Here is a 57,671-nt window from a genome sequence, read left to right as displayed (position 1 = left end):
GTGCGCCGAGTTTCCGCGCGCCACGACACGGCTCAGGAGACATGACGTCTGAAATCCAATCTCGGCGCGTCGATAGCGACTCGCCACGGGCCACGTAACAGGACTCGGCAGCGCGCGTATGTGCAGCCAACAGCCCGCAATCGGGCTGCCATCACGGGGAACGACCGCTCTCGCTTACCCAACCCTCAAGGGGGACAACATGACCGAACCGAGTCAGCCCTACCCTCCCCAGCATCCATACCAGGGCCAGCCGCCCCAAGGGCAACCGCAGTACGGGCCGCCGCAACCCCAATACGGATATCGACATCCGCAGCCGCCACGCAAGAAGACGCCCATTTGGCCGTGGATTCTGATCGGTGCCATGATCCTGCTCTGCGGCGGGTGCTTCGGAATCGTCGGCCTATCGGCCAAAGATTCCCCGAAAACCAACGCGCACACCTCGGACGTGGCGGCGCCGGGGCAACAGCCAGCACCGGCCGCGACGACGCCGACCAAAGCTCCCCGCACATCCTCGGTAGCCGCCCTAGGTTCGGAGGTCCGCGACGGCAAATTCGCATTCGTCGTGACTCGAGTCGATCCGCCAGTGAAGGCTGTGGGCGACAACCAATTCCTGCGGAAAGAAGCTCAGGGCGAATACATCCTGGTCCATGTCACGGTCAGCAACGTCGGAGACAAGCCACGTAGCTATTTCGGCAGTAACCAGCAACTGATCGACGATCAGGGCCGCGAGTTCAACAACGACACCGCGGCCGAGATTAACCTGAATGATCACCTGTTCGCGGATATCAACCCCGGCAACAAGATCTCGGTGGTCATCGCCTTCGACGTCCCTCAGGGAGCCGTTCCCGCTGCTATCGAGTTCCACGACTCGGCGTTCTCCGGCGGCGTCCGGGTAGCTCTTAAATAGCCGAGCCGAGGATATCGCGGCAATGGCCCACCTGGCATGGATAAAGTGTGGGAACCCGATCCGGTCCCTTCCGGATCGGGCTCTCGCAAACACGAGTCAGCCGTAGCGCTCCAGCGCGGCCGTGATGAGCGCGCGAGCGGCGGCGCTGTAAGCAGACTGTTCGGATATTGACTTGAACGCACACTATCTGTGCCGTTCATTCGATTCCGGCGTATTCACCGGCCGTGGCCAGTGCGGGGCGTCCGATCGTTGAGCGCACGCCATTGGACAAACTCCTTGTCGGAGGGCCAACAGGTACGGACAACTCCATCGGACGGGTGTCCGTACCTGTTGGCCCGTACTTTCGAGGCCAACAGGAGGTCAAGACTCCGCCAGCCGAACCCATTGCAGATCACGGCAGGCTCAGTGTGCGTTGGTACATGCCGGGCCGCCCATCGGCTGAGGTCACCAGGCCGGTGCCTGGGGAATTCGTTGGTCGCTACTTCGGCTGAGCGGACTGGATGCGAATTCGCCAGCCCGGTCCGGTGAGGTTCACTGGCGTTGCCACGGTGCTGACGGACTGAGGGCGTGTGCGCCCAAAGAAATGAAAGCCCCACGCTGTCAATGAATTTCCCACTGCAGGTTGGTTCTCGGCGTGATTCTTGTTTGAAGCCCTCGGGCCAACCCAGTGGTCCGAAGGCCGTGTGGCTCTCGGCCCTAGGCTAGTGCCAGCACGTCGTTGCAGATTCGAATGTGTTGTCAGCCGCCGGACCAAGAGGATGCGTCGATGTCGTCACCGATACCGGAAGTCGTGGCCTGGGCAGTGATCGGCTATGTCACGGTTCTCCTGTCGGCTCGGTTGTGGCTCGGCGGCGGCGCTGTTATCGATCGGCTCGTAAACCACACGGGCCTGTGGAGCATCGCGGCCTTGCTGATATACCGGTGCGCATCGACGCCGACCATCGATGACCCGGCGAATCAGCTTGCCCTGGGCTGCGTTCTCATGACCACCACATACCAGTACAGCTTCGGTCGGCTCGTCAGCGCCGATTCCGATCCGGATACCGTATGGCGCCACCAGCGCAACGTCGCTCTCCTCGCCTTGGCCGCGACGGCGTCGATAGTCCTGGTCGCGGCATCGGCGAGATACTCGGGACGATCGGTCGACCTGCGCCTCGCGGGGGTTGGACTGGGCATCGGTTGCGCCTTCGCCGTCACCTACAACACGGTCGTGTTGACTCGCAGCTGCCTCGGCGCACTCCGCGATGTCGATACCCCGCGCGCGGCGCGGATCGTGTGTATCGGCCTGATCGGCAGCAATGCCGTTATCTGGGGTGCGCATGCACTCTCGCTTTCCCAGCTGGTCACTGGATGGCCCGACGGACCACAACTGTCGCTTGTCCAGGCTGCGTTCACCCTGTGGGTCGTGGTCAATGCGACACTGCACGCGATACCGCTGGTCGCGGAGCTGGTGCTGCGGGCGGGTATGGATCGCGCCACCAGAACCTGCCGTCGACTATTGCCGCTATGGCGTGACCTCACCGCGGCGGTCCCGGAGATCGTCATGCCCGCCGATGCGCGGCACGGCTCAGATCCAGCCACCCGTCTGATGCGGATGACTGTGGAGATCCGCGACGCAATGCTCCACCTAGGCGCTTACCTCCCGGCCGAAACCGATGAAACGCAACGCAATACCGTGCGAGAGCCCGAATCGGACCGGGGGACTACCGATTACGCCCATCGGCTGATGCGGGCGGCGCAGGCCAGAAAGGCGGGCCTACCGCCCGCTGGCACCGGCGCACCACCGCCCTTGCCCGTGGTCGCGCACGATTTCGACGCCGAGCTCGCGCACCTGATCGACCTGGCCCGCATCTGGCCGCAGGCCAAGGCCGCGGTGGAATGAGCCGATCGCGCCGCGCGCGGTGGATCGCCGGTCGCCATAGGGTGTATCCCATCGCGTTTCAGATCATTTCGCGACAGTTGGCGAACGTCGTAGCGGGCCCGGCTACCTCAACTCCATGCCGAGAGCACGTCAGCGGCGTTCCGCACCAGGTCGACGGTGTCGGCGAGGATGTGCTCGATATCGGCCAAAGACATTACGGCCAACGCTGTTTCGTGCGGAGCAAAGCCGGGAACGCTGGCGACCCCGCGAGTGAGTTCGGCTAGATCGTGGCGGTCGAACCGGGTGCCGAGCCATTTGATCGATCCGGCGAAGATCACCCCGGTTGGCGACGGGGAGCGGTCGGCGCCGATGAGGTCTATCTCGGGGTTGAAGGCGCCGTTCCACCAGCCGCCCACCGTGTGACGTCTTTCCAGGGCAGCGCTCCCGCGAGCGCGGTCAGTTCGAGCGCATACGAGGGGTGCGACGGCTTTGCCGCGCCAGGACGTCCAGCGTCGAGCGAACAACTCGTAGGCCCGTCGCCTCAGCCCCGTCGAACCAGGTCCTGAACCGAGCGCAGGGCCGCGAGGTAGAGCCGCACGTTGCTGTCAGCGACTCGGCAGAGTGCCGGTTTCCCGGGTTTGGCCGACAGTGGCTGGTCTACCGACAGCACCTGCTTGTCGGCCGAAAGTCGATGCAGTAGAGGCGATAGCGATCCGGAAGGCAATGCGCCGCTGTGGCCGCGATGGTGGGAGCGTGGTGGCCAGCCGCCGGAAGGCATCGGGCCAGCCGCCCGCCGACTGTCTCGGGGAGGGTCTCGGGATTCGCTGCGATCCCCGATCCTTTCAATTCCGAGCGCACGTCGCAAGCAATTCGGATACCGGCTTACCCTTCATGGTGGTGAAGCAAACATACGGCACGACACGGGAGCTGCGAGGAACAAGGTGTCGAGCGCGGGGCAGTCGAGGCCTTCGCCGGTGAACGGGGCCCGTGCCCGCCAGCAATAGAGGCGACTGGTCCGCTGTGCGAGTCGCAACCTTTCCGCGAGTGCTCGGCGGTCGCGGATTTTCAAGTCGGACACGACGTCCGGCGCCTGCAACTGCCGATCTCCTCGAAATCGTGCCGCGGCCGGCGTGAACGTCTCGCGGCGGCGATCGATCACCGAGAACATCGGGATGTCGAGCACGGCGACCGCGGCAACGACGCCGCCGATCCATCGGATCCCGGCGAGCGCACTGGTGCCGACTGGTGAGCGCTCGCCTCGATCGAGCCTGCGTCTCGTCTTCAGCCGTGGGGATATATCGGTCGGTTGACAAGGTCAAGATCGGACAAATACTGTCCAGTAACCATGACTCCTGTCCTGCCGTTCGAACACCCGAGAGGGATCATTGTGTCAATCCATATCGCCTTAACGTAGGTGCTACGTACGCACCTCGTTCGGGCGCTACCCCTCTTGTGCGCGCCTCAATCTTCTGGCATGTCCCCGTAGCGCTTCAGTCTTCAGCGTCGTTCGCTGATCAATTGTTCGACTGAGCCCGGCGGCACAGCTAGGTCCAATCTGGGCGTGGCCTGCACCATCTCCTCGGGGCCCCAGTCCGCCTGCGGAAGACGCTCCGCGTCCTTCGGGGCTCTTCGCTGTGCCTCGAGCGCGTCGAAATCCGTTATGTCGAAGCAGGAATGGTCGGAGTCGACCTACTTTTGAACTCGTTAGTTAGATCTACGAATTAACACACTCGTCAGACGCCTACGGGGGGCCACAGCGTGCATTGAGGAAGGATGTTCAGAGGTGACCGGATCGGCGTTCGAGGTCGCTATCGTCGGCATGTCCTGCAGAATGCCGGGCGCGGCCGATCTCGACAGTTTCTGGCAGCTGCTCAGAGAGGGCCGCGCCGCGATCGGCACGGCTCCCCCGAGGCGGGAGAGCATCACCGAGCGGGCCGGATTCGTCGACACCGTAGGGGAGTTCGACGCGGACTTCTTCGGGGTCTCGCCCAATGAGGCGCGCGCAATCGATCCGCAGCAGCTGCTGGCACTGGAATTGAGCTGGGAGGCTCTCGAGGACGCGGGCCTGGCCGCCACGGCGCGCGATGCCCGGCGGTGCGGTGTGTTCCTCGGCAGCACCGGAAGCGATTTCGCCGAAATCCTGGCCTCCCAGGGTGGCCCAGGTGTCAGCCGCCACTCACTATGGGGTGTCGGACGCGGCATCATCGCGAACCGCGTCTCGAACTACTTCGGTTTCAGCGGCCCGAGCATCCTGGTCGACAGCGCCCAGGCATCCTCGCTGGTCGCGGTGCATCTGGCCTGTGAGAGCCTGCGCAGCGGTGAGAGCGATGTGGCCCTGGCCGGCGGCCTGAACCTGATTCTGTCGCCGACCAGCGGTGAGCGTATAGAGCAGTTCGGCGCGCGCTCGGCGCTCGGCGCCTGCTACACCTTCGATGCGCGGGCCGACGGGTTCGTGCGTGGCGAGGGGGGCGGCATGGTGGTGCTGAAACCGCTGGCGCAGGCGGTCGCGGACGGCGACCGGATCCATGCCGTCATCCGTGGCAGCGCGGTCAACACCGGCAACGAACGCCGAGTGCTGACGGCCCCGAGCCGGGATGCGCAGGCGACGGCGATCCGCTCCGCGCTGACCGTGGCAGGCGTCGAGGCGCAGTCGGTGCAGTACGTCGAATTGCACGGCACCGGAACACCTGCCGGTGATCCGGTGGAGGCCGCCGCGCTCGGCGAAACCTACGGTGTGCGCAGGGAGCGGGATGCGCCGCTGGCCGTCGGATCGGTCAAGACGAATATCGGGCATCTGGAAGGTGCTTCGGGTATCGCGGGTCTCATCAAGGCCGTGCTCTGTCTGAGCCGCCGAGAACTGGTGGCCAGCCTGAACTTCGAGACGCCGAATCCGCGAATTCCGCTCGCGGACTTGGGTTTACGAGTGGTGATGGGCACCGAGAATTGGCCCATGGCCACCGTACGCAGGGCAGGTGTGTCCTCGTTCGGCATGGGAGGCTCCAATGCGCACGTGATCGTGGAGGAGGCGCCTGCCGTCGGGTCCGCCGCGTCCACGGCAGATGGCGCGGCCGGTGCGGTGCCGTGGGTGGTATCGGCCCGCAGCGAGGAAGGTGTCCGGGCGCAAGCAGCCAGGCTGCGGGAGTGGCTGCTCCGCCATTCGGAGCCGGATGTGGCCGATGTGGCCTACTCGCTGCTGGCGACCCGAGCCCAGATGGAGTGGCGCGGCAGCGTCGTCGGGCGGGATCGAGAGGAGCTGCTGGCCGGCTTGGCGGCCCTGGCCGACCCGACCGCGCCCGCCGTGGCGATCGACCCGACAACCGAGCGGGCCGAGCAGCGGCGGGTCGCGTTCGTCTTCCCGGGGCAGGGCAGCCAGTGGGAGGGCATGGCGCTGGGCCTGCTGGATTCGGGTGGGGCGTTCGCGGAGTCGATCGCGGAATGTGAAGCGGCACTTGCGCCGTACGTGGACTGGTCGCTGACGGCGGTGCTGCGTCGCGAAGGTGACGCGCCCCCGCTGGACCGCGTGGACGTGGTGCAGCCGGCGCTGTTCGCGGTGATGGTCTCACTGGCCCGGATGTGGCGAGCGGCCGGCGTGGAGCCGGACGTGGTGATCGGCCATTCCCAGGGCGAGATCGCCGCCGCCTACATCGCTGGTGGACTGTCGCTGTCCGATGCGGCGCGTGTGGTTGCTCTCCGGTCGCGGGCGGTCGCAGATGAGCTGGCTGGACAGGGCGGTATGGCCTCGATCGGACTCGGCGCCGACGCGGTCCGGGAACGTTTGTCGGCGTATGGGGATCGGCTGTCGCTAGCGGCGATGAACGGACCGGCGCAAAGCGTGATAGCCGGTGATGTTCCGGCGATGGAGGAGTTTCTCGCCGCCTGCGCCCACGACGGTGTGTGGGCCCGCCGGATTCCGGTGGATTACGCGTCGCATTCGAAGGCGGTCGAGCGGCTACGCGATCGGTTACTCGAGGAACTGGAGCCGATCCGCCCGCACTCCGGGTCGGTACCGTTCTTTTCCACGGTTTTCGCCGACCGGTTGGATACGGCGGAATTGGACGCTGAATACTGGTATCGGTCGCTGCGGGAACCGGTTCGATTCGCCGATGCTGTGACGGCGCTGATCGCGGGCGGCATCAACGCATTCGTCGAGGCGAGTCCGCATCCGGTGCTCACGATGGGCATCGGCGTAACCGCCGAGGCGGCCGGTGCGGCCGAGGGCGTATCCGTTGTCGGGTCGTTGCGGCGCGGTGCGGGCGGTCCGGAACGGTTCATGGCCTCGCTGGCACAGGCCCATTGCGCCGGTGTGCAGGTGGATCCGCGCGCGCTGGTCTCCGGTGGGGGGCGGGTCGACCTGCCGCTCTACGCGTTCCAGCGCCGTAACTTCTGGGCCGGTGCGCCGGTCGCTTCCGGTGGCTTCACTGGTAGCACCGACGTCGTTGCGGCGACCGGGGAGCAAATCTCCGAAGGTAATGAGCCGACCGCAGCATGGGAGAACGGCCCGCTGGCACGCAAACTGCTGGCGGCTCCGGAATATCAGCGCGACACAGTAGTTCTCGATATTGTTCGTGAGCATGCCGCTGCCGTATTAGGCCACGAGTCGGCCCGATCGATTCACCCCGACCTGCCGTTCACCGAGTTCGGCTTCGACTCCGTCAGCGGGGTGGAGCTGCAGAACCGACTGATACGGGCCACCGGTGTGCCGCTGCCGAAGACGCTCATCTTCGACCATCCGACCGCGGGTGCGATCGCGGCGCTGCTACGGGCGCAGGTCACGGGCACCGACCACGGGCAGCGGCGGGTATCGCGGCGCGCTGAGCTAACCCGCCCCGCAAGCTCCGCCGGCCGACCATCCCCGACGTCGGACGAACCGATCGCGATCGTCGGCATGGGTGCCCGATTCCCGGGCGGTGTGCGATCCGCCGAGGACCTGTGGGATCTGGTGGCCGCGGGCCGGGACGCGATCGGCGAATTCCCTGCCGACCGTGGCTGGGACCTGGACCGGCTGTTCGATCCGGACCCCGACAAACCGGGAAAGGTATACACGCGCCACGGCGGATTCCTCAGCGGTGCAGGCGATTTCGATCCTGGCTTCTTCGGTATCAGCCCCCGCGAAGCGTTGGCGATGGATCCGCAGCAGCGGCTGCTGCTCGAAACAGCATGGGAAGCCCTGGAGGACGCGGGTATCGACCCGATGTCGTTGCGGGGCAGCGATACCGGTGTCTTCGCCGGCGCCTGCTCGTCGGGTTACTCGCGGCGGGTGACTGGTGACCTGGAGGGTTTCCGGCTGACCGGCACGTCGCACAGCGTCATCTCGGGTCGCGTCGCGTACGCGTTCGGCCTGGAAGGTCCGGCGGTGACGGTGGATACGGCGTGCTCGTCGTCGCTGGTGGCGTTGCATCTGGCATGCCAGGCACTGCGCCAGGGCGACAGCTCGCTCATGCTCGCCGGCGGTGTGACCGTCGCGGCCAGCCCGACTCTGTATGTGGACTTCGCCCGCCAGCGCGGCCTGTCACCGGATGGTCGCTGTAAGGCGTTCTCGGCTGCCGCCGACGGTGTGGCATGGTCGGAGGGCTCGGGTGTGCTTGTGCTCGAGCGGCTTTCGGATGCGCAGCGGCTCGGCCACAATATCCTGGCCGTTGTTCGCGGTAGTGCGGTGAATCAAGACGGCGCGAGCAATGGCCTGACCGCACCGAACGGTCCGTCGCAGGAGCGCGTGATCGTGCAGGCCCTCGCCAACGCGGGGATCTCGGCGGTCGACGTGGACGCTGTGGAGGCGCACGGGACCGGCACGACTCTCGGTGATCCGATCGAAGCACAGGCGTTGATCGCCGCCTACGGACAGGATCGCGGCGATCGGGAACCGTTGCGGATCGGGTCCTTGAAATCGAATATCGGCCACGCGGTCGCCGCGGCCGGTGTGGCCGGTGTGATCAAGATGGTGCAGGCGATGCGGCACGAGCGGCTGCCGCGGACGATGCACGCCGAAACGCCTACGCCGCACGTGGATTGGGCGGCGGGCGCGGTGCGTCTGCTGACCGAGGCCGAACCGTGGACCGCGGGCGATCGAGTGCGCCGGGCGGGTGTGTCCTCGTTCGGGATCAGCGGCACCAACGCGCATGTGATCCTCGAAGAAGCACCAGCCGCACCGGTAGCGGCTGCCGAGGGCGACATCGAAGACGATGCGGATCGGCAGTCGAATATGCCGGTTACCCCGCTGCTGGTGTCGGGCAAGGGCGAGGCAGGTCTGCGCGCGCAGGTCGCCCGGCTGCGTACCTGGTTGTCGGAGCGACCGGAGATCGACGTCGCGGACGCGGCCTATTCGCTTGCGACGTCGCGGGCGCAGCTGGATTCGCGCAGTGTGATCCTCGGTCGCGATCGGGACGAATTGCTCGAGCGGCTTGCGAATCTCGCCGAATCGGGGACTGGCACCGGCGTCATCACGGGTGCCACCGGTTCGGGGACGACGGCATTCTTGTTCACCGGTCAGGGTGCACAGCGGATCGGCATGGGCGCCGGCTTGTACGAGGCGTTCCCGGTATTCGCGGGCGTGTTGGATTCGGTGTGCGCCCAGTTCGATCCGGTGCTGGAGTGCTCGCTCGAAGACATCATGTTCGGCGGTACCGGTGCCACGGTCCTGGATCGGACCGAGTTCACCCAGCCCGCGCTGTTCGCCTTCGAGGTGGCGCTGTATCGCTTGCTGGAATCCTTCGGCGTCACCCCGGACGTGTTGATCGGCCATTCGGTCGGAGAAGTCGCGGCCGCATATCTCGCGGGCCTGTGGTCGCTCGAGGATGCGTGCCGGTTGGTGGCGGCGCGTGGCCGTCTCATGGGTGCGTTGCCCGAGGGCGGTGCGATGCTGGCCATCGGGGCGTCCGAAACCGACGTGAACGAGGTCATCGCCCGATACCCCGACCGAGTGTCGATCGCCGCGGTGAACGCACCTGAGGCCCTGGTGATTTCGGGTGACGAGGACGCGGTCGCCGAGATCGAGGCGCTGTTCGTCGAGCGCGGCCGGAAGACGGCGCGGCTGCGGGTAAGTCACGCCTTCCACTCGCATCGGATGGAGCCGATGCTGGCCGAATTCGAGTCTGTCGCAAAGGACTTGACGTACAACCGACTACGCCTACCGGTGGTGTCGAACGTGTCCGGTCAGCTGGCTGGGGACGAGGTAATGGAACCCGCCTACTGGGTTCGGCAAGTGCGGGCCGCGGTGCGTTTCGCGCCGGGTATCGAGACATTGATCTCCTCGGGAGTGCGCCGATTCCTGGAAGTCGGGCCCGACGCGGTACTGGCGGCGATGACCCGGCAGACCATTCCGGAGGGTGTGGAGTCGGTGGTGGCCGCGGCCGCGCGCCGGGATCACGATGAGCTCCAACAATTCCTGACGATGCTGGCGCACGCTCACACGTCCGGTGTGAGCGTGGATTGGACGCCACTGTTCCGTCGCCCGGCGGTACGACGAGTTCCCCTGCCCACCTACGCCTTCCAACACCAGCGATTCTGGTTGCCGCCGCGTCCCGAAGCCACCGGCGACCCCCTTGGCCACCCGTTGCTCACCGGCGTGGTGCCGGTGGCCGGTAAGGACGAGTTCGTTTTCACCGGGCGGTTCTCGCTGCCGACCGACCCGTGGGTCGCCGACCATATGACCTACGGCACCGTGGTGCTGCCGAGCGCGACCCTGGTCGAGTTCCTGCTCGTCGCGGGCAGCAGAATCGATTGCGGCGTCGTCGAGGAGCTGACCCTGGAGGCTCCGATACTTCCGACGGAGGACGACGAGGTCGAGCTCCAGGTGTCGGTGCAGGAGCCGGACGGGACCGGGCGACGGCCGTTCAACTTCTACTTCCGTAAGGCAGGCCGCCGAGCGGGTGAGTGGGTGCGCAACGCCAGCGGCGTACTGGCCCCCTCCCGGGACGGCAATGACGCTCTGCTTGACCGGCTGCGGGACGAGGCATGGCCGCCGGCCGACGCCGAAATCCTCGACACCTCATGGATTCCCGAGCGGATCGCCAAGGGATCCGGACTCGAATACGGTCCGGCGTTCATCGGTGTCGTCGCCGCATGGCAGCGGGGCGGGACCGTCTTCTCCGAGATCACCTTGGATACGGCGGCCGCGTCCGAACCGGAGCGGTTCGATCTGCATCCCGCTCTGCTCGACCTGGTGATGCACGCCGGGCTGGCCGGGCTCGTCTGGCACGATCAGGACAGCGATCCGAACACCGGCCGGTTGCTGTTCCGCTGGGGCGGGGCGCGACTGCACCAGCCGCTGGTCAAGGCGACGACGCTGCGGGTCATCGCCGTCGCGAGCGGCCCGGAGACGGTCTCCGTTGCGACCGTTGACGATTCGGGACGGCCCGTGATCTCCGTCGACGCGGTCGTCATGCGGCCATACGACGTGAAACAGATGCGCGCCACACTGGCCGGGGATGACGCCGACCTCTACGAGATCCAGTGGACGCCCGCACCGGCGGCGACATCGAGTCTGTCCGCGGACCGGATGGCCGTACTCGGTTCGGTACCGGTCGCCGGATTCGAAACCTGCTACCCGACCCCATCGGAACTCGTTGCGGCACAGGTGATTCCGGATGTCGTGATCTGGCATCCGGAGGTCATCGGTGTGGCCGAGGATCCGGCGATCGTTCGCGGCCACCTGGAAACGGTCTTGGCGACGGTACAGGCCTGGCTGGCGGAAGAACGCCTGGCCGACACTCGGCTGGTCGTGGTGACGGCGAACGCTGCCGCGCTGCCGGGCGCGGCACCGGATCTCGCCGCGGCAGCCGTCTGGGGCCTGATGCGCAGCGCCCAATCCGAATATCCGGGCCGGTTCATCCTCCTCGACGCCGACCCGTCGGCAGCCGCGTCCATGGATCACCCGACGCTGGTCGGCGCGGTGATCGCGGCAGACGAACCGCAGGCCGCGGTGCGCGACGGAGCATTGCTCGTGCCGAGACTGGCGAGAGCACAAGCCGAGCACGATGCCGAGCCGGGCCAGGCCCACCCATCGCCCGACCGCCACCCCCCATCGAGTCGCTACGCGGCGCAGTCATTTGGCACCGGTACCGTACTGATCACCGGCGGCACCGGTGGCCTCGGCGCACTCGTGGCCCGACATCTGGTCGCCGCACACGCGGTCCGCCGTTTGCTGCTGGTCTCCAGGCGTGGCGAAACTGCCGACGGTGCGACGGAACTGGTGTCCGAGCTGTCGGAAGCCGGCGCCGCTGTCAGGGTGGCGGCCTGCGATGTAGGCGATCGAGAAGCCCTCCGTTCGCTGCTGGATTCGATCGAGTCCGATCATCCGCTGACCGGCGTCGTACATGCGGCGGGTGTCCTCGACGACGGCACCCTCGCAGGCCTGACCGCCGAGCAACTGCGGCGAGTGTTCAGCTCGAAGGCCACCGCCGCTTGGCACCTGCACGAGCTCACTCGCGACCGTGACTTGTCGGCCTTCGTGCTGTTCTCCTCTATCGCGGCAACGGTCGGAACGGCGGGACAGGCCAACTACGCGGCCGCCAACGCATTCCTCGACGCGCTGGCGTACCGTCGCCGAGCCGAAGGGCTGTCTGCGATTTCGCTGGCGTGGGGGCCCTGGAATGCCGCCGTCGGCATGACCGGTGGTTTGGACCGCAGCGCCGTCGCCCGCTGGGAAAGGCTCGGCCTCCACCCACTCGGGAACGACGAAGGTCTCCGGCTGCTCGATGCGGCCACCGGCCGCGCCGCCGCGCACCTGGCAGCGATCGGGTTCGACCCGGCGGAGCTGCGCCGCGAAGCGCGCAACGGTGCGGTGCCGACAGTGTTCCGCGGTTTCCTGCCCCGCACTACGGACCGGACCACGGCCGCGTCGAGTTCGCTTGGCACACGACTGAGCCGGATACCGGAGGGCCGACGCGCCGAGGTGGTGCTCGACCTGGTCCGGGAGCACGCGGCGGCCGTGCTGGGGCACGGCTCCGCCGAAGACATCAGTCCCGACCAGCGATTCGACGCACTGGGATTCGACTCGCTCGGCGGCGTCGAATTCCGCAACCGTTTGTCGAAGGCCACCGGTGTCCCGCTGCCGTCCACCCTGGTCTTCGACCACCCCACCGCCGCGGCGGTCGCGACCCTCTTGCACTCCAAGATCGAGGGAACAGAATCCGGTCCAAGGACCTCACGGGTGTCGCGCCGCGTCCGCGTGGACGAGCCCATCGCGATCGTCGGCATGAGCTGTCGATTCCCCGGCGGCGTCCGAACCCCGGAGCAGTTGTGGGATCTGGTGCGGTCGGGTACCGATGCCACCACCGAATTCCCGAGCGATCGTGGCTGGGATCTCGTGCAGCTGATCGACCAGGACCCGGACAAGCCCGGCACGGTCTACAGCCGCGGCGGCGGATTCCTGGACGACGCAGGCGATTTCGACGCCGGATTCTTCGGAATCAGCCCGCGGGAAGCTCTGGCGATGGATCCGCAGCAGCGGTTGCTGCTGGAAGCATCATGGGAGGCACTGGAGGAATCCGGAATCGACCCGATCACGTTGCGCGGCAGCGACACCGGTGTGTTCGCTGGCGCGTGCGCCTCGGGGTACGTCGACCATGTCACCGGCGACCTGGAAGGCTTCCGGCTGACCGGCACCACCCACAGTGTCGTCTCCGGCCGCGTGGCATACGTTTTCGGCCTCGAGGGACCAGCGGTCACGATCGATACCGCATGCTCGTCCTCACTGGTGGCCATGCATCTTGCGTGTCAGGCCCTGCGTCAGGGCGAAACATCGCTGGCCGTGGCCGGTGGCGTCACCGTGGCCGCAACCCCTTATCTCTCCGTGGATTTCGCGCGCCAACGCGGCCTGTCGCCGGATGGCCGATGCAAGGCGTTCTCCGCCGCGGCCGACGGTGTGGCCTTCGCCGAGGGCGTGGGCGTACTGATCCTGGAGCGGCTGTCGGACGCGCAGCGGCTAGGCCATGACGTCTTGGCCGTCATCCGGGGCAGTGCGGTGAATCAAGACGGTGCGAGCAATGGCCTGACCGCGCCGAACGGTCCGTCGCAGGAGCGAGTGATCGCGCAGGCCCTCGCGAATGCCGGGCTCACACCCGCCGACGTGGATGCGGTGGAAGCGCACGGAACCGGCACTCCCCTTGGGGATCCCATCGAAGCCAACGCGTTGATCGCCGCATACGGGCAGGATCGCGGGGATCGGGAGCCGCTGCGCATCGGATCGATCAAATCGAATATCGGTCATACCGTCGCGGCGGCCGGTGTCGGTGGCGTGATCAAGATGGTGCAGGCGCTGCGACACGAAGCCCTGCCCCCGACCTTGCACGCGGAAACGCCTTCCCCGCACGTGGATTGGTCGGCCGGAGCGGTGCGCCTGCTGAACCATCCGGAACCATGGCGCGCAGGGGGAACGGTTCGCCGAGCCGGTGTGTCCTCGTTCGGAGTCAGCGGCACCAACGCCCACGTGATCCTCGAGGAGGCGCCCGCCCCGCAGCCTGTCGTCTCGCCACCGGCTACCGACGACCCGCACACGGCGGTGCCATGGCTGGTGTCGGCCAAGAGTGAGACCGCCCTGCGGGCACAGGCGGCAAAACTGCAGCAGTGGCTGATCGATCACCCCGACGCCGATCCGGCGGATGTGGCGTATTCGCTCGTGACGACACGTGCGCAGCACGAGTGGCGAGCGGCGGTCCTCGGTTCCGATCGCGACGAACTGCTCGCGCGGCTGGCGAAGCTGGTCGCCGGATCCGCCTCGGCCGGAGTGGTTTCCGGCACCGCGGGCTCGGGGAAGACCGCCTTCCTGTTCACCGGCCAGGGCGCGCAGCGGGTCGGTATGGGCGCAGGCCTGTCCGAGGCCTTCCCGGTATTCGCCGCAGCGCTGGACGAGGTGTGCGCCCGGTTCGATCCGCTGCTCGGATGTTCCCTGAAGCAAGCGATGTTCACCGGACACCTGATCGACGATCAGGGAGTCGCCCCGGAGACCGGGATTCTGGATCGGACACGTCTGACCCAGCCCGCGCTGTTCACGTTCGAAGTGGCGCTGTATCGGCTACTGGAGTCGTTCGGACTCGTCCCGGACATGGTGATCGGGCACTCGATCGGTGAACTGGCCGCGGCGTATGTGGCCGGTGTGTGGTCACTGGAAGACGCCTGCGAGCTGGTCGCGGCACGAGGGCGGCTGATGGATGCGCTGCCGGCGGGCGGCGCGATGCTCGCGGTGGCCGCGTCCGAGACCGAAATCAGCGCGGCGATCGCCGGATTCGGTGATCGGGTGTCATTGGCGGCGGTGAATGCGCCTGCGGCCGTGGTGATCTCGGGTGACGAGGACGTCGTCGACGAGATCGATCGGCAGTTCGCCGAGCGGGGTCGCAAGACGAGCCGACTGCGCGTGTCTCATGCGTTCCATTCCCCTCGGATGGAGCCCATGCTGGCCGAGTTCGAGGCCCTCGCGGCGGGAGTAACCTTCAACGCCCCACGGATTCCGTTGGTGTCGAACATCTCCGGCCGGATCGCCGGCGACGAGATACTGGATCCGGGGTACTGGGTGTCACAGGTGCGCGCCGCGGTGCGTTTCGCGCCCGGTGTCGAGACGCTGGTGGCATCGGGCGTGCGCCGGTTCCTCGAAGTCGGACCCGACGCGGTGCTGGCGGCGATGACGCGGCACACGCTTCCCGCGGAGGTCGAGGCTCGATCGGTGGTCGCCGCGGCGGGCCGCCGGGATCACGACGAGGTCGAGCAGTTCCTGACCATGCTCGGCCACGCGCACACCGCCGGTCTGGCCGTCGACTGGAATCCGCTGTTCGCCACCCGCCAGATGTCGCGAATCGCCTTGCCCACCTATGCCTTCGAGCATCGGCGGTACTGGCTCGAACCCAGCCTCGGCGAGCCGCGGAAGGCCGCCTCGGGCCACCCGCTGCTCACCGACGTAGTGCGAGTGGCCGACCGCGACGAGTGGCTGTTCACGGGGCGGCTCTCGCTGCGCACCCATCCCTGGATCGCCGACCACACCACCTACGGCGTGGTGCTCGTCCCGAGTGCCGCGCTCATGGAGATGCTGCTGGTCGCGGGTCCGCGGATCGGATGCAGTGCCGTGGAGGAACTCACCCTCGAGACGCCGATCCTCCCGCCGGCAGACGGCGAGGTCGAACTCCAGGTACTTGTGCGGGAACCCGATTCCACGGGACGCCGATCGTTCACGTTCCACTACCGCCTCACCGGCGATAGGGCCGACAGCGAGTGGACGCGCAACGCCAGTGGCGTGCTGAGCAGCCGACAGCTGATCGACATCGGACTCATGGACATGCTGCGCAACGCGCCGTGGCCGCCCGTCGACGCCGAACCGGTGGATACCGACTGGATTCCGGCCCAGGTGGCGCGTGCCGCCGGACTGGAATACGGTGCCTCCTTCATCGGCGTCGACGCCGCATGGCGCAGCGGTGACACGGTTTTCTCCGAGGTTACCCTGAACCAGGAATTCTCGGCCGAACGGTTCCAGCTGCATCCGGCGCTGTTCGACATGGTGATGCATGCGGGTATCGCCTGTTTGATCTGGCCCGACCACCAGGGCAATCCCGCCGAGGGCAAACTCCTGTTCCGTTGGGGCGGAACGCAAATTCACACCACGTCCACAGTCAGGACGTTGCGGGTGATGGCCATCCAGCGCAGCGATGAGGCGATCACCGTCGTGGCGATCGACCAGGACGGAACTCCGGTGGTCACCATCGACGAAGCGGTCATGCGCTCCTACGACGTCCAGCAGTTCCGCGCCACGCTGCCGGGCGGACGCGCGGCACGGTACGGGTTGCGCTGGGCGGCGGTGGAGAAGCCCGACGGACACACCCCGACCGGGAGCGCAGCCGTGCTCGGAGCCGCGCACGTGGACGGAATCGACGAGCGGTATCCGGATCTGACCGCGCTCGCTTCGGCTTCGACCGTTCCTGACGTCGTGGTGTGGTCCGAAGCCGCTGCGCTGCACGGTGATTCGCAGACATCCGCGCGCGATCGGGTCAATGCCGCCTTGCGCACGGTGCGAGACTGGTTGGCCGACGAACGATTCGCGCGGTCGCAGCTGGTTGTGATGACCAGCCGTGCGGCAGCCCTGCCCGATGAGTCACCGAATATCGCATCCGCTGCGGTGTGGGGGCTGATACGCAGCGCTCAGACCGAATATCCGGAGCGGATCGTGCTGCTCGACGCGGACGAATCCGGTGGTGCACAGCACATTTCGGCGGACTCGATCCGAGCCGTGCTCGAGACCGGAGAGCCGCAGGTGGCAGTGCGGGGCGACCATGTCCTGATACCGCGACTGGAGGCACTGACCTCAGGAGATGTCACAGAGCAAGTATCGTTCGGGTCCGGAACCGTTCTGATCACCGGCGGGACCGGGGGATTGGGCGCGCTGCTGGCCAGGCACCTGGTCACCACGCACGGTGTGCGGCGACTATTGCTGGTCTCTCGCCGTGGCGAGCGTGCCGACGGTGCAACGGAACTCGCGGCGGAACTGTCCCGATCCGGCGCAGAGGTGCGGATCGCCGCCTGCGATGTCACCGACCGTGACGCGCTTCGAGAGCTGCTCTTCAGCCTGCCCGCGGAGCACCCGCTCACCGGTGTCGTCCACACCGCGGGCGTGCTCGACGACGGCACGTTCCACACGCTCACCGGTCACCAGGTCGATCGGGTGTTCGCTCCCAAGGCCGATGCGGCGTGGCATCTGCACGAACTCACCCGGGACCTGAATCTGTCGGCGTTCGTGATGTTCTCCTCGATTGCCGGAATGATCGGTTCGGCCGGGCAAGCGAATTACGCTGCCGCGAACAGCTTCCTGGACGCCCTCGCGATGCAACGCCGCGCCGCGGGACTACCGGCGCTCTCACTCGCCTGGGGGCCGTGGCAGCAGGACATCGGCATGACCGGCGCGCTGGATCGCACGGCCATGAGCCGGTGGGAGCGACTGGGCCTGGCTGCGCTGGACCGAACCGACGGCCTGCGATTGTTCGATGAATCGCTGACTACGGCCGAACCGGTGTCAGCGTTGTTGCAGCTGGATACCGACAAACTGCGCCTGGAAGCGCATACGGGTCCGATTTCGGCGGTGCTGCGCGGGTTCGTTCGCGCACGCGGCCGGTCGGCCCCGACATCGAGTGGTGAACTGTCGCTCGGGGAGCGTCTGCACGGTGTGGCGGAGGCGAAGCGACGTGGGGTCGTCCTGGATCTGGTGCGGGAACACGTGGCGGCGGTGCTCGGTTACGGGTCGGCCGAGGACATCGGACCCGATCGCGGCTTCAGCGAACTCGGCTTCGATTCCCTCGGCGGAGTCGAGTTCCGGAATCGGCTCTCGAAGGTGACGGGGCTGTCGCTGCCCTCGACCTTGGTCTTCGACTACCCGACCGCAGGAGATGTCGCCGACTACCTGCTGGCGGAGACCGCGGTGACAGCGCCTGCACAACCGACGTCGGCGGTGCCCGACGACATCGCGCGGCTCGAGGCCCTGCTCGAGCGGATCATCGCCGACGGTAGCGACAACGACGAGACCGTCGCCGGATTGCGGGGCGTCAACGAGCGCCTCCGCACCTATCTGGCAGGCAGGTGGTCGGACGATGAGTTCGATGATCTCGAATTCCGTTCCGACAGTGAGCTTTTGGATCTGATTGACGAGGAGTTCGGCCCAGCATGACCAACCCCGGCACCAGCAACGAGGAACGGCTCAGCCGGTATCTGCGGAAGCTCACCGGAGACCTTCGCGCCGCCAAGAAGCACATCCAGCAACTGGAGGACCGTGCCGGCGAACCGATCGCGATCGTCGGCATGAGCTGTCGGTATCCAGGCGGTGTCGAAACTCCGGCGCAGTTGTGGGATTTGGTCGCTTCCGGCACCGACGCTGTCGGTCCGTTCCCGGCCGACCGAGGCTGGGACCTCGAGCGCCTGTTCGACTCCGATCCGGATGTGCCGGGGACCATTTACACCCGAGAAGGCGGATTCCTGGACGCGGCAGGCGATTTCGATGCGGGATTCTTCGGAATCGGTCCACGCGCTGCCGAGGCGATGGATCCGCAGCAGCGCCTGTTCCTGGAAGCGGCATGGGAGGCATTGGAGGACGCCGGCATCGATCCGGTGACGCTGCGCGGCAGCGACACCGGAGTGTTCGCCGGCGTGATCCACCAGGACTACGGGCCCCGCGTGGGTTCGCCGGGCCTGACCGCCGAGTCGGAAGGCCATGCCTACCTGGGTGGTTCGGCCAGCGTTCTTTCCGGGCGCGTCGCCTTCACCTTCGGGTTCAAAGGTCCGGCACTCTCGGTGGACACGGCGTGCTCGTCGTCGCTGGTCGCCCTGCACCTCGCGTGTCAGGCGTTGCGTCAGGGCGAGACCTCTCTCGCTTTGGTTGGCGGGGTCACCGTGATGTCCGACCCCACGCTGCTGATCGCCTTCGGCAGGCAGCGTGCGCTTTCACCGGATGCCCGGTGTAAGGCCTTCGCGGCAGCGGCGAACGGGACAGGATTCTCCGAGGGCCTCGGTATGCTCGCGGTCGAGCGGTTGTCGGATGCACGCCGTCATGGCCACCAGGTCCTCGCGGTCATCCGCGGCAGCGCGGTCAACCAGGACGGCGCCAGCAATGCTCTGACCGCACCGAACGGTCCTTCGCAGGAAAAGGTGATCGCGCAGGCCCTCGCCAGTGCCGGTCTGACGCCCGCCGACGTGGATGCGGTCGAAGCGCACGGCACCGGCACCCCCCTCGGCGACCCGATCGAGGCGCGGGCGCTGATCGCCGCCTACGGACGCGATCGCGCCGGAGAGCCGCTGCGGATCGGCTCGCTCAAGTCGAACATCGGCCACACCTCCGCCGCGGCGGGTGTCGGCGGCGTGATCAAGATGGTGCAGGCGATGCGGCACGACATGCTGCCCGCGACACTGCATGTCGATGCGCCGACCCCGCATGTCGACTGGTCCGCTGGCTCGGTGCGGCTGCTCACCACGGCGGAACCCTGGCCCGCGGGGGAGCGAGTCCGGCGTGCCGGAGTGTCGTCCTTCGGCGCCAGTGGCACGAACGCGCACGTGATTCTGGAGGAAGCCCCTGCTCTCGAAGGGGCTTCCACCGAGACGGCGGCCGAGGCACCTGATCAGGGTGCGAAAGCTTTGGCGGCGGGCGTCTCCACCTGGCTGCTCTCGGCGAAGACCGAGGACGGCCTGCGCGCGCAGGCGGCCAAGCTGCGGCAGTTTACGATCGAGCACCCCGACGTGGCGGTCGACGATATCGGCTATTCACTCCTCACCACTCGTGCCCGCCTGGACTGGAGGGGCGCGGTGGTCGCCGGCGATCGCGACACACTGCTGGCCGGCCTGGCGGCGCTCGCGGAGCACGGCTCGGCGTGCACGGCCGCCGGCGTGACGGCAGCACAGGCGATGTCGCGCAGGACCGCCTTCCTGTGCACCGGGCAGGGCGCCCAGCGGGCCGGTATGGGACGTGAACTCTACGAAGCGTTTCCGGTGTTCGCCGCGGCGCTGGACGAGGTGTGCGAACAGTTCGATCCACTGCTGGGCGTTTCGCTGCGGCAGGTGATGTTCACCGGCGGCGGGCCGGACGATGCCGGTCTGCTGGATCGGACGGATTTCACCCAGCCCGCCCTGTTCGCCTACGAGGTCGCGGTGTGCCGGCTCCTGGATTCGTTCGGTGTCACACCGGAATACCTGATCGGGCATTCGATCGGCGAGCTGGTCGCCGCGTATCTCGCCGGTGTCTGGACGCTTCCGGACGCGTGTCGGCTGGTCGCGGCGCGGGGGCGCCTGATGGGCCTGCTGCCCGAAGGGGGTGCGATGCTGGCCGTCGCGGCGAGCGAACACGAAGTCTCCGAGGCACTCGCCGGCCAGGCCGGCCGGGTGTCCCTCGCTGCGGTGAATGCGCCGCAGGCCGTGGTGGTGTCTGGTGACGAGGACGCGGTGGCGGCGATCGAGCAGCAGTTCGCCGACCGCGGGCGCAAGACCTCGCGGCTGCGGGTGTCGCACGCGTTCCATTCCCACCGGATGGATCCGATGCTGGCCGAGTTCACCACTGTCGCAAGGGATGTCAGCTACCGCCGCCCGCAGCTGCCGCTGGTGTCGAACCTGTCCGGGCGGATCGCCGGTGACGAAGTGCTCGACCCTGCCTACTGGGTCAGGCAGGTGCGGTCGGCCGTGCGCTTCGCCCCCGGGATCGAGTCGCTGGCGGCCGCCGGAGTGCGCCGATTCCTCGAAGTCGGTCCGGATGCCGTCCTGGCGGCCATGACCCGGCAGAGCCTGCCGGAGGACATCGAATCGCAGTCGTCGGTGATCGCCGGAGCCCGCCGCGGGCACGGCGAGGTCGAGCAGTTCGTGACCGGTCTGGCGCGGGCGCACGCGGCCGGTGCCGACGTCGACTGGCGGGAGTTCTTCGCCGCCCCTCCGGTCTCGCGAGTGTCGTTGCCCACCTACGCCTTCCAGCGTCGCCGCTACTGGCTCGAGACCACACCGGGTATCGCCGATGCCGATTCCCTTGGTCTGCGGGTGGTGGCTCACCCCATGCTGGACGCGGCCGTGCCGATGGCGGCCGGTGGTGTCGTCCTGACCGGACAGCTGTCTGCGCTGTCGCAGCCGTGGCTGGCCGACCACGTCATCGGCGGGGCCATGTTGCTGCCAGGGACCGGGTTCGTGGAGTTGGCGTTGCGTGCCGGTCGTGAAGCCGGGTGCCCGGTGATCGAGGAGTTGATGCTGCGGGCGCCGCTGGTGTTCCCCCCGTCGGGCGGGGTGCGGATTCAGGTCGTCGTCGGCGGACCCGAGCCGGAGTCGGCGCAGCGGTCGCTATCGATCTATTCCCGCGGTGCACACGACCACGACGGCCAGTGGGAACTGCACGCGCATGGGCTGCTGACCAGCCGAGACGACACGGCGATGCCCGAGCCGGAGGCCTGGCCGCCGGCTGCGGCGACCGCTGTCGAGATCGACTACACGAAGTTCCTGACGCGCGGTTACGACCTGGGACCGGCCTTCCGAGGTGTGCGGGCGCTGTGGCGCCGCGGCGAAGAGGTGTTCGCCGAGATTGCCGTCGACGCGGACACCGGCGTGCACGGTGCGGGATTCGGAATTCATCCGGCACTGCTGGATGCGACCCTGCAGTCTGGACTGCTGGCCGGCGTGCAGGAGATCCCGCCGGGTCAGGTCGTCTTGCCGTTCGCGTGGCAGTCGGTGGCACTGTATGCGGCCGAGGCATCGGTGCTGCGGGTGCGGCTGACCGCCACCGGTTCGTCGGTGTCGGTGTCGATGACCGATGGGCACGGACAACCGGTGCTGTCGGGCGAGATGTCGACCCGTCCGATGCCGGTGGCGCAGCTGGCCGCGACCGCGGCGGGTGCGGGCGGTGCGGCCGCTCCGGTCCTGGAAGTGGTGTGGTCGCCGACCGAATCCGAGCCCCAGGTGGCGGATTCGGAAGTGGGCCGGTGGGATCGGCTGGGTCCGGAGTCGCCGGTGCCCCCGCTGGTCGTGGTCGAGGCCGGGTCCGGCTGGACCGATCACACCGGCGCCGATGTGGTGACCACGACCCACGCCGAGGTCGCCCGGATGCTCGAGGTGGTGCAGGCGTGGCTGGGGCAGGACCGGTTCGCGTCGAGCCGGCTGGTGGTCGCGACGCGTGGCGCGGTCGCCCTGCCCGGTGAGGATGTCACCGACTTCGCCGGTGCCGCGGTGTGGGGTTTGGTGCGGAGCGCGCAGTCGGAGGATCCGGGCCGAATCCACTTGGTCGACACCGACACCCGTATCGACGAGCGGCTCGCGGCGCCGGCCGCGGCCGAACCGCAGGTGGTGGTGCGCGCCGGTGTCGCCCACACCGCTCGACTCGGCCGGTCCACCGTGGTGTCACCTACGACCGGCGGCGAAGCGTCCGCCTTCGGCACGGGAACAGTGCTGATCACCGGTGGCACCGGTGGTTTGGGTGCGGTGGTCGCCCGGCACGTGGTCGTCGAGCACGGGGTGCGGTCGTTGCTGCTGGTCAGCCGCCGTGGCCCGCAAGCCGACGGTGTCGCAGCTCTGTCCGCCGAGTTGGAGCAACTTGGCGCGCAGGTTCGAGTGGTGGCGTGTGATGTCACCGATCCCGGCGCGGTGAGCCGCTTGGTGGCCGATGTGTCCGAGCCGTGGCCGTTGACCGGGGTGATCCATGCCGCGGGCGTGCTCGACGACGGGGTCATCGCGGCGTTGACCGCGTCCCGGGTGGATGCGGTGCTGGCGCCGAAGGCCGACGCCGCCTGGTATCTGCACGAGGCGACAGCGGATCTGAATCTGGCTGCGTTCGTGGTGTTCTCGTCGTTGTCGGGCACGGTCGGCGGCCCCGGGCAGGCCAACTACGCGGCGGCGAACACCTTCGTCGACGGTCTGGTGGCCCACCGGCGAGCACGAGGGCTGGCCGGTCGGTCACTGGCCTGGGGTCCGTGGGCACGCTCCAATGGCATGACCGGACACCTGACCGATGCCGATGCGGCCCGGACGATGCGCGCCGGATTCACCGCGTTGTCGGACGAGCAGGCCTTGGCCGCATGGGATTCGGTGCTCGAAACGGGTCCGGGCCACGCGGTGATCGCCGGCGTCGACACCACCGCGATCCGCGCCCAAGCCGATGCCGGACTGCTGCCACCCCTGCTGCGGGAACTGGTACCACCGGCGGCCACCCGTCCGGCGGCGAACTCGATGGCGATATCCGGTCTGCGGCAACGGCTTGCCGGCCTGGATGCCGATCGGCAGCGGCAGGTCGTGCTCGATACCGTCCGTGCGCACGTGACGGCCGTGCTCGGCCGGGACGCCGTGTCCGCGCTCGATGCCGACCGCAGCACCTTCCAGGACCTGGGATTCGATTCCTTGGGTGCGGTCGAGCTGCGCAACCGGGTCAAAGCGGATACCGGTCTGGCGCTGGCGGCCACCGTGGTTTTCGACTACCCCACACCCGCCGCGCTGGCCGAGTACCTGCGCGAACAACTGTCGGACGGGCCCGCGGAAAAGCCGGTTCGTTCGATCGACGCGGTATTCGAGGATGTGGAATCCGCCCTCGCGACCGGAAATTGGGGCGAGGAGGAAAAGGCCCGGATTGTGGCTCGGTTGCAGTCCATTGCGACCAGTTGGGCAGCTCGAATCGACACCGCTGGTGTCCATCGCGACGACGATGTGGCAAACGCCGACGAAGCAGAGCTTTTCGCGATTCTCGACAGCGAACTAGAAGCCTGAGCACTGAATTCCTCGAGTTTGGCTCGAGTTCGGAAGGATTGCGGGAACTGAGATGGCCGACGACAACAAGCACCTTGACTACCTGAAGCGCCTGACGGTCGATCTGCGCCAAACCCGCAGGCGGCTGCGGGAAGTCGAGGATCAGAAATTCGAGCCCATTGCGGTGGTGGGTGTGGCGTGTCGTTACCCGGGTGGGGTGGCCTCTCCGGAGGATCTGTGGAATCTGGTGTCGGAGGGCGTCGACGCGGTCGGTGAGTTCCCTGTCGACCGCGGTTGGGATGTGGACGGGCTCTACGACCCGGACCCGCAGGCGCGCGGGAAGTCGTACACGCGCTCGGGCGGGTTCCTCTATGACGCAGCGGAATTCGACGCGGAGTTCTTCGGGATCAGCCCGCGCGAGGCACTGGCGATGGACCCGCAGCAGCGGATCCTGTTGGAAACCTCCTGGGAAGCCCTGGAACGAGCCGGTATCGACCCGTCGACGTTGCGGGGATCCGATACCGGTGTCTTCGCCGGTGCGTCGAACGGGGAGTACGCCGATCTGCTGCACGCGGGTCCGGTGGATCTGCGGGGCTACCTGCTGACCGGTACGACCGGCAGCGTGGTGTCGGGCCGGGTGGCGTACGCGCTTGGGCTGGAGGGCCCGGCGGTGTCGGTGGACACCGCGTGCTCGTCGTCGCTGGTGGCGGTGCATCTGGCGGCCCAGTCGCTGCGCTCGGGGGAGTGCGCGATGGCGTTGGCCGGCGGCGTGACGGTCATGGGCTCGCCGGGGATGTTCGTGGAGTTCTCTCGGCAGCGGGGGCTGGCGGCCGATGGCCGGTGCAAGTCGTTCGCGGCGTCGGCGGACGGCACGGGCTGGTCCGAAGGCGCGGGCATGCTGGTGCTGGAGCGGCTGTCGGACGCGCAGCGACACGGGCATCGAGTGTGGGCGGTGATCCGCGGAACGGCGATCAATCAGGACGGCGCGTCCAACGGCTTGACCGTGCCGAACGGCCCCTCGCAGCAGCGGGTGATCCGCGCCGCGCTGGCCAACGGGCGGCTCTCGACCGACGACGTGGATGTGGTGGAGGCGCACGGCACCGGCACGGTGCTGGGGGATCCGATCGAAGCACACGCCCTGCTCGCCACCTACGGACAGGACCGTGATCCGGAGCGGCCACTGTGGCTCGGGTCGCTGAAATCCAATATCGGTCACTCGGTGGCCGCGGCGGGCGTCGGCGGCATGATCAAGATGATCATGGCGATGCGGCACGGGGTGATGCCGCCGACCCTGCATGTCGACGAGCCCACCCCGCGTGTGGACTGGTCCACCGGCGCGATCGAACTGCTGACCCGGAAGCGGGATTGGCCCGAGGCAGCGGACCGGCCCCGCCGGGCCGCGGTGTCCTCCTTCGGCATCAGCGGCACCAACGCGCACGTCGTCCTCGAACACGTATCCGCCGGCGAACCGGCCGAATCCGAGCCGGGCACTCACCCCGGCAGCTCGGAAAGCACTGTCGCGGTTGCGGTTCCGTGGGTGGTGTCGGCGAAGTCGGAGGCCTCGCTGCGGGCGCAGGCCGCGCGGTTGCACGAGTTCGTGGCCGCCGATCCCGCGGTGTCGGTGTCCGAGGTGGCGCATTCGCTGATCTCGACTCGCACGCTGTTCGCGCATCGGGCCGTGGTCGTGGGCGACGACCGGGCCGAGCTGCTGCGCCGACTGGCCACGGTGGCGGCCGGCGAACCGGGTCCCGATGTCGCCGTCGGTTCCGGCGCGGCGTCGCGGGTCGGTGTGATGTTCGCCGGGCAGGGCTCCCAGCGGGCGGGCATGGGGCAGCAGCTGTATGGCCGGTTCCCGGTGTTCGCCGCGGCCTTCGACCAGGTCTGCGCGCAGCTGGATCCGCTGCTCGGGCTTTCCTTGCGCGACGCGATCAGCTCCGGAACCGAATTGGAGCAGACCCGGTTGACCCAGCCGGCGCTGTTCGCGGTCGAGGTGGCGCTGTATCGCCTGCTCGAATCATGGGGTGTCACCGCGGATGTGGTGTTCGGGCATTCGATCGGTGAGATCGCCGCCGCGCATGTCGCCGGTGTGCTGAGCCTTGCCGATGCGTGCACGTTGGTCGCGGCGCGGGGCCGGTTGATGCAGGAATTGCCCACCGGCGGAGCGATGCTCGCGGTGCAGGCCGGTGAGCAGGAGATCACCGCACTGCTGGACAGCGTCGACGGGGTGGACGTGGCCGCGGTAAACGGCCCTGCGGCAGTGGTGATCTCCGGTCGTGCGGAGGTCGTGGACGTTCTCGCCGAGCAGCTGCGCGAGCGCGGGCGACGCGTCAAACGGTTGCGGGTCAGCCATGCCTTCCATTCCTCGTTGATGGAACCGATGCTGGCGCGGTTCGCCGAGGTGGTCGCGACACTGCGCTTCGATCCGCCCCGGATTCCGGTGATCTCGACCGTCACCGGGGCGGTGGCGGATCCCGGCCTGTGGTGCTCGCCGCAGTACTGGGTCGATCAGGTGCGGCGGCCGGTGCGGTTCGCCGACGCCGCGGCCGCGGCCTGGGCCGACGGTGTGGACACCTTCGTGGAAGTTGGTCCCGACTCGGTGCTGTCGGCGATGACAGCCGAGTGCCTGCCCGAGGCGGCGACCGCGGTGGCGGTGCTGCATCCCGAGCGTGACGAACCCGCCGAGATCCTCGCCGCGGTCGCGCGGTTGTCTGTGCGGGCGGTGCCGGTGCGCTGGAACGCGGTGCTCGCGGACCCGAACCCGGCACCGGTGGAACTGCCCACCTATGCCTTCGACCGCCGTCGCTTCTGGCTCGAACACGCGCTCGGTGCCGCCGGTGTCGAGTCGGTGGGTCTTGGCGCGATGGGGCATCCGCTGCTGGGTGCGGTCGTGTCGGAAGCGAAGTCCGGCGACGTGCTGCTGACCGGCCGGTTGTCGGTGGCGACGCAGCCGTGGCTGGCCGACCACGCGGTCGCCGGGCTGGTCCTCCTGCCGGGGACCGGCTTCGTCGAGCTGGCCTTGCGCGCCGGTGCCGAAGCCGGATATCCGGTGATCGACGACCTGACGCTGCAGGCGCCGCTGCTGCTGCCCGCCTCGGGCGGTGTGCGGATCCAGGTTGTCGTCGGCGGGCCAGGACCGGAGTTCGCGCAGCGGCCGATCTCGATCTACTCGCGCAGTGAGCACGACCCGGACGGTCAGTGGGTCCTGAACGCGCGGGGGCAGCTGACCACCCTGGACGACACGGCCGCGCCCGCATCGGAGACCTGGCCGCCGGCCGCGGCGACCGATCTCGATGTCGCGTCCGCGTACACGGCCCTGTCGGCACGCGGCTACGAGTACGGTCCGGCCTTCCAGAGTGTGCGGGCGTTGTGGCGACGTGGTGCCGAGGTATTCGCCGAGATTGCCATCGACGCCGATAGTGGCGCGCGCGCCGAAGGATTCGGGATTCATCCGGCACTGCTGGACGGGGCACTACAGGCCGGACTTCTGGCCGGTGTCCTCGATAATGCTGCGGGACAGCATGATTCACCGTTCACGGTGGCGGCCGGGCAAGTCGTGCTGCCCTTCTCGTGGGAGTCGGTCGCGCTGCACGCGGCCGAGACATCGGTGCTGCGCGTTCGGTTGACCACCACCGGATCGTCGGTGTCGCTGTGGGCGGCGGACGAGCAGGGTCAGCCGGTGTTGTCCGGATCGGTGACACCCCGGCCCATGCGACTGGAGCAGCTCGCCGCGGGTGCGGGCGGCGCGGCCGATCCGTTGCTGGAAGTGGTGTGGTCGCCGGTCGAATCGGATTCGCCCGCAGTGGATTCGGGTTCGGTCCGGTGGGACCGGCTGGATCCGGAAGCGGCGGTGCCGCCGGTCGTGGTGGTCGAGACCGGGTCCGGGTGGAGCGAAGCCTCCGGCACCGACGTGGTGACCGCTACCCACGCCGAGGTCGCACGCGTCCTCGAGGTGGTACAGGCGTGGCTGTCCGAGGACCGGTTCGCCGCGAGCACACTGCTGGTCGCCACCCGCGGTGCGGTCGCAATGGCCGACGAGGACCTCACCGATCTCGCCGGTGCCGCGGTGTGGGGCCTGGTGCGGACCGCGCAGACCGAGGATCCGGGACGAATCGTCTTGGTGGACACCGACACCGGCGTCGACCAGTCCGTCGCGGCCACCGTCGTGGCCGTGGGCGAACCCCAGGTAGTCCTCCGTGACGGCATCACCCACACCGCGCGGCTCTCCCGGCCTGCGCCCGTCGCGTCTCCATCGGCCGCCGACGACGCCTTCGGTGCGGGAACGGTGCTGATCACCGGTGGCACAGGTGGTTTGGGTGCGGTGGTGGCCCGGCACGTGGTGGCCGAGCACGGCGTACGGTCGTTGTTGCTGGTGAGTCGCCGTGGTCCTCGGGTCGAGGGCATCGCGGCGTTGTGCGCCGAGCTGGAGCAATTGGGTGCGCAGGTGCGGGTGGTGGCGTGTGATGTCACCGACGCCGACGCGGTGACCGGGCTACTGGCCGACATCCCCGCGCAGTGGCCGTTGACCGGTGTGATCCATGCCGCGGGTGTGCTCGACGACGGGGTCATCGCCTCCTTGACCACCCAGCGGGTGGATGCGGTGCTGGCACCGAAGGTGGATGCCGCATGGCATCTGCACCAGGCGACCGCGGACCTGGATCTTGCCGCGTTCGTGGTGTTTTCGTCGATATCGGGCACCGTGGGCGGTCCCGGGCAGGGCAACTACGCGGCCGCGAACGCCTTCCTGGACGGGCTGGTGGCCTACCGGCGAGCCCGCGGGCTGGCCGGTCAGTCGCTGGCGTGGGGTCCTTGGGCGCGCTCGGGCGGTATGGCCGGGCAGTTGGGTGCGGTCGACCTGGCTCGGATGAGCCGGGCCGGATTCACCGCGATCCAGGACGAGCCGGCGTTGGCCGGGTGGGATGCGGTGCTCGAACGCGGCATGGCGCACGCGGTGATCGCCACGGTCGACACCGCCACGATCCGCGCCGAGGCCGAGGCCGGGCTGCTGCCCCCGCTGCTGCGCGCACTGGCGCCGGCGGTGCGGCGGTCCGCGGCGCTCTCGACGGTGGGGTCGAGTCTGCGGCAACGGCTTTCGGGTCTGGACGCCGGTCGGCAGCGGCAGGCGGTGCTCGATACCGTCCGAACCCACATCGCGGCCGTTCTCGGCCACGACAGTGCGTCCGCGATCGATCCCGATCGTGCCTTCCAGGACCTGGGTTTCGATTCCCTGGGTGCGGTCGAGCTGCGTAACCGGCTCAAGACCGCCACCGGCCTGTCGCTGGCGGCCGCGGTCGTCTTCGACTACCCCACACCGCAGGCGCTGGCCGCACACCTGACCGACGAGCTCACCGGCACCGGGCACACCGTGGCGGTCACCGCCGCGAAAGCCTTCGACGGAGAACCGATCGCGATCGTCGGCATGGCGTGCCGGTACCCGGGCGGGGTCCGATCGCCCGAGGAGCTCTGGCAGCTGGTCGTGACCGGGACCGACGCGACGTCGGAGTTCCCGGTGAACCGCGGATGGGATACCGAGCGGCTGTACGACCCGACCGGGGAAACACCGCATACCACGTACACGCGTTCGGGCGGATTCCTGCATGCCGCGGGTGAGTTCGATCCGGCGTTCTTCAATATCAGCCCGAATGAAGCCGCGCTGATGGATCCGCAGCAGTTTCTGCTGTTGGAGACCTCGTGGGAGGCGTTCGAGCGGGCCGGCGTCGACCCCGCGCTGCTGCGCGGCAGTGCGACCGGTGTCTTCGCCGGGATGATGTACCACGACTATCCGGTCAACGCGAACGCGGGATCCATTGCGTCCGGCCGGATCTCGTATGTGTTCGGTCTGGAGGGGCCGTCGATCACGGTGGACACGGCGTGTTCGTCGTCGCTGGTGACAATGCATTTGGCGGCGCAGTCGCTGCGGTCGGGGGAGTGCGATCTGGCCTTGGCCGGTGGCGTGACCGTGATGGCGACTCCGGAGACCTTTGTGGAGTTCAGCCGACAGCGGGGGCTGTCGCCGGACGGCCGGTGTAAGTCGTTCTCCGACAAGGCCGATGGTGTCGCCTGGTCCGAGGGCGCCGGTGTGCTGGTGCTGGAGCGGTTGTCGGACGCGCGTCGCAATGGTCATGACGTGCTTGCGGTGATCGCCGGTTCGGCGGTGAATCAGGATGGCGCGTCCAATGGTTTGACCGCGCCGAACGGTCCCTCACAGCGGCGAGTCATTCGTCAGGCCTTGGCCAATGCCGGGGTGTCGCCGGTCGATGTCGACGTGGTGGAAGCGCACGGTACCGGTACCACGCTGGGTGATCCGATCGAGGCGCAGGCGCTGCTCGCCACGTATGGCCAGGAGCGTGTGGCGGATCGGCCGCTGTGGCTGGGGTCGTTGAAGTCCAACATCGGTCACGCTCAGGCGGCGGCGGGTGTGGGTGGTGTGATCAAGATGGTCATGGCGATGCGGCACGGGCTGTTGCCGCAGACCCTGCATGTGGATCAGCCGTCCACGAAGATTGATTGGTCCGAGGGCCATGTCCGGTTGCTGACCGAACCGATGGCCTGGCCGGAGGTGGATCGGCCGCGTCGTGCGGGTGTCTCCTCGTTCGGAATCAGCGGCACCAACGCACATCTTATTATCGAGCAGGCCCCGGTATCGGCGGTCGAGTCGGTCCAGGAGGTCCGGACCGTCCCGGCGGTGCCGTGGATGCTGTCGGCGCGCAGCGGCGAGGCTCTGGCCGCTCAGGCCGCGCGGCTGGCATCGCATGTGGTCGACCATGATCCGATCGATGTCGGTTTCTCGCTGGCGTCGACGCGCAGTGTCTTCGAGCATCGGGCTGTGGTGGTGGCCGATGACCGTGACGGTCTGCTCGCGGGCGTGCGGGCGCTGGCCGCGGGTGCGCCTGCATCCGGTGTGGTGTCCGGCCGCGTGGTGCCGGGGTCGACGGGTGTGGTTTTCTCGGGTCAGGGTGCGCAGTGGGCCGGTATGGCGGCCGAGTTGCGGACCGCCTATCCGGTGTTCGCCGAACACTTCGATGCGATCGTCGCCGTGTTGGATCCGCTGCTGGGGCAGTCGGTTTCGCTGAGCGTGGCGTTGGCGGACGGTGAGCTTGTCGATCGGACGGTGTTCGCGCAGGCGGGGTTGTTCGCGTTCGAGGTGGCGTTGTTCCGGTTGCTCGAATCGTGGGATGTGCGTGCGGATGTGGTCGCTGGTCATTCGATCGGTGAGATCGCCGCCGCGCATGTGGCCGGTGTGTTGTCGCTGTCGGATGCTTGTGTGCTGGTGGCTGCGCGTGGCCGGTTGATGCAGGCGTTGCCTGCCGGTGGGGTGATGGTCGCTGTCGGTGCGTCCGAGGTCGACGTGCTGCCCTTGCTGGCCGATGTCGATGGGGTGTCGATCGCGGCGGTGAACGGTCCGTCCTCGGTAGTGCTGTCCGGTGTCGACGACGCGGTCGTCGCTGTTGTCGAGGTGTGCACCGAGCGCGGTTGGCGGACACACCGATTGCGGGTTTCGCATGCCTTCCATTCGGCTCTGATGGAGCCGATGCTGGCCGAGTTCGCTTCGGCGATCGAGGGTTTGACCTTCGGCCGACCCAGTATCCCGTTGGTGTCGACGGTGACCGGCGCCGAGGTCGTCGACGAGATGGGTGACCCGTCGTATTGGGTCGGTCAGGTCCGGGATACGGTCCGGTTCGCCGATGCCGTTGCCACGATGGCCGGTTCGGGTGTCTCCAGGTTCGCTGAGGTCGGGCCGGACGCCGTGTTGACCCCGATGGTCGCCCAGACTCTCAGCGACGCCACGGCGGTTTCGATGACCAGACGCGGCCACGCGGACGCGGTGACCGTAACCAGTGCGGTGGCCAGATTGTTCGTCGCGGGCGCCGACCTCGACTGGGCCGGTCTGTACGCCGGTACCGGAGCGCGGCGAATCGACCTGCCCACCTACGCCTTCCAGCACGAACGGTTCTGGCTCGACGCCAAGCAGATGCTGGCGCAGTCGTGGCTCGGTGCCGAACTGGGCGGCGTCACCGCGGTCGGGCTGGATGCGGCGGCGCATCCGCTGCTGGGTGCCGTTGTGCCGCACCCGGATTCGGGAGCGGTGAGCTTCACCGGCCGGTGGTCGCTGGATTCGGTGGCATGGCTGGCGGACCACAGCGTGCTGGGCACCGTATTGCTACCGGGCACCGGATTCGTCGAACTGGCCGGTCACGTCGGTGGCCTGCTGGGCTGCGAGGTGGTCGACGAGCTGGTTCTGCATACTCCGTTGACCCTGACGGCCGACGGCGATGTCGCCGTGCAGGTCGTGGCGGCCGCCCCGGACGAGGCCGGTCGCCGGGGACTGAGCGTGCATTCGCGGCAGACGGCCGCGGGTCCGTGGGTGCTCCATGCCGAAGGCGTGCTCGTCCCCGGCGAGGGGACGGCCGACTTCGACCTCGTCGCGTGGCCACCGGCCGGCGCGCAACCGCTGGACGTCGGCGGCGCGTACGACGAGCTGCTCGATATCGGCTACGGCTACGGCCCCTTCTTCCAGGGGCTGCAGGCCGCGTGGCAGCGCGGTGACGAGGTGTTCGCCGAGGTCGCGCTACCGGATCCGAAGGACGCCAAGGGTTTCGGGATCCACCCCGCGCTGTTCGACGCGGCGCTGCACGCCGCGATCGTCCATGGTCTGCGCGCCGGCGTCGAGGGTTTCCCGGCGCTCCCGTTCAGCTGGAACCGCGTGGTGCTGCATGCGGCCGGCGCTGCCGCGGTGCGGGTGCGGATCGTGCTGCAGGGCGACCGGTTCGCGGTGCAGATGGCCGATGAGCAGGGGCAACCCGTACTGTCGGTGGGCGCGTTGATCTCTCGGCCGGTGTCGGCCGATCGCCTGAGCGCAGATGGGGTATCGGATGCCCTCTTCGGTGTCGAGTGGGTCGCTGCTGCGCCGTCCACGGCGAGCGTCGAGCCGGACCGGGTGGCGGTACTCGGCGGGCGCGACGGTGATCTCGCGGCATTGATCGCCGATCTGGACACGAACCCCGGCTCGGTCGTGCCCGACCTCGTGCTGCTCGAATGCCCCACCCACGAGGGTGCGCCGCCGGAGGCCGCCCGCCGGGTCGCGATGGGCGTGCTCGAGACCGTCCAGCGTTGGCTGGCCGACAGTCGTTTCGCTGGTTCGCGTTTGGTGGTGCTGACCAGGCATGCGGTGGCCGTTGCCGATGCGGAGCAGGTGGATCTGGGCCAAGCGCCGGTGTGGGGTCTGCTGCGCGCCGCGCAAGCGGAACACCCGGGCCGGTTCCAGCTGCTCGATCTGGACGCTGACAGTGATCCGCTCGCCGCGGTGGCCGCCGTCGCGACCGAGCCGGAGGCCGCGCTGCGGGGTATGAGCGCGTACGTGCCGCGGTTGCGCCGTCACGCGCCCGGTTCGATCGTTCGGTTGTCCGAGCCGGGCACCGTGCTGGTGACCGGTGGTACGGGTGGATTGGGTGGGGTGATCGCCCGGCATCTGGTTGCCGAACATGGTGTGCGCCATCTGCTTCTGACGTCTCGGCGTGGCCTGGATGCACCGGGTGCTGCGGACCTGCGTGCGGAGCTGACCGAGCTGGGTGCGCAGGTGACCATTGCCGCGTGTGATGTGTCGGATCGGTCGGCGCTGGCGGCGTTGCTGGATGGTATTTCGGTTGAGTATCCGCTGGTGGGTGTGGTGCACGCGGCCGGAACCACGGACAACGGTCTGGTCGAATCGATTACGGCGGACCGGGTCGATTATGTGTTCGGGCCCAAGGTGGATGCGGCGTGGTATCTGCACGAGTTGACTCGTGATGCGTCGCTGTCGTTGTTCGTCTTGGTGTCCTCGGCAGGCGGATTGGTGCTGGCCGCCGGTCAGGCGAACTACGCCGCGGCGAACGTCTTCTTGGATGCGCTCGCGGCACACCGTCACAGCCTGGGATTGCCCGCGACGGCTTTGGATTACGGATTGTGGGCGCGATCGTCGGGGCTCGGTGTCGAGCTGTCCGAAGATGACTTCGATCGGATGCGCAGGCAGGGCTTCCCCCCGCTGACCGAGGCAGACGGTCTGGCGCTGTTCGATTCCGCGATCGCAACCGATACCGCGCAGCTGGTGGCGCTGCGGGTCGATCCGGCGGTGCTCCGGACGCGGGGCGAGCAGATCCCCGCTCTGGTCCGCTCGTTGGCACCGGCCCCGGTCCGCCGGCAAACCAGGACCGCTGCGGGCCAGGCCTTTGCGCTCGAGCTGGCCGGCTTGTCGGATGCGGACCGTGCGCGCGCTCTGCTCGACCTCGTCCGATCGGTGGCCGCCGCGACTCTCGGGCATGCGTCGGTGGATGCTGTTGAGCCGCAACAGGCTTTTCAGCAGCTCGGGTTCGATTCGTTGAGTGCGGTCGAGTTCCGCAACAAGCTGAACGCTGCGACTGGTCTGCAACTGCCGGCGACGCTGGTCTTCGACTACCCGAACGCGCAGGTTGTCGCCGAGTTCATCGGTTCCCAGCTCACCGGCACCGCGGCGGTCGAAAAGCCCGTGATCAGCCGGGTCCGCACCGGCGACGACCCGATTGCGGTGGTGGCGATGAGCTGCCGCTACCCCGGTGGCGTCGCCTCGCCCGAAGACCTGTGGAACCTGGTCACTTCCGGCACCGACACCACCGGCGAGATGCCGTCGGATCGTGGCTGGGATATCGAGGGCATCTACGATCCGGAACCCGGCAAGGCGGGCAAGACCTACACCCGTCAGGGTGGATTCCTGTACTCCGCCGCCGATTTCGACGCGGATTTCTTCGGGATCAGCCCCAACGAAGCCACGATGATGGATCCGCAGCAGCGGTTGCTGCTGGAGATCTCGTGGGAGGCGCTGGAGCGCGCCGGTGTGGATCCGGCGGTGCTGCGCGGCAGTTCGACCGGTGTCTTCACCGGCCTGATGTACCACGACTACGCCCAGCGCACCGGTACCGGCAGCGGCGCCGCGGGCAGCTTGGTTTCGGGCCGGGTGTCCTATGCGTTCGGTCTGGAAGGACCGTCGGTCACCGTGGACACCGCGTGCTCGTCCTCGCTGGTCGCCCTGCATCTTGCCGCGCAGTCGCTGCGGTCCGGTGAGTGCGATCTGGCACTGGCCGGCGGCGTGGCGGTGATGGGGACCCCGGACATGTTCCTCGAATTCGGCCGGCAGCGGGGCTTGTCGCCGGACGGTCGGTGTAAGTCGTTCTCCGACACGGCCGATGGCGTCGGGTGGTCCGAGGGTGCCGGTGTGCTGGTGCTGGAGCGGTTGTCGGACGCGCGTCGCAACGGTCATGACGTGCTTGCGGTGATCGCTGGTACGGCGGTCAATCAGGACGGCGCATCGAATGGTTTCTCCGCCCCGAATGGTCCGTCGCAGCAGCGGGTGATCCGGCAGGCGTTGGCCAATGCCGGTGTATCGCCGGACGAGGTGGACGTGGTGGAAGCTCACGGCACCGGTACGACCTTGGGTGATCCGATCGAGGCGCAGGCGCTGCTCGCCACGTATGGCCAGGAGCGTGCTGCGGATCGGCCCTTGTGGTTGGGGTCGTTGAAGTCGAATATCGGTCATGCCCAGGCCGCCGCGGGTGTCGGCGGTGTGATCAAGATGGTCATGGCGATCCGCCACGGCCTGCTGCCGCGGACGCTGCACGTTGATCGGCCCAGCACGAAGGTGGATTGGTCCGAGGGGCATGTCCGGTTGTTGACCGAGTCGGTGGCGTGGCCGGAGGTGGATCGGCCGCGTCGTGCGGGTGTGTCCTCGTTCGGCATCAGCGGCACGAATGCCCACCTCATCGTGGAGCAGGCCCCGGTGACCGAGCCGGTGGTGGCCCAGGCTCCGGACCCGTCCTCGGTACCGGCTGCGCGGCCGTGGGTGATCTCGGCCCGTAGCGCCGAGGCTCTCACCGCTCAGGCTGCCCGCCTGGCATCGCATGTGGGCGACCACGATCCGGTCGACGTCGGTTTCTCCCTGGCGTCCAGCCGTGCGGTGTTCGAGCACCGTGCGGTTGTCATGGCCGATGACCGTGACGGTCTGCTCGCTGGCGCCCGGGCGCTGGCCGCCGGTACGCAGGCACCCGGTGTGGTGACCGGTCGTGCCGCGGCGGGGTCGACAGGTTTCGCCTTCTCCGGTCAGGGTGCGCAGTGGGCCGGTATGGCTGCCGAGTTGCGGACCGCCTATCCGGTGTTCGCCGAACACTTCGATGCGATCGTCGCCGTGTTGGATCCGCTGCTGGGGCAGTCGGTTTCGCTGAGCGTGGCGTTGGCGGACGGTGAGCTTGTCGATCGGACGGTGTTCGCGCAGGCGGGGCTGTTCGCGTTCGAGGTGGCGTTGTTCCGGCTGCTCGAATCCTGGGATGTGCGTGCGGATGTGGTCGCCGGTCATTCGATCGGTGAGATCGCTGCCGCGCATGTGGCCGGTGTGTTGTCGCTGTCGGATGCTTGTGTGCTGGTGGCTGCGCGTGGCCGGTTGATGCAGGCGTTGCCTGCCGGTGGCGCGATGGTCGCCGTGGGCGCCTCCGAGCTCGATGTGCTGCCGCTGCTGGTGGCCGGTGCGATGTCGATCGCGGCGGTCAACGGCCCGTCGTCGGTGGTGCTGTCCGGTATCGAAGCCGATGTTCTCGCCGTCGCTGAACAGTGCGCCGAACAGGGATGGCGCACACACCGATTGCGGGTCTCGCACGCTTTCCACTCGGCCTTGATGGAGCCGATGCTGGCCGAATTCGCCTCGGCGATCGAGGGTTTGACCTTCGGCCGACCCAGTATCCCGTTGGTGTCGACGGTGACCGGGGCCCGGATCACCGATGAGATGTCGGATCCGGCGTATTGGGTCGGCCAGGTCCGCGACACTGTGCGGTTCGCCGACGCGGTCGCCACGATGGCTGGTTCCGGTGTGTCCAGGTTCGCCGAGGTCGGCCCCGACGCCGTGCTGACCCCGATGATCGCGCAAACCCTTGATACCGGGGATGGCGCGGCCGCAACCGTGGCCGCGCTGTCGCGCCGGGACCAGGCCGATGTGTCCGCCGTGCCGGCCGGCCTGGCCAGGTTGTTCGTCGCGGGCGCCGACCTCGACTGGGCCGGTCTGTACGCCGGTACCGGAGCGCGCCGAATCGACCTGCCCACCTACGCTTTCCAGCGTCGGCGGTACTGGATGTCCGAGGGGTCGGTCGGCGGCGATGCCCGGGCTATGGGTCTGGTGGCGACCGCCCATCCGTTGGTTTCGGTGGTGGTATCGCAGCCGGACTCCGAGGCGATGATCCTGACCGGTCGCGTGTCGGTGCAGACGCATCCGTGGTTGGCCGATCACCTGGTGCTGGGGACCGTGGTGTTCCCCGGCACCGGATTCGTCGAGCTGGCCCTGTACGCGGGAGAGCGGGTCGGCTGCTCGACGCTGGACGATCTGGTGTTGCAGGCCCCGCTGGTGTTGTCGGAGTCCGATGGGGCCGCGGTGCGCATCATGGTCGATCCCGCGGACGAGACCGGCCGGCGCGGGGTGCGGATTTTCTCCAGCCCGGACGGGGACGCCGATGCGGCGTCGTCGTGGCTGCTGAATGCCGAAGGCGCGCTTGCCCCGAGCGCGGCCGTGCCGGCCGTGGATCTCGCGGCGTGGCCTCCGGCCGGCGCGCAGGTTTTGAACGTCGATGGTGTCTACGACGAGCTGCTCGATGCCGGGTACGGGTATGGCCCTGTCTTCCAGGGCCTGCGGGCGGCGTGGCAGCGCGGCGAAGAGGTGTTCGCCGAGGTCGCCCTCCCGGACCCGCAGGACGGCCAGGGCTTCGGGCTGCATCCGGCGCTGCTCGATGCCGCGCTGCATGCGCTGCGGCCGGCCGGCCACCTGCGCGCCGAGGGTGCGGGCCCGGAGTTGCCGTTCGAGTGGTCGGGTGTCACGGTGCACGCGGCGGGGGCCGGCGCGCTGCGGGTGCGGTTGACCCGGGTGGGTGACCGTGCCGTGGCCGTGGATCTGGCGGATTCTACCGGTGCCGCGGTGGCGACGGTGCGGCAGCTGACGTCACGGCCGATCGATCCCGTGCAGCTCAGCACCGGTGCGTCCGTTGCGCGCAGCGCCGTATTCCAGGTCGAGTGGACACCGATCTCGGTGTCCGGCACCGGAATCGATGCGGTGTCGTGGGCGGATCTGGGTGACGAGGTGCCTGCCGCGGTGGTGCTGGACTGCCCGGCGGGTAATGAGCCGGAGACGGTTCAGGCCGCGACTCACGGTGTGCTGCGGGTGCTGCAGTCGTGGCTTGCCGATGAGCGGTTCGGCGAGTCGGCGTTGGTAGTCCGGACCAGCGGTGCGGTATCGGTTGCCGGGGAAGATATTACGAATCTGGCCGGCGCTGCCGCGGCCGGTCTGGTCCGTACGGCCCAGGCGGAGAGTCGTGGCCGGATCATGTTGGTGGACAGCGATTCCGACATCGACGGTCTACTGGGCGGAATTCTGGCTGTCGAGGAACCGCAGGTGGCGGTGCGTGGCGGGCAGGTCTTCGGTGCGCGACTGGTCCGGGCGGCCCCCTCATCGGCCACCGGCTCGCCCTTCGCCCCGGATGACACGGTCCTGATCACCGGTGCCAGCGGCTATCTTGGTGGCTTGTTCGCCCGGCATCTGGTGGCCACGCGCGGTGTTCGCCGACTGCTTCTGCTGAGTCGGCGCGGTGAATCCGCCCCCGGCGTCACCGAACTGCGCGACGAGCTGCAGCAGCTCGGTGCCGAGGTCGAGTTCGCCGCGTGCGACGTCGCCGACCGCGATGCGCTGGCCGCGGTGCTGGCCGCTATCCCCGCGGACCGTCCGCTCGCCGGTGTGTTCCATACGGCCGGTGTGCTCGATGACGGTGCGATCGCCGCACTCACCCCGGAGCGGATGGACGCGGTCTTGCGGCCGAAGGTCGATGCCGCCCTGCATCTGGACGAGCTGACCGCCGATCTGCCGTTGCGGGCGTTCGTGCTGTTCAGTTCGGCGGCCGGCACCTTCGGCAATCCAGGGCAGGGCAACTATGCCGCGGCCAACGCCTGTTTGGATGCGGTGGCGTTGCACCGCAAGGCATCCGGGCGCAACGGGCAGTCGCTCGCGTGGGGTCTGTGGGGCGCGGACGGGGGTATGGGCGCGGAGCTCGGCGACACCGAGCGGCGCCGGATGTCTCGGTCGGGCATGCTGCCGCTGACGGAAGAACAGGGTCTGGCGCTGTTCGACGCTGCTTCCGGAATCGACGCGGCCGCTCCCGTGCTGGCCCGTCTCGATCTGGACGGCATCCGCACCGCGGGGTCTGCCATGGCCCTGCTGTCCGGCCTGCTTCCCGCTCGCCGTCGGACGGCTTCGAGCGGCGCTACGGCGCTGCGTTCTCGTTTGGCCGCTGCTCCCGACAGCGAGCGCCTGGGTGTGCTCGTGGAAACCGTTCGCGGTCAGGTCGCGGCGATTCTGGGCCATCGGAACGCGAATGCGATCGCACCCGATAGGGCATTCAGCGATCTGGGCTTCGATTCGATCTCCGCGGTCGAGTTCCGCAATGCCCTCGCGACCGTGACGGGTCTGCGGTTGCCGGCGAGTTTGGTGTTCGACTATCCGTCACCCCAGGCGCTGGCCGAATTCCTGGCCGGCGAGTTCGCCGACCACCATGGCTCGGCAACAGCTGTTCGCGCAGCGCCGCAGACCCGCAACCGCCAGCTCGACGAACCCATTGCGATCGTGGGTATGGCGTGCCGGTATCCGGGTGGGGTCGGTTCGCCCGAGGAACTGTGGAATCTGGTTGCGACGGGGACGGATGCGACGTCGGAGTTCCCGGCGAATCGCGGCTGGGACACCGAACGCTTGTATGACCCGACCGGTGAGACGCCGAACTCCGCGTATACGCGTGAGGGCGGATTCCTGCATGCCGCAGGGGAATTCGATCCGGCGTTCTTCAATATCAGCCCCAATGAGGCCGCGCTGATGGATCCGCAGCAGTTTCTGCTGTTGGAGACTTCGTGGGAGGCGTTCGAGCGGGCGGGTGTCGATCCGGGTTCGTTGAGGGGCAGCCGGACCGGTGTGTGGGTCGGCATGATGTATCACGACTATCCAGCCAATGCGAACGCGGGATCTATTGCCTCGGGGCGGGTTTCGTATGTGTTCGGGCTGGAGGGGCCCGCGGTCACGGTGGACACGGCGTGTTCGTCGTCTTTGGTGGCCATGCATTCGGCTGCGGCCTCGCTGCGGTCGGGTGAGTGTGATCTGGCCTTGGCCGGTGGTGTCACCGTCATGGCCACCCCGGAGACGTTCGTGGAGTTCAGTCGGCAGCGCGGGCTGTCGGCGGACGGCCGGTGTAAGTCGTTCTCCGACACCGCCGATGGGGTGGGCTGGTCGGAAGGTGTCGGCATCCTGGTGCTGGAGCGGTTGTCCGACGCCCAGCGCAACGGTCATCGGGTGCTTGCGGTGATGACCGGTTCGGCGGTGAATCAGGACGGTGCGTCGAACGGTTTGACCGCACCGAACGGTCCCTCGCAGCGGCGGGTGATCGGGCAGGCGCTGGCCAATGCGGGGATTGCGCCGACCGAGGTGGATGTGGTGGAAGCCCATGGCACCGGCACCACGTTGGGTGATCCGATCGAGGCCCAAGCCCTTTTGGCTACGTACGGGCAGGGTCGTGATGCGGATCGGCCGTTGTGGTTGGGGTCGTTGAAGTCCAACATCGGCCATGCCCAGGCGGCGGCGGGTGTGGGTGGTGTGATCAAGATGGTCATGGCGATGCGTCATGGCATGCTGCCGATGACGCTGCATGTCGATGCGCCCAGTTCCAAGGTGGATTGGTCCGAGGGGCATGTGCGGTTGTTGACCGAACCCGTGGCGTGGCCGGACGCGGATCGGCCGCGTCGTGCGGGTGTGTCCTCGTTCGGTATCAGCGGCACGAATGCGCACGTCATCATCGAACAGGCCCCGGCTGTGGAGCCGGAGCCGGTGGTGGCCGTTCCGGCCGGCGGATTGCTGCCGTGGGCGGTCTCCGCACACGGCGGGCAGGCTCTTGCCGGTCAGGCCGAGCGGCTGGCGTCTCATGTCGCCGATCACGACCTGGATCCGGCGGATGTCGGCTTCTCGCTGGCATCCACGCGTGCGGTGTTCGACCATCGTGCGGTCGTCCTGGCCGAGGACCATGCGGGTCTGCTGGCAGGTGTGCGGGCGCTGAGCCGCGCCGAAACCGCTTCCGGTGTGGTGACCGGCCGTGCGGTGCCGGGGACGACGGGGTTGGTGTTCTCGGGCCAGGGTGCGCAATGGGCCGGTATGGCTGCCGAGCTGCGGACTGCGTATCCGGTGTTCGCCGAACACTTCGATGCGATTGTCGCGCAGGTGGATCCGCTGCTGGGGCAATCGGCATCGCTGAGTGCGGCGCTGGTCGGCGCCGACCTGGTGGATCGGACGGTGTTCGCGCAGGCGGGGTTGTTCGCGTTCGAGGTGGCGTTGTTCCGGCTGCTCGAATCGTGGGGTGTGCGCGCGGATGTGGTGGCCGGTCATTCGATCGGTGAGATCGCCGCTGCGCATGTAGCCGGGGTGATGTCCCTCGAGGACGCATGTGTGCTGGTGGCGGCCCGTGGCCGGTTGATGCAGGCGCTGCCTTCCGGTGGCGCGATGGTCGCTGTCGGTGCGTCCGAAGGTGATGTGCGGCCGCTGCTGGTCGATGGAGTGTCGATTGCGGCGGTGAACGGTCCGTCGTCGGTGGTGCTGTCCGGTGTCGAGGACGTGGTCCAGGCCGTTGTCGACACCTGCGTGGAACGTGGTTGGCGGACGCACCGATTGCGGGTTTCGCACGCGTTCCATTCGGCGCTGATGGAGCCGATGCTGGCCGAGTTCGCCTCGGTGATCGAGGGTTTGGCGTTCGGCCGCCCGAGCATCCCGTTGGTGTCGACGGTGACCGGTGCGCGCGTCACGGATGAGATGGCCGTTCCGTCGTATTGGGTGGGTCAGGTTCGTGACACGGTCCGGTTCGCCGATGCGGTCGTCGTGATGGTCGATCTGGGTGTGTCCCGGTTCGCCGAGGTCGGCCCCGACGCGGTCCTGAGCCCGATGATCGCGCAGATCCTCGACTCCGGGCAGCTGCCCGAGACTCCGGCGATCGTGCCCTTGGCGCGTCGGGGTCGGGCCGATGCGCCCATGGTGTTGGGTGGGGTGGCCGGGTTGTTCGTGGCCGGCGCCGACGTGGACTGGTCCGGTCTGCATGCCGGAGGTCAGCGAATCGACCTACCCACCTACGCCTTCCAGCACGAGCGGTTCTGGCTCGATCCCCGGCAGATGCTGGCGAAGTCGTGGCTGGGAGCCGAACTGGGCGGAGTCGGCTCGGCCGGGCTGGACGCGGTGGAGCATCCGCTGCTTGGTGCGATGATGTCGCATCCGGAGTCGGGTGAGGTGAGTTTCACCGGCCGGTGGTCGGTGGACTCCATGGAGTGGCTGGCCGACCACAGCGTGCTCGGCACCGTATTGCTGCCGGGCACCGGATTCGTCGAGCTGGCGAGCTACGTCGGCGGCGTCCTGGGCTGCGAGGTGGTCGATGAGCTTGTCCTGCATACCCCGCTGACGATGCCGGCCGAGGGCAGCGTCTCGGTACAGGTCGTGGTGGCCGGCGCCGACGAGGCCGGTCGCCGCCGGCTGACTGTGCATTCGCGGCAGACCGCCGAGGGGGCGTGGTTGCTGCACGCCGAAGGTGTTCTCACACCGGGCGAGACGGCGGCCGATTTCGATCTGGCCGTGTGGCCGCCTGCGGGTGCGCAGCCGACTCCCCTCGCGGGCGTCTACGACGAGTTGTTCGACCTCGGGTACGGCTACGGCCCGTTCTTCCAGGGTTTGCAGGCGGCGTGGCGCCGCGGAGACGAGTTGTTCGCCGAGGTCGCGCTGCCGGATCCGCAGGACGGCAACGGCTTCGGAGTTCATCCGGCGTTGCTCGATGCCGCGTTGCACGTCGGTATCGTGCACGGTCTTCGGGATGGTGTCGGTGATTTCCCTGCCCTGCCGTTCACCTGGAACCGCGTGGTGTTGCACTCCGCCGGCGCCGCCGCGGTGCGCGTCCGAATCGTGGTCGACGGCACCAAGTTCACCGTGCAGCTGGCCGATGACCAGGGGCACCCGGTGCTGTCGGTCGGTGCGCTGGTGTCCCGGCCGGTGTCGGCCGATCGCCTGGGCGCCGACCATGCCGCGCAATCCCTCTTCCGCGTGGAATGGAGCACTGTTGCCCCGCCTGCGGCGCCGGCGGAGCCCGGTCGGCTGGCGGTGCTCGGCTGGGGCCGAAGTTCCGGTGCGGTGCGGGGCTTCGGTGATCTCGCGGAGCTGATCGCCGATCTGGATGCGAACCCGGACGCGGTCGTCCCCGAGATGGTGCTGCTGGAGAGCCCATTCGAGGACGCGGCGCCGCCGCAGGCCGCACGCCGGGTGATGACCCGGCTCTTGGACACCGTCCAGGGTTGGCTGGCCGAAACCCGTTTCACCGGTTCCCGTTTGGTGGTGTCGACCAGACACGCTGTGGCCGTCGCCGATTCGGATTCGGTGCGGCTGGACCAGGCGCCCGTCTGGGGGCTGGTGCGCGCCGCGCAGGCGGAACACCCGGGTCGATTCCAGCTCCTGGACCTGGACGGCGACCACGATCCGATCTCTGTCGCGACCGCGGCGATGGCCGCGGAACCGGAAGCCGCACTGCGTGGGCAGACGGTGCTGGTGCCGCGCCTCGGCCGCCACGCATCCGCTGCGGTCGCTCGGCCGCTCGAGCCGGGCACGGTGCTGGTGACCGGTGGGACCGGCGGTCTGGGTGCGGTGATCGCCCGGCATTTGGTGACCGAATACGGTGTGCGCCAGCTGCTCCTGACGTCCCGGCGGGGTCTGGGTGCGCCCGGCGCCGCCAAGCTGCGCGATGAGCTCGTGGAGCTCGGCGCGCAGGTCGCGGTCGCCGCCTGCGATGTGTCGGATCGGGCCGCGGTCACCGCACTGCTGGACGGCATCTCGGCCGAGCATCCGCTGGTGGGCGTCGTGCATGCGGCCGGAATCGCTGACAACGGTGTGATCGAGTCGATGACGCCGGACCGGCTCGGGAATGTCTTCGGGCCCAAGGCCGATGCCGCGTGGCATCTGCACGAGCTCACCCGCGACGCCGCGCTGTCGCTGTTCGTACTGCTGTCCTCGGCGGGTGGGCTGGTGCTGGCTGCCGGCCAGGCCAACTATGCTGCGGCGAACGTCTTCCTCGACGCCCTCGCGGCGCATCGTCGCTATCTCGGATTGCCCTCTACCGCAATTGATTACGGTCTGTGGGCGCGGTCGACCGGCCTCGGTGCCGAGCTGTCCGAGGACGACTTCGATCGGATGCGGAGGCTGGGTTTCCCGCCGTTGACCGAGGCCGAAGGCCTGGCGTTGTTCGATGGGGCGATCGCCGCCGATACGGCCCAGGTGGTGGCGCTGCGAGTCGACGCGGCCGTGCTGCGCACCCGGGGCGAGCAGATCCCCGCCCTGCTGCGGGCGATCGCACCCGCTCCCGTGCGCCGGGCGACTCGGACCGCGGCTGGTCGGGCGTTCGCGCAGCGGCTGGCCGGGCTCTCCGACACCGATCGTGCCGCCGCACTGCTCGAGCTCGTCCGGGCCACTGCCGCAGACACCCTCGGGCACGCCTCCGGCGCTGCCGTTGAGCCCCAGCAGGCCTTCCAGCAGCTCGGGTTCGACTCGTTGAGCGCCATCGGGTTCCGCAACAAGCTCAATACCGCGACCGGTCTGCAACTGCCGGCCACGCTGATCTTCGATTACCCCAACCCGCAGCTCGTCGCCGACTTCATCGATTCCCAGTTCACCGGCACGAGCCAGGACATCGAAATCGCCACCGGCACAGGCGTTGGCGACGACCGGATCGCCGTGGTGGCGATGGGCTGCCGCTACCCGGGTGGAATCGCGTCGCCGGAGGATCTGTGGCGGCTGGTCGCGTCCGGTGGGGAGACCACCGGCGAGCTGCCGGACGATCGGGGCTGGGATATCGACGGTATCTACGATCCTGAGCCCGGCAAGGCAGGTAAGACCTACACCCGCCATGGTGGATTCCTGTACTCCGCAGCCGATTTCGACGCGGACTTCTTCGGGATCAGCCCGAACGAGGCGACGGTGATGGATCCGCAGCAGCGGGTGCTGCTGGAGGTTTCCTGGGAGGCGCTGGAACGCGCCGGTGTCGACCCGGCGGTGCTGCGAGGCAGCTCGACCGGCGTGTTCACCGGCGTGATGTACCACGACTACGCCCAGGGCGCCGGCACCGGTAACAACGCCGGCGGCAGCCTGGTCTCCGGTCGCATCGCCTACACGCTGGGCCTGGAAGGTCCTGCGGTGTCGGTGGATACGGCGTGCTCATCGTCGCTGGTCGCCCTGCATCTGGCCGCGCAGTCGCTGCGGTCGGGCGAGTGCGACCTGGCGTTGGCCGGTGGTGTGGCCGTGATGTCGGCACCGGACATGTTCCTCGAGTTCAGTCGCCAGCGGGGGTTGTCCCCGGACGGTCGCTGTAAGTCCTTCGCGGACGCGGCCGACGGTGTCGCCTGGTCCGAGGGCGCGGGTGTGCTGCTGCTCGAGCGGTTGTCCGACGCCCGGCGCAACGGTCATCGGGTGCTCGCGGTGATCGCGGGTTCGGCGGTGAACCAGGATGGTGCGTCGAACGGTTTCGCCGCGCCGAACGGCCCGTCACAGCGGCGGGTGATCCGCCAGGCTCTCGCGAATGCCGGGGTCTCGCCGGTCGACGTCGATGCGGTGGAGGCTCACGGTACCGGTACGACGCTGGGTGACCCGATCGAGGCGCAGGCGCTGATGGCTACGTACGGCCGAGATCGGGATGTCGCTCGGCCGTTGTGGTTGGGGTCGTTGAAGTCCAACATCGGTCACGCTCAGGCTGCCGCGGGTGTGGGTGGCGTGATCAAGATGGTCATGGCCATGCAGCACGGGCTGCTGCCGCAGACCCTGCACGTGGATCAGCCGTCTACGAAGGTGGATTGGTCCGAGGGGCAGGTCCGGCTGCTGACCGAACCGGTCGCGTGGCCGGAGGTGGATCGGCCGCGTCGTGCGGCGGTGTCCTCGTTCGGCCTCAGCGGCACCAACGCGCACCTGATCGTCGAACAGGCGCCCGCAGTGGACCCGGCTCGGGTGGTCAAGACCGCTCCGGCCGGCGAATTGCTGCCCTGGGTGCTCTCCGCCCGCAGTGGAGAGGCGCTCGCCGATCAGGCCGCCCGCCTGGCAGCGCAGGTGAGCGGCCACGAGGACGACCCGATCGATGTCGGCTTCTCACTCGTCGATTCGAGAATGCTGTTCGACCACCGGGCCGTGGTGTTCGCGACCGAACATGACGCGCTGCGGGCCGGAACACAAGCGCTGAGCCGGGCCGAATCCCGTCCGGGTGTGGTGTCCGGCCGGGTGGTGGCGGGTTCGACGGGTCTGGTGTTCTCGGGTCAGGGTGCGCAGTGGGCCGGTATGGCGGCCGAGTTGCGTGCCGTGTATCCGGTGTTCGCCGAGCACTTCGATGCGATTGTCGCGCAGCTGGATCCGCTGCTGGGACAGCAGACATCGCTGGATGTAGCGCTGTCGGAGGAGGATTCGGTCGATCAGACCGTGTTCGCGCAGGCGGGGTTGTTCGCGTTCGAGGTGGCGTTGTTCCGGCTGCTCGAATCGTGGGGCGTACGCGCGGATGTCGTGGCCGGTCACTCGATCGGTGAGATCGCTGCCGCGCAGGTGGCCGGGGTGATGTCGCTCGAGGATGCGTGTGTGCTGGTGGCGGCGCGCGGCCGGTTGATGCAGGCGCTGCCTTCCGGTGGGGCGATGGTCGCTGTCGGCGCCGCCGAGGCCGATGTGACGGCGTTGCTGTCCGGCGAGGTCTCGATCGCGGCGGTCAACGGCCCGACATCGGTGGTGCTCTCCGGCATCGAAGACGATGTGCTCGCGGTAGTCGAGAAGTGCGCCGAGCGTGGTTGGCGGACACACAGATTGCGGGTCTCGCACGCCTTCCATTCGGCCTCGATGGAGCCGATGCTGGCCGAGTTCGCCTCGGCGATAGATGGTTTGGTGTTCGGTCGCCCGAGCATCCCGCTGGTGTCGACGGTGACCGGTGCCCGGATCACCGATGAGATGACCGATCCGGCGTATTGGGTCGGTCAGGTCCGTGACACCGTCCGGTTCGCCGACGCGGTTGTCGCGATGGCAGGTCTGGGTGTATCCCGGTTCGCCGAGGTCGGACCGGACGCCGTGCTCTTCCCGATGGTCAACCAGATCGTCGAGGAGCTGACGGTGACCGCGGCTCCGACGGTGGTGGCGCTGGCGCGTCGAGGCCAGGCGGACGCGTCCGCCGTGGTGGCCGGGACTGCCGGGTTGTTCGTCACCGGCGCTCACGTCGATTGGACCCGCCTGTACGTCGGTACCGGAGCTCGGCGCATCGACCTGCCCACCTACGCCTTCCAGCGTCAGCGCTATTGGATGGCCGCCGGGTCCGCCGCCGGTGGTGACGCCAGGTCGATGGGTTTCGCGGCCACCGGGCACCCCCTGGTCTCGGCCATGGTTTCGCAACCGGAGTCCGACGCGATCGCGCTCAGCGGCCGATTGTCGGTGCAGACGCATCCTTGGCTGGCCGACCATGCGGTCATGGACACCGTGTTGGTCCCCGGCACCGGTCTGGTCGAACTCGCCCTGCACGCCGGAGAACAGCTCGGCTGCACGGTGCTGGAGGAGCTGGTATTGCGGGCGCCGCTGGTGCTGTCGGATTCGGCAGGGGTCGCCGTGCGGGTCGTGGTCGATGCCGAGGACACGACCGGTCATCGCAGGGTCCGGATCTTCTCCCGCTCCGACGATGGTGTCGATGCGCCGTGGACGTTGAACGCCGAGGGCGCGCTTGCGCCGGAAGGTGACAGTGCCGCAGTGGATCTGGTGTCGTGGCCGCCCGCGGACGCGGTCGCGGTGGATATCGACGGTGTCTATGACGCCCTCGACGCGCAGGGCTATCACTACGGTCCGGTGTTCCAGGCGCTGCGAGCGGTCTGGCGCGGATCCGACGGGCTCTACGCCGAGGTCGAGTTGCCCGAGACGGCGCGAGCGGACGCGGAACGGTTCGGCATCCATCCCGCGCTGCTGGATGCGGCGTTGCACGCCTTGCGTTTTGCCGACGAAACCGCGTCGGAGGAAACCGGCCTGGTGTTGCCGTTCGAGTGGTCCGGTGTCACTGTGCACTCGGCGGGGGCCGATGCGTTGCGGGTTCGGCTCACTCGCATCGGAGAACGCGGAGTCGCGCTGGATCTGGCGGATTCGACCGGTGCTGCGGTGGCGACGGTGCGGCACTTGGCGTCCCGGCCGATCGATCCCGCACAGCTCACCACGGGCACACCCATTACTCGCACAGCCGTCTTCGATGTCCGCTGGACACCGATCACGGTGTCCGAGAACGAGGTCGCCGGCGTGGCATGGGCGGATCTCGGTGACGTGGGCGAGCAGGTCCCGCAGGTGGTGGTGCTGGACTGCCCTGCGGGCAATGATCCCGCCACCGTTCGTGCCGCTACTCATGGTGTGCTGGAGGCACTGCAGTCCTGGATTGCCGAGCCTCGGTTCGGCGAGTCGGTGCTGGTGGTTCGGACCGCTGGCGCGGTGTCGGTGGCCGGGGAGGACATTTCGAACTTGGCCGGTGCCGCTGTCGGCGGCCTGGTTCGGGCCGCACAGTCGGAGCATCCTGGCCGGATCGTGCTGATCGACAGCGATTCCGGCATAGACGGTCTGCTGGGCGGGATTTTGGCTGCCGAGGAACCACAGGTGGCCGTCCGCGCCGGGCGGGTACATGTCGCGCGACTCGCCCGGGTCGCCTCCACCGACGCTCCGGCGACCGGTTCCTTCGATCCGGACGACACGGTTCTGATCACCGGTGCCAGCGGCTTCCTCGGTGGGTTGTTCGCCCGGCATCTGGTGGCAACGCACGGTGTTCGCCGTCTGTTGTTGCTGAGTCGGCGCGGTGAATCCGCCACGGGTGCAACCGAACTGCGGAACCAGCTGCAGCAGCTCGGTGCCGAGGTCGAGTTCGTCGCGTGCGACGTCGCCGATCGCGCCGCGCTGGCGCAGGTGCTGGCCGGCGTCCCTGCCGACCACCCGCTGACAGGTGTGTTCCATATGGCCGGTGTGCTCGATGACGGTGCGATCGCTTCGCTGACTCCGGCCCGCATGGATGCGGTGTTCGGGCCGAAGGTCGATGCGGCCCTGCACCTGCACGAACTGACCGCAGAGCTGCCGTTGCGGGCGTTCGTCGTGTTCAGTTCGGCGGCCGGTGCATTCGGTAATGCAGGCCAGGGCAACTACGCCGCGGCCAACGCTTGCCTGGACGCACTGGCGGCGCACCGCAGGGCAGCCGGGATCCCCGGCACCTCGCTGGCCTGGGGTCTGTGGAGTATGGACGGCGGTATGGCGGCGGAGCTCGGTGACGCCGAGCGGCGCCGGATGTCCCGGTCGGGCATGCTGCCGCTGTCGCAGGAACAGGGTCTAGCGCTGTTCGACGCGGCGACCGGGCTGGACACGGCGGCCCCCGTCCTCGCCCGCCTGGATCTCGATGCCATGCGTGGCGCGGGATCCGCAGTGCCCGTACTGCTTTCCGGGCTGGTCCCGCAGCGTCGGAAGGCAGCCTCGGGTGCGTCGGCGGCGCTGCGGGCGCGGTTGGCGAGCACTCCCGACGGTGAACACCTCGGCGTTCTGGTGGAGATCGTGCGTGGTCAGATCGCGGCGATTCTGGGTCATCGGAATGCGAATGTGATTGCACCCGACCGGCCCTTCAGCGAGCTGGGCTTCGATTCGATCTCCGCTGTCGAATTCCGTAATGCTCTCGCGACCGCGACAGGTCTGCGGTTGCCGGCGACCGCGGTGTTCGACTATCCGTCACCGCAGGCACTGGCCGAATATCTGGCCGGCCAGTTCGGCGGCCATCGGGACTCGGAGCCGGCAACGGAGCTGTCGGAGAACAGCATTCGCAACGCCCTCCAGACGATCCCGCTCGCCCGGCTCCGCGACGCGGGCCTGCTGGACGCCCTCATGAAGCTCACGAACGGGCAGGACAGCCAGGACGACACCGATCAGACCGTCACCGATGAGTCGATCGACGAGCTCGATATCGACGGCTTGATCGACCTGGCCTACAACAACTCCTCCGAGGACTGAAGGACCGATTGATGACCAAGGCCGATGACAATACTCAGAAGCTGGCTCAGGCCCTCCGTGTCTCGCTCAAGGAGACCGAGCGGTTGCGTGCCCGCAACCGCAAGCTCGAGTCGTCGCTTCGTGAGCCGATTGCGATCGTGGGTATGGCGTGCCGGTATCCGGGTGGGGTCGGTTCGCCCGAGGAACTGTGGAACCTGGTTTCCGCGGGGACCGACGCGACGTCGGAGTTCCCGGCGAATCGCGGCTGGGACACCGAACGCTTGTATGACCCGACCGGTGAGACGCCGAACTCCGCGTATACGCGTGAGGGCGGATTCCTGCATGCCGCAGGTGAATTCGATCCGGCGTTCTTCAATATCAGTCCGAATGAGGCCGCGCTGATGGATCCGCAGCAGTTTCTGCTGTTGGAGACTTCATGGGAGGCGTTCGAGCGGGCCGGTGTCGATCCGGGTTCGTTGAAGGGCAGCCGGACCGGCGTGTGGGTCGGCATGATGTATCACGACTATCCGGCCAACGCGAATACGGGATCCATTGCTTCGGGCCGGGTTTCGTACGTATTCGGGCTGGAGGGCCCGTCCGTCACGGTGGATACGGCGTGCTCGTCGTCTTTGGTGGCCATGCATTCGGCTGCGGCGGCGTTGCGGTCGGGTGAGTGTGATCTGGCGTTGGCCGGTGGTGTGGCGGTGATGGCGACCCCGGAGACGCTGGTGGAGTTCAGCAGGCAGCGGGGTTTGTCGCCGGATGGTCGGTGTAAGTCCTTCGCGGATGCGGCCGATGGTGTCGGTTGGTCCGAGGGTGCCGGAATGTTGGTGTTGGAGCGGTTGTCCGACGCCCGTCGCAACGGTCATCAGGTGCTTGCGGTGCTGACCGGTTCGGCGGTGAATCAGGATGGTGCGTCGAATGGTTTGACCGCGCCGAATGGTCCGTCGCAGCGTCGGGTGATTCGCCAGGCGCTGGCGAATGCGGGGGTTTCGCCGGTCGATGTCGATGTGGTGGAAGCGCACGGCACGGGTACGACTCTGGGTGATCCGATCGAGGCTCAGGCACTGCTGGCCACTTATGGGCAAGAGCGTCATGCGGATCGTCCGCTGTGGCTGGGATCGTTGAAGTCCAACATCGGTCATGCTCAGGCGGCGGCGGGTGTGGGTGGTGTGATCAAGATGGTCATGGCGATGCGTCATGGCATGCTGCCGATGACGCTGCATGTCGATGCGCCCAGTTCCAAGGTGGATTGGTCCGAGGGGCATGTGCGGTTGTTGACCGAACCCGTGGCGTGGCCGGAGGCGGATCGGCCGCGTCGTGCGGGTGTGTCCTCGTTCGGTATCAGCGGCACGAATGCGCACGTCATCATCGAACAGGCCCCGGCGGCCGAACCGGCGGTGGACCAGGCGCCGGTACCTCGGACCGGGCCGGCGGGTGGGTTGCTGCCTTGGGCGGTTTCAGCGCGTAGTAGCGAGGCACTGGCCGCGCAGGCCGTCCGCTTGGCGTCTCATGTCGCCGATCGGGACCTGGATCCGGCGGATGTCGGCTTCTCGCTGGCGTCCACGCGTGCGGTGTTCGACCATCGTGCGGTCGTCCTGGCCGAGGACCGTGCGGGTCTGCTGGCAGGTGTGCGGGCGCTGAGCCGCGCCGAAGCCACTTCTGGTGTGGTGACCGGCCGGGTGGTGCCGGGTACAACGGGTCTGGTGTTTTCCGGCCAGGGTGCGCAATGGTCCGGCATGGCCGCCGAGCTCCGTGCGGCATATCCGGTCTTCGCCGAGGCTTTCGACGCGATCGTCGCACAGCTGGATCCGCTGCTGGGCCAGCCGGTTTCGCTGAGTGTGGCACTGGTGGACGGTGACCTGGTGGATCGGACGGTGTTCGCGCAGGCAGGTCTGTTCGCGTTCGAGGTGGCGTTGTTCCGCCTGCTCGAATCCTGGGGCGTACGAACGGATGTCGTGGCCGGGCACTCGATCGGTGAAATCGCCGCTGCGTATGTAGCCGGGGTGATGTCCCTCGAGGACGCATGTGTGCTGGTGGCGGCGCGCGGCCGGTTGATGCAGGCGCTGCCTGCTGGCGGAGCGATGGTCGCTGTCGGCGCCTCCGAGGCCGACGTGACGCCGCTGCTGGCCGATGGAGTGTCGATTGCGGCGATCAACGGTCCGTCGTCGGTGGTGCTCTCCGGTGTCGAAGACGCGGTCGCTGCCGTTGTCGGGGTGTGCACCGAGCGTGGTTGGCGGACGCACCGATTGCGGGTTTCGCACGCGTTCCATTCGGCGCTGATGGAGCCGATGCTGGCCGAGTTCGCCTCGGTGATAGAGGGTTTGGCGTTGGGCCGCCCGAGCATCCCGTTGGTGTCGACGGTGACCGGTGCGCGCGTCACGGATGAGATGGCCGTTCCGTCGTATTGGGTGGGTCAGGTTCGTGACACGGTCCGGTTCGCTGATGCCGTTGCCACGATGGCGGACATGGGTGTGTCCCGGTTCGCCGAGGTCGGCCCCGACGCGGTCCTGAGCCCGATGATCGCCCAGATTCTCGACGACGAGGCTGCTGCGGTGGTGGCGTTGGCGCGTCGTGATCGTGCCGATGCGTCCGCGGTGTTGGGTGGGGTGGCCGGACTGTTCGTGGCAGGCGCCGAGGTGAATTGGGCCGCTGTCCATGCCGGAGGTCAGCGAATCGACCTGCCCACCTACGCCTTCCAGCATCGGCGCTTCTGGCTGGATCCCAAGGAGGCGCTGGCTTTGTCGTGGCTGGGTACCGAACTGGGCGGCGTCAGCTCGGTCGGGCTGGATCTGGTGGAGCATCCGCTGCTGGGTGCGGTAGTGCCGCATCCGGATTCGGGTGGCGTGAGTTTCACCGGCCGGTGGACCGTGGACTCGGTCGAGTGGCTGGCCGACCACAGCGTGCTCGGCACCGTATTGCTGCCGGGCACCGGATTCGTCGAGCTCGCGAGTTACGTCGGCGGTGTGCTCGGTTGTGCCGTGGTGGACGAGCTGGTCCTACAGGCTCCGTTGACCGTGCCGGCCGAGGGCAGTGTCTCGGTACAGGTCGTGGTGACTGCGGCAGACGAGGCCGGTTGCAGGCGGTTGAGTGTGCATTCGCGGCAGACCGCCGAGGGGCCGTGGTTGCTGCACGCCGAAGGTGTGCTCGCGCCCGATGAGGTGGTGGCCGATTTCGATCTCGTCGCGTGGCCGCCGGCCGGTGCCCAGTCCTTGGACATCGACGGCGTCTATGACGAGCTGCTCGATATCGGGTATGGCTACGGCCCGTTCTTCCAGGGGCTACAGGCGGCGTGGCGGCGTGGTGACGAGTTGTTCGCCGAGGTCGCGCTGCCGGATCCGCAGGACGGCAAGGGATTCGGCATCCATCCGGCGCTGTTCGACGCGGCGCTGCACGCCGGGATCCTGCACGGTCTGCGTGGCGGTGTCGAGGGTTTCCCGGCACTGCCGTTCACCTGGAACCGGGTGGTGCTGCACGCGGCCGGCGCGAGCGCCGTCCGGGTTCGCATCGTGGTCGAGGGCACCCGGTTCGCGCTCCAGCTGGCAGACGAGCAGGGCAGGCCGGTGATGTCGGTGGGGGCCTTGGTTTCTCGGCCGGTGTCGGCCGATCGCTTGCAGGCGGACCGGGTGGATGATGCCCTCTTCGGCGTGCAGTGGGTCGCTGCCGCGCCGTCGCCGGAGAGCGTCGAGCAGGGCCGGGTGGCGGTACTGAACGGCGATCTCGCGGCGCTGATCACCGAGTTGGACGCGGCCCAGGATCCGGTTGTTCCGGAGATCGTGTTGTGGGAAACCCCCGTTCACGACGGTGCGCCGCCGGAGGCCGCCCGCCGGATCGCGATCGGTGTGCTCGACACTCTGCGCGGCTGGCTGGCCGAACCGCGTTTCGCCGGTTCACGTTTGGTGGTGCTGACCAGGCATGCGGTGGCCGTTGCCGACTCGGAGCAGGTCGATCTGGGCCAGGCGCCGGTGTGGGGTCTGCTGCGTGCCGCGCAGGCCGAGCATCCGGGCCGATTCCAGCTGCTCGACCTGGATCAGGATGAGGATCGTGACGCGCTCGCAATCGCCGCTGCGACTGCTGCGCTGGAACCCGAGGCTGCGCTGCGCGGTGCGACCCTGTTCGTGCCGCGGTTGAGTCGTCACGCGCCCGGCGCGAATGTTCGGTTGTCCGAGCCGGGCACCGTGTTGGTGACCGGTGGTACGGGTGGTCTGGGTGGGGCGATCGCCCGGCATCTGGTGGCCGAACATGGTGTGCGCCACCTGCTTCTGACGTCTCGGCGTGGCCCGGACGCTCCGGGGGCGGCCGAGCTGCGTGCGGAGCTGACGGAGCTCGGCGCCGAGGTGACCATTGCCGCGTGTGATGTGTCGGATCGGTCGGCGCTGGCGGCATTGCTGGATGGTATTTCGGTTGAACATCCGTTGGTGGGTGTTGTGCACGCGGCGGGGACCGCGGACAACGGTCTGGTGGAGTCGATTACGGCCGAGCGGGTCGATTATGTGTTCGGGCCCAAGGTGGATGCGGCGTGGCATTTGCACGAGCTGACTCGCGATGCGTCGCTGTCGTTGTTCGTGCTGTTGTCGTCCGCGGGTGGGCTGGTGCTGGCCGCCGGTCAAGCGAACTACGCCGCGGCGAACGTCTTCCTCGATGCGCTTGCCGCGCATCGTCGGAGTCTGGGATTGCCCGCGACCGCTATCGACTACGGGTTGTGGGCACGATCGACCGGGCTCGGTGTCGAGCTGTCCGAGACCGAATTCGATCTGCTGCGCCGGCAGGGCTTCCCGCCGATCTCCGAGGCCGAGGGTCTGTCGTTGTTCGATGCGGCGATTGCCACCGATTCGGCCCAGCTGGTGGCGCTGCGGGTCGATCGGGCGGTGCTCCGGGCTCGGGGCGAGCTGATTCCGGCCCTGGTCCGCGCGCTCGTGCCGATCCCGGTGCGCCACACCAACCGAGGTGCAGCGGGTCAGGCTTTCGCCCGGAAGCTGGCCGGCTTGTCGGATGCGGACCGTGCGCGCGCTCTGCTCGACCTCGTCCGATCGGTGGCCGCCGCGACTCTCGGGCATGTGTCGGTGGATGCTGTTGAGCCGCAACAGGCTTTTCAGCAGCTCGGGTTCGATTCGTTGAGTGCGGTCGAATTCCGCAACAAGCTGAACGCTGCGACTGGTCTGCAACTGCCGGCGACGCTGGTCTTCGACTACCCGAACCCGCAGGTTGTCGCCGAGTTCATCGGTTCCCAGCTCACCGGCACCGCGGCGGTCGAAAAGCCCGTGATCAGCCGGGTTCGCACCGGCGACGATCCGATTGCGGTGGTGGCGATGAGCTGTCGCTACCCGGGTGGTGTCGCTTCTCCCGAAGACCTGTGGAGTCTGGTTGTCGAAGGCATGGACGCCACCGGTGATCTGCCCGCGGATCGTGGCTGGGATATCGAGGGCATCTACGATCCGGAACCCGGCAAGGCGGGCAAGACCTACACCCGTCAGGGTGGATTCCTGTACTCCGCCGCCGATTTCGATGCGGATTTCTTCGGGATCAGTCCCAACGAGGCTTTGGTGATGGATCCGCAGCAGCGGATGTTGCTGGAGATCTCGTGGGAGGCGCTGGAGCGGGCCGGTGTGGATCCGGCCGTGCTGCGCGGCAGCTCGACGGGGGTGTTCGCCGGCGTGATGTACCACGACTACGCGCTGGGCGCCGGCACCGGCAACAGCGTCGCCGGCAGCCTGGTCTCCGGTCGCATCGCCTACACGCTGGGCTTGGAAGGTCCTGCGGTGTCGGTGGATACGGCGTGTTCGTCGTCGCTGGTGGCCATGCATTTGGCGGCGCAGTCGCTGCGGTCGGGGGAGTGCGATCTGGCGTTGGCCGGTGGTGTGGCGGTGATGTCCACCCCGGAGATGCTTGTCGAGTTCAGCAGGCAGCGGGGTTTGTCTCCGGATGGTCGGTGTAAGTCCTTCGCGGATGCGGCCGATGGTGTCGGCTGGTCCGAGGGGGCCGGAATGTTGGTATTGGAGCGGTTGTCCGATGCCCGCCGCAATGGTCATGACGTGCTTGCGGTGATTGCTGGTTCGGCGGTGAATCAGGATGGTGCGTCGAATGGTTTCTCGGCGCCGAATGGTCCGTCGCAGCGGCGGGTCATCCGTCAGGCGTTGGCCAATGCCGGTATGTCTCCGACCGAGGTGGACGTGGTCGAGGCGCACGGCACGGGTACGACGTTGGGCGATCCGATTGAAGCCCAAGCCCTTTTGGCTACCTACGGCCAAGAGCGGGATGCGGATCGTCCGCTGTGGCTCGGATCGTTGAAGTCGAATATCGGTCATGCTCAGGCGGCGGCCGGTGTCGGTGGCGTGATCAAGATGATCATGGCGATGCGCCACGGCATGCTGCCCAAGACGCTTCACGTCGATCGGCCGAGCACGAAAGTTGATTGGTCCGAGGGCCATATCCGCCTGCTGACCGAACCGGTCGCGTGGCCGGAGGTGGATCGGCCGCGTCGTGCGGCGGTGTCCTCGTTCGGCCTCAGCGGCACGAACGCTCACCTCATCGTCGAACAGGCGCCCGCGGCGGACCCGGCTCCGGTGGTCAAAACCCTTCCGGCGGGCGGGGTGTTGCCGTGGGTGGTCTCGGCGCGGAGCGGCGAGGCACTGGCCGAGCAGGCCCGGCGGCTGGCCTCCTATGTCGGCGACCACGATTCGATCGACATCGGATTCTCGCTCGCCACCTCGCGAGTGTTGTTCGAGCATCGGGCCGTGGCGTTCTCGCCCGAGGACGCCGCCCTGCGGGCCGGTATCCAGGCGCTCGGGCGCGGCGAAACGATTCCGGGTGTGGTGTCCGGCCGCGTGGTGGCGGGTTCGACGGGTCTGGTGTTCTCGGGTCAGGGTGCGCAGTGGGCCGGTATGGCGGCTGAGTTGCGTGCGGCGTACCCGGTGTTCGCCGAGGCTTTCGACGGGATCGTCGCCGAGTTGGATCCGCTGCTGGAACAGCCTGTTTCGCTGGGCACGGCGTTGGCGAGCGATGAGCTGGTCGATCGGACGGTGTTCGCGCAGGCCGGGTTGTTCGCGTTCGAGGTGGCGTTGTTCCGGCTGCTCGAATCCTGGGGAGTCCGGGCCGATGTGGTGGCTGGTCATTCGATCGGCGAGATCGCCGCCGCGCATATCGCCGGCGTGCTGTCGCTGACGGATGCGTGTGTGTTGGTGGCCGCGCGTGGTCGCTTGATGCAGGCGCTGCCCTCCGGTGGCGCGATGGTCGCTGTAGGAGCCTCGGAGGCGGACGTGACGCCGCTGCTGGCCGATGGAGTATCGATCGCCGCGGTGAACGGTCCGTCGTCGGTGGTGCTCTCCGGTGTCGAAGCTGATGTCGTGGCTACCGCTGAGGCTTGTGCCGAGCGTGGTTGGCGGACACACCGATTGCGGGTTTCGCATGCTTTCCATTCGGCTCTGATGGAGCCGATGCTGGCCGAGTTCGCCTCGGCGATCGCGGGTTTGACCTTCGGGCGGCCCGGCATCCCGCTGGTGTCGACGGTGACCGGTGCCCGGATCACCGATGAGATGACCGATCCGGCGTATTGGGTCGGTCAGGTCCGTGACACCGTCTGTTTCGCGGATGCTGTCGCGGCGATGGCAGATCTGGGTGTGTCCCGGTTCGCCGAGGTCGGCCCCGACGCGGTGCTGACCCCGATGGTCGCC

The 57,671-nt window shown here is 68.1% G+C and carries 8 protein-coding genes; 6 read left to right on the top strand and 2 right to left on the bottom strand.

The features are described 5' to 3' along the window. Positions 1-199: 199 nt before the first annotated feature. Together ACFQZZ_RS15255 and ACFQZZ_RS15250 are read left to right on the top strand one after the other, a co-directional pair. Positions 200-907 carry a DUF4352 domain-containing protein gene (locus tag ACFQZZ_RS15255; protein ID WP_378680010.1) on the top strand — a complete coding sequence of 236 codons (708 nt, stop codon included), beginning with the start codon at positions 200-202 and terminating at the stop codon, positions 905-907. Between the two features lie 766 nt (positions 908-1,673). Then, positions 1,674-2,789, top strand: coding sequence for an MAB_1171c family putative transporter (locus ACFQZZ_RS15250; RefSeq protein ID WP_378680007.1), 1,116 nt, complete (start codon positions 1,674-1,676; stop codon positions 2,787-2,789). Between the two features lie 107 nt (positions 2,790-2,896). On the opposite strand, the gene ACFQZZ_RS15245 is transcribed toward ACFQZZ_RS15250, so the two are convergent. Both ACFQZZ_RS15245 and ACFQZZ_RS15240 read right to left on the bottom strand, forming a co-directional pair. Continuing rightward, positions 2,897-3,184: a hypothetical protein gene (locus tag ACFQZZ_RS15245; protein WP_378680004.1), complete on the bottom strand. Its 288-nt coding sequence runs from the start codon at positions 3,182-3,184 to the stop codon at positions 2,897-2,899. A 473-nt stretch (positions 3,185-3,657) separates the two neighbouring features. Further along, entirely contained in the window at positions 3,658-3,951 is a 294-nt protein-coding gene (locus ACFQZZ_RS15240; protein WP_378680002.1) for a hypothetical protein, read from the bottom strand. Positions 3,952-4,551: 600 nt separating this feature from the next. On the opposite strand from ACFQZZ_RS15240, the gene ACFQZZ_RS15235 reads away from it, so the two are divergent. From ACFQZZ_RS15235 to ACFQZZ_RS15220, 4 genes are all read left to right on the top strand, one after another. Beyond that, complete coding sequence (locus ACFQZZ_RS15235; protein ID WP_378679999.1) at positions 4,552-18,402, top strand: type I polyketide synthase; 13,851 nt, start codon at positions 4,552-4,554, stop codon at positions 18,400-18,402. A gap of 41 nt (positions 18,403-18,443) precedes the next feature. Then, the gene (locus ACFQZZ_RS15230; protein ID WP_378680561.1) at positions 18,444-23,942 is read left to right on the top strand and encodes an SDR family NAD(P)-dependent oxidoreductase; all 5,499 of its coding nucleotides are present in this window, start codon (positions 18,444-18,446) and stop codon (positions 23,940-23,942) included. 52 nt (positions 23,943-23,994) lie between these two features. After that, positions 23,995-50,022 (top strand): SDR family NAD(P)-dependent oxidoreductase, encoded by a 26,028-nt coding sequence (locus ACFQZZ_RS15225; RefSeq protein ID WP_378679997.1) that lies wholly within the window; start codon positions 23,995-23,997, stop codon positions 50,020-50,022. An 11-nt stretch (positions 50,023-50,033) separates the two neighbouring features. Then, the coding region (locus tag ACFQZZ_RS15220) for a type I polyketide synthase (protein ID WP_378679994.1) at positions 50,034-57,671 on the top strand (7,638 nt) is incomplete at its 3' end.

The sequence above is a fragment of the Nocardia sp. GCM10030253 genome (assembly GCF_042675075.1).
GTDB lineage: Bacteria > Actinomycetota > Actinomycetes > Mycobacteriales > Mycobacteriaceae > Nocardia.
This window is presented reverse-complemented; position numbering and strand designations above follow the sequence as displayed.

What these genes read in the sequence shown, in the direction of transcription:
- ACFQZZ_RS15250 (WP_378680007.1), top strand. Translation starts at nt 1,674, where the DNA reads ATGTCGTCACCGATACCGGAAGTCGTGGCCTGGGCAGTGATCGGCTAT.
- ACFQZZ_RS15225 (WP_378679997.1), top strand. Translation starts at nt 23,995, where the DNA reads ATGGCCGACGACAACAAGCACCTTGACTACCTGAAGCGCCTGACGGTC.
- ACFQZZ_RS15255 (WP_378680010.1), top strand. Translation starts at nt 200, where the DNA reads ATGACCGAACCGAGTCAGCCCTACCCTCCCCAGCATCCATACCAGGGC.